We start from the raw sequence: 57,671 nt of genomic DNA, 5'->3' as shown, positions 1-57,671 counted from the left end.
CAACTGTGCCGGCTGCCCGGCCGACAAGGACCTTTTGCTGGCCATCCGAGATGCCGACCAATCCACCCAGGTCGCTATCGAGGAGCAACGTGCCCGGGTCGCGCAACTCAAACAGGTGCTGGCCAACTGCGACGATCCGGCCTCCAAGCGTCTCGCCACCCTTGCCGATTACCTGGTGAAAAAATCGGTATGGTGTGTCGGCGGCGACGGCTGGGCCTACGACATCGGCTACGGCGGCCTGGATCATGTTATCGCCACGGACAAGAACGTCAACCTGCTGGTACTCGACACGGAAGTCTACTCCAACACCGGCGGTCAGGCTTCCAAGTCGACTCCCCTTGGCGCCGTGGCCCAGTTTGCCGCAGGCGGCAAAAACATGCCCAAAAAAGACCTCGGCATGATGGCCATGTCTTACGGCACCGCCTACGTGGCCAGCGTCTCCCTGTCCAATCCGGCCCAGGCCATCAAGGCCTTCATGGAGGCGGAAGCGTTTGACGGACCGTCCATCATCATTGCCTATGCCCACTGCATCGCCCATGGCATCGATATGACTAAAGGGATCGACACCCAGAAAAAAGCGGTATCCTGCGGCCACTGGCCCCTGTACCGCTACAACCCGGAGCGGGCCGCTAAGGACCTGAACCCGCTGCAACTCGACAGCAAGGCACCGACCCTCTCCTTCGGGGAGTTTGCCGACACCCAGAACCGCTTCCGGGCGCTGAAAAAGGTCAATCCCGATGCGGCCGGCGAGCTTATCGAGCGGGCCGACGCCTGGGCCCGTCGCCGTTTCGCCCTTTATCAAAAACTGGCGGATTAATCCGCAAAAATCGAAAACCTTCGATCGGGCCATGCCGCTCCTTCCGGGGCGGCATGGCTTTCACGCGCACGGCTATCTGGCGTTTGTGGTTATGCACCTAGCTCCAATACCGATTCGATCCGGATTTTATAAATCCGATAGCCTTCCGACTGGGTTAAAGTTAAACCTGAGCCAAATAACCAGCCAGATTCCTGACACAAACATACAGGAGTATCCATGAACCCCAAGGTGTTGATCGTCATGGGCAGCGATTCCGACTGCCCGGTAATGGAAGAAACCGCCAAAATCCTCGAACAATTCGCTATCCCCTACGAAATGCGCATCGCCTCGGCTCATCGCACGCCGCAAAAAACCGCCGCTCTGGTCGAAGGCGCCGCCGACCGAGGCATTCAGGTCATTATCGCTGCGGCCGGTCTCGCCGCCCACCTGCCGGGCGTGGTTGCAGCGGGCACCATTCTGCCGGTCATCGGCGTACCCATGGGTGGTGGCCCTCTCAACGGCGTGGACGCTCTGTACGCCATCGTCCAGATGCCCGGAGGCATCCCCGTGGCCACCACCGCCATCGGCAAAGCCGGCGCCAAAAACGCCGCCCTGCTCGCGGCTCAGATCCTTGCCCTCGGCGATGCGGAATTGTCCGGCAAACTTCTGGCCTACCGGCAGCAGATGGCCACCGAGGTTGAAGCGAAGGACCGCAAACTCCAGGAACGCCGCTAGCCACCCCTGCATGGCGGATTGCACCCGTCTGTGGGAGACTCGCGACACCTCTCCGTTTATGAAACAAGCCGGACAAGTCCCTGAGGCCCGCGGCTCTGCAATATCCATGGAGGAGTTTTGCGGCAAGCTCTCAGATCACGGAAGGAAAAATAATGCCCATCAGTAAAAAGTATGCTCCGTATGTCTATATCATCGCCGGCATGGCGATTTTTGTATGCATGGGGACCATCTATTCATGGAGCGTTTTCAGGAAACCCCTGGAGGACCTTTTCGGTATCGGTGCCACCCAGAGCGGCTGGCCCTACATGCTGTTTCTCTGTTTCTATGCCTTGGCCATGCCCTTTGCCGGCGGTCTTATCGAAAGACTGGGACCGGGGCGAACCACATTGATCGGAGGGGCCATCCTTTCCGCGGCATGGTTCGTCTCGGGATCGGCGACGGGGATCACAACCCTGTCGCTCACCTACGGGGTGTTCGGAGGGATCGGGGTCGGCCTGATCTACGGGGCTCCCCTGGCGGTGGCGGCCCGGTGGTTTCCACGCAAAAAAGGCCTGGCCGTTGGCCTGACCTTGGCCGGATTCGGGCTATCGCCGTTTCTTACGGCCCCCGTCGCCGTGCGTCTCATCGAAAGCTATGGCGTTTTGCCAACCTTTCGCATCTTCGGCGTGGTCTTCTTTTTATGTATCACCGTGCTGGCTTTTTTCCTGCGGTTTCCGGACAAACCGCCCGTCGGGCAATCCGCGGAGTCCCAGGCCGCTGCCATGGCGGACACGGATACCATGGACATGCTTAAAACCCGATCCTTTTACGGACTCTGGATCTGCTACGCCATCGGCACCTTCGCCGGTCTTATGGCCATCTCGGTCACCAGTCCCGTAGCTCAGGAAATCATCCGCCTGAAACCGGAAACAGCCGCCTTTGCGGTATCGGCCTTTGCCGTATTCAATGCCCTGGGTCGCCCCCTGTTCGGATCCCTGACCGACAGATTCGGCACCCGTGCCGCCATAGGCATGTCGTACATCCTCATCACCGCGGCTTCGATATGTCTGCTGGTGGCCGGGTCCGGGGACGCGGGCATTTACTTCGTGGCTTTTTCCCTGCTCTGGCTGGCCCTCGGCGGCTGGTTGGCCATCGCCCCCGTGTCGACGGTCAATCTGTTCGGCGCCCTGCACTATTGCAAAAACTACGGATTCGTATTCACCGCTTACGGAGCCGGTGCTCTCGCTGGCGGATTGACGTCCGGCCTGATCAAAGATCATTTCGGCAGTTATCAATACGCCTTTTACGTAACGGCTGCCATGGCCTTGGCCGGAATCGCCATCAACCTGATCGCCATTCCCCGCAACATCCGGCGGACTGAGCCCTGACATATCGCCCCTCTCCCCGAGCCGGGGAGAGGGGACGGCCGGTCGCCATGTTAACGGTGGCGAGGATCTCCCTCCCGACCGGTCCCCGCAATTTTACTTCCGGCAACCCTATCCCCCCGATGACCGTTCAATGAAAAAAAAATTACAATCGGCCGGCGTAAACATGTTAGGATGCTTGATGGTTTTGTTCACAATCGGCGAGATGCCATAAAAACCGGCCCCACCGGTTAAAGGTTAACAAGGAGAATCCGGGAATGAGTACCCCTCGATTGGAAATCACCGAACAGTACTGCAAAGGTTGCAGTATCTGTGTGGAATTTTGTCCCACCAATGTATTGGAAATGGATGGCTTTCTGGTAAAGGTCGTCAGACCAGACGCCTGTATCGGTTGTATGCAGTGCGAATTACGCTGCCCCGATTTTGCTATCAAAGTCCACAAGGATTGAATCCTTTTTCTCAGGAGGTCTATCAAAGTGGCTAAAAAAATTGCCTTATTGCAGGGAAACGAAGCCTGCGCTTACGGTGCCCTGTACGCCGGTTGCAGCTTCTTTGGCGGTTACCCCATCACCCCCTCGACCGAGGTGGCCGAGATCATGGCCAAGGAACTGCCCAAAACCGACGGAAAATTCATACAGATGGAAGACGAAATCGGGGCCATGGCTTCGGTGCTTGGTGCGTCCTTGACAGGCGCCAAGGCCCTGACGGCCAGTTCCGGACCCGGCATCTCTCTCAAGCAGGAACTCATCGGCTACGCCTGCATCGCCGAAATTCCCTGCGTCATCGTCAACGTCATGCGCGGCGGCCCCTCCACAGGCATGCCGACCGGCCCCAGCCAGTCGGACATCATGCAGGCCCGTTGGGGTACCCACGGCGACCATGCGGCCATTGCCGTTGCACCGGCGTCCTGCCAGGAGATCTTTACCGAAACGGTGCGCGCTTTCAATCTGGCCGAAACCTACCGCATGCCGGTGCAAATCCTTCTGGACGAAATCAACGGCCATATGCGCGAGCGTATCGAGCTGCCCGAACCAGGCGACCTCGAGGTTGTCAGCCGCCAGGAGCCGCCGGTATCGCCCGACCAGTACCTGCCCTTCGATCCGAGCTTTGGCGACGTGCCGCCGCTGGCCGCGTTTGGCTCGGGGTACCGGTACCACGTAACAGGACTCAACAAAGCGGCCGACGGTTTTCCCACCACCAAAGCCAAGCTGGTCGATGCCGAAGAGCGTCGCCAGCTCCGCAAGGTGGAAGCCAACCGCAACGACATCGAAAAGAACGAAGAATATCTGATCGATGATGCGGAAATCGTTATCGTCGCCATCGGCACCATCAGCCGCTCCGCGCGTCACGCCGTCAACGAACTGCGCGAGCAGGGAGTCAAGGCCGGCCTGTTCCGCCCCATCACCCTGTGGCCTTTCCCGGAGCGCCGCATCGCCGAATTGGCCGACCAGACAAAAACCATCATCGTTCCGGAAATGAATCTGGGCCAGATGATCCTTGAAGTGGAGCGCGTGACCAAAGGCTCCTGCGCCCTGCACGGCATCGGCCGGGTCGATGGAGAACCGATCAGCCCCTCCCAGATCATCGATAAAGTCAAGGAGGTCTGCTAGCCATGGCATTTGATTACGAAAAATATCTGCGCCCCGGAAAACTGCCCCATATCTGGTGTCCTGGCTGCGGCCACGGCATTATCCTCAAGGGGCTGTTGCGGGCTATCGATACCTGCGAACTGGACAAGGACAATACCGCTATCGTATCCGGCATCGGTTGTGCCAGTCGGCTGCCCGGTTATGTCGATTTCAATACGCTGCATACCGCTCATGGCCGTGCCGCGGCTTTCGCCACCGGCATCAAAATGGCCAAGCCGGAAATGAACGTGCTTGTGGTCGGCGGCGACGGCGACGGTGTCGCCATCGGCGGCAACCATTTCATCCATGCCTGCCGTCGCAATATCGATATGACCTACGTCATCTGCAACAACTTCATCTACGGCATGACGGGCGGGCAGTTCTCGCCCTGTACCCCCACCGGAGACCGGGCCTCGACCACGCCTTACGGCAATCCGGACCCGGTGTTCGACATCAGCAAGCTCGCCATCGGTGCCGGCGCCACCTTCGTTGCGCGAACCACCTCTTTCCATGCAACGCAGATCGACAAACTGATCGCCGAAGGCATCCGTCACAAAGGGATGGCGGTTATCGAAGTCCTTGACGATTGCCCCACCACCTACGGTCGCCGTAACAAGTTCCGGTCCGTCGTCGACATGATGAAACGCTTCAAGGAACTGGCCGTTCCGGTCGCCAAGGCAGCCACCATGGCCAAAGAAGACCTGGAAGGCAAAATCGTCACCGGCATCCTGCACCGCGAGGAGCGCCCGGAATATTGCGAACAATACGCCGAGGTCGTGAAGCGCGCTCAGAACCTCTAATCGGTGCCGAGAAAGGAGAAATCATGTCCAATCGTTATGAAATACGCTTTTCCGGTGCCGGGGGACAGGGGCTTATCACGGCTGGGATTATCCTGGCGGAAGCCGCATCCATCGTAGAAGATCAGTATGCGGTTCAGTCCCAGAGCTACGGCCCCGAAGCGCGGGGAGGCGCCTCCAAATCGGAAGTTATCATTTCCGATGCACCCATCGATTACCCCAAAGCCACCCTGGTCGACGCCTGTCTGGCCCTCACCCAGGAAGCTGCCGACAAGTATGCGGACACCATCAAGCCGGGCGGGCTGTTGCTGCTGGATACCGACTTCGTCAAAAAGCCGCCTGCAGGCGACTTCAAGATTTACCGGTTCCCCATCATCAATACCGCCAAAAACGATATCGGACGCGCCATCGTTGCAAATGTGGTCGCCCTCGGCGCCATGGTCGCACTGACCGGCATCGTCAAACGTGAATCCGGCGAAAAAGCCGTATTGCGACGGGTTCCCGAGGCCTTTGTGGAACTCAACAAAAAAGCCTTCAACACAGGCTTCGAACAGGTTAAAGCCCTGCTCGACTGAAGCAAAAAAAACGGGGACCTTCGGGTCCCCGTTTTTCGTACCGACGATTCTATTTGTTCTTCCTAACGGATCTGTTTTTCCTCCCGAATCAACGTTTCCGCCAACTCCACATCTTCCCGGCAGCCACAGAAAAAAGGACTGCGCTCATCGAACTGTTGCGGAACCAAATCGAGAATGCGCTGGTGACCGTTGGAAGCGGCGCCACCGGCCTGTTCCATCAAAAACGCCATGGGATTGAGTTCGAACAGCAGACGCAATTTACCCTGGGGAGCGTTTTGCAAATGGGGGTAGAAAAAGATCCCCTTGCCCTTCATGAGCATCTGATTGATATCCGGTACCAGTCCGCCGCTGTATCGCAACTTAACGCCGTTGGTTTCCAATTGCCGGACAAACTTGTCGGTTCCGTCCGTATACAGACTGCGCAACCCGCCAGGCGCATAAATAGAGGCTTTCGACTCCATGCGAATATTGCGCCGCAACAACGTATATTCCATCAACTGATTCATGCCGAATTCATGCACGCCGTTGCCGGTCGTATAGACCAGGGTGGTTCGGGGACCGTAAAGGATGTAAAGCGCCGCGGCCTGCTTATTGCCCGGCTGCATAAGATCGCTGCCCTTATAAATGGAGACAATCGTCCCCACTGCCAGATTGACATCGACCAGCGACGAGCCATCCAGGGGATCGTAAGAGACCGAATAATTGCCCGTGCGATGCGGAGCGACAAAAACGATATCGTTGGTTTCTTCCGACACGATATTGCTGACCACCCCCGACTTGGCCAGCCGTTTACGCAGAATGCGATCCGAGAGCACATCGAGCGCCAGTTGTTCCTCGCCGTAGAGATTCGACGTACCGGCCACGCCGAGATCGCCGGTGCGAATGGAATTGACGATATATTTGGAGGCCTCCGCGATTTCGCAGATCAGGTGAATAAGGCCCTCGTCTTCACCATCTTCCCGCAGATACCGCCGCAGATCGATTTGAAATTTGGTTTTACCCGCTTGTCCTACACTTGCTTCCATTGTACTTCCCCCTCAATTAATATCCGCAAAACTGCCGTCCTGCCCTGTTCGTTGACACAGGCTAGCATAACAAGCTTGACGCCGTTTGCGGAGATGCTAATATTTTTAGCACATTATCAATGATTGCCAAACTCTGGAGGTTGACATGAACGAACAGAACGATTCCGGCGAAAAGAAAAAAACCACAACCGAAAAAATCTGGGATTCAACCCGAAAAACTCTCCATATTGCCAGCTTCCAGGCCAGCAAATACAAACGTATTGTGCAAAAAAAGGTTGACCTGGCTACGATTCACAGAAAAATCACCTCGGCTCACAGCGATCTCGGCAAGGAAATCGACGAATTGCGCGAAAACGGCGTCGTTGCCGTCATGGAAAGCGAAGCCGTCACCAAACTTCTGGCCAAACTGGATGACTTAAAAAACCGGGCTGCGCAGCTGGAAGCCGATATCGAAGCCATCAAACAGGAAGACGCGCCAGAAGAGGAAGAAAAGCCCGACGAAGGGTAACTTTCACTATCAGCATGTCATGCCTTACGATTCTCTGACACAGCAACCACGTCAAAGGCCGTAGCTTTCAGCACATAAAAAACGGGGAGTTCCCAAGGGGCTCCCCGTTTTGATATCGGAGCATACATTCAACGCGTATGTTTCAAGTGACGCGGCACACTGTGCAGGCGTGCATTTTTATGCTCGCGATCCCAACGACGCATGGAATCGAGCTCCTGCTCTTCGACGCCGTAAAGATCCGCCGCATGGCGGTCCATGATTTCCAGATCTTCGTCCAAGCGCATGGTGCGCCGCAAAATTTCGGTATCCACCTGCTTTTTTACACCCTGTTGCCTGTTTTCCCGTTTGGTCATAAATCCTCCATATGGACGGTTCGTTCTCGTTATTGCATACCGCACTAACGAAGCCTAAAGATCACCGGTACTTCGAGGATTTATCCAGTATAGCACAAGCGCTGACCAGTTGGGGAATTGTCATACAGAAAGTCGGTGCCCGGCCTGCTCTTCGCACCACAGCAATGTTGCCGCAACCACGGCAAAGGGTATGCACAACAACTGCAAAAACGGGATGGCCAGCAAAGCCAGCACGCCGGTGGAAAAACCGAGCAAAAGCGTTTTACGCTTCATAAGGTAGTGCCACTGACGGGAGAAATTCATCGGTTTGCGCTCGTGCACGAAACTGAGGTATTCCCAGGCCAAAAAAAACAGCGTCAAACCCAGGGTGCAAACGGCATAGAGAAACGTTCCGACCACAGGCAGCAGATTCAACAACAGCAGCAGCGCCATGACGAGAATGAACAGGAGCATTTTTTTGGCTTCGACAACAAGACTGCGACCGGTATCGCGCAAAACACCTTTCAGGGTAAAGGGCATATCCGGAAGGTTGCCGGTGAGCAAAATTTCCACCCGCTCGGACAGCAGGCCGTTAAACGGGGCGGCAATCAGGTTGCCGATCACGGTAAACGTGAAAAAAACCAGGATCGCAGCCACCAGCCCGGCCAACACCCACAACACGCCGTAAAGCAGCACAAAATACCAGGCATCGCCTTGAGGCAGGCCGTCGACAATGCGACCGAAAAATTTCATGCCGAGGAAAACCGCCAGCGAAAAGGTCAAGACGTTAATTATAAAAGGGATGACCAGATACTTCAATAATCCCATATGATGCCGCAAAAAATGCACGGCCCGAGGAACATAAGCCAAGCCACGATAAAACTCCCCCAATACGCCCTTTCGGCGGCCTTCAGCCATCACCATTGTCTCCTTCCGAATACAAAACCTGCCCCATGACGTCCCGGCAGTCCATTACAATAAAAAACGTCGCCCTCCATTGTACTGAAGGGCGACGCTTTTGTCGATATTACAGCTTTTAAAGATGCCGATTAAAACGCGAAGGTCAGGGTTACACCACCCAGGGTTTCGGTATCGATAGCATCTTTGGCCCCTGAACAAATAGGAGTCGAGAACACGAAAGACGGGCTGATCGTAAACTGATCGGACAGGGCATAATCGAAGCTGATGCTCGCTTCGACATTATGGAAACCGCTGTAGTCGCCAATCGAATAGTCGCTATGCAGGTTATAGGAAACCAGGGCACCCATGTTCAAGGTCAGGCTGTCCATAAGTTCGAGGGAATGGCTGACATCGAAAGTGAAGAACAGGCCGTCTTCTTCGGCAGCATCCCAATCGTAGTACATGCTTACAGTCGGGGCCAGCAGAGTATTGACCGTCGCATTGACAAACAACTCGTTGGTGTCCTCAATGCCTTCGAGCTGGTACCAGATATCACCAACGGTTACGGAAAGCATGTCACCGAAATCATGGGCGTAGCTCACAACGATATCGGTCTCGGTAATTTCCCCAGCGGGCAATCCATCATCGCCTTTGAGCTGCAAGTTGCTCCAATAGCCCAGAGTAAAGCCGTGGGTCGACAGGTCGGCACCGGCTTGAGCAACCGGCATACCGCCGCTGAGGTCGAATCCGCGCCACAGGTACTTATCAAACACACCGACATAGGCATCGCCTTCAACTTCGATTACTGCGGCGCCAGCCTGGGCAACCAGGCCGAAAGCGACAACAGCGGCGACCAACAACGAAACACTCCATCTTTTCATCATGAATTTCCTCCTTGAAAAGTCCCTCCCGGACAGCAACCATTGCCATCCGGGAAAGGGCATTGTTCATTATTATTTAGGACCGTTCACATTTTCCTGACCGGGGGCGAATACCGTACCGAGACGGACAGTCTGGAAATCGGGGTAAGCCGAAGCACCGTGCTCGGTGTAATCGAGACCGGCCATTTCTTCTTCCTTGGATACGCGCATGCCGATAACCACATCGATCAGTTTGAACATGATCAGGCCGACACCGAAGGCGAAAACGAAACAGGCACCGATACCGGTCAACTGCACGCCTACGGTCTTCAGGGAGAAGCCGGCGCTATCGAACAGCCCGGCAGCGAGGGTACCCCAGGCGCCGCAAACACCATGAACGGAAACGGCACCAACCGGATCGTCAACCTTGATCTTGTCGAAGAACAGAACCGAGAAGAGGACCAGTACGCCGGCAATGCCGCCGATAATCACAGCCGACAGCGGGCTAACGTTGGCGCAACCGGCGGTAATGCCGACCAGGCCGGCCAAGGCACCGTTCAAGGTCATACCGATATCGCTTTTGCCGTACTTCAGCCAGGTGGCGAGCATGGCGGTAATGGCACCGGCAGCAGCGGCCAGGGTGGTGGTTACGGCAATCAAAGCTATGGAAGTGTCACCGACGGTGGTGGATCCGGGGTTAAAACCGTACCAGCCGAACCACAGGATGAATACGCCCAGAGCGGCCAACGGGATATTGTGACCGGGGATGGGCTTGACGTTGCCCGCTTTATCAAACTTGCCGATACGGGGACCGACGACGATGGCGCCGGCCAAGGCAAGCCAGCCACCCATGGAGTGAACCACGGTCGAGCCGGCGAAATCGATGAAGCCGAGACCTTCGAGCCAGCCGCTGCCGTTGTAGAGGCTGCCCCAGGCCCAGCTGCCGAAAATGGGATAAACAAAGGCCGAAACCAGCACCGAGTAAACCAGATAGGCGCTGAACTTGGTACGTTCGGCTACGGCACCGGAAATGATGGTGGCTGCGGTAGCGGCAAACACGGTCTGAAACATCCAGAAAGCGTAGTTCCAGGCTTCGGCATCACCGGTAGCACCGCTAAAAAAGAAATCGGTGGTACCGAAGAAACCGTTGGTGGTTCCGAACATCAGGCCGAAACCGACCGCCCAGAAACCGATGGCACCGGCAGAGAAGTCCATCATGTTCTTCATCAGGATATTGCAGGCGTTTTTAGCACGGGTGAAGCCGACTTCCACCATGGCAAAACCGGCCTGCATGATGAAAACCATGAACGCGGCAATCAACGTCCAGACAAAGTTAAGGTTGTTCTGCACCGCATCGGCGGTGAGGGGTGCGTCTTCGGCCCAACCCAGAGCCGGTAAAGCCAGCAGCAGGCCGGCGCCCAAAATACTTGCCCACTTTTTCATGTCTATCTTCCTCCTTGTTGTGTTGCAAATAGCGGCTTAAAGGGCTTCCGGACCGGTTTCGCCGGTACGAATGCGAACCGTCTGCTCGATATCGTAGACAAAAATCTTACCGTCACCGATGGTCCCGGTTTGAGCGGCGTTCCGGACGATGTTAACAACCTCGTTAACACGTTCGGCGGCAATGACCAGCTCCACCTTGATTTTGGGAATAAAGTCAATCTGATACTCAGCCCCACGATACAGTTCGGTATGACCTTTTTGCCGTCCGAAGCCTCGCACCTCGCTGACCGTCATGCCGCTGATTCCCATATCTGCCAGGGCCTCTTTGACATCTTCCAGTTTGAAAGGCTTGATGATGCATTCGATCTTTTTCATCGGTTTGTCTCCTTTGACGCCTCTGGTGAAGAGGTTCGGGGTGGCGGGCTTCCGGAAAGACCCGCCACCGTTTTTTATTACAGGTCGGCCATGCCATACCTGTCATGAAAACAATGCATCCCCCCAAGGGATTTTTGCGCGCATGCCTTTACCTATCGCATAGGTCGTACCAACTTTTATAAACATGTAATTTCAAGTACTTACACGAGACCGCCTAAAAAAGCGGCTTAAATTTTGAGCAAACTGGTGATTAAAATTTGTTTCTGATTATTTTTTGGCCAAATTCTCGATCCGCAACCATCCTCACAGCCCGTCAAGAAGAAACAACCCGCGCCGGCACGTCCCGATCGTGCACAAAAACCAAAAAAAACGGCAAAGGGTCGAAACCCCATGCCGTTTTCCAGCGTCTATCTGTCCGGCTAGCGCCGGTTGGGTCTTATGATTGCGAGTTTTTTTCTTCGGGACGAGCAAATTTCTGCAGCCCTTTGACCATGTCCTCCAGTCGGGCATTGACGCGATAATTCACCGTTCCCTCGGGCCATGTCCCATCTTCAAGTTGCTGGCCGGCCGGTATGCCGGTAAGTATTTCCAGCCCCTCGTCAATATGCCGCACCGCCCATACATGAAATTGCCCGGCTTCTACAGCGTCGACAACCTCCTGCTTGAGCATCAGATTCTGCCTGTTCTGGTCCGGAATCAGCACCCCCTGCTGACCGGTAAAGCCCTTGGCTTTGCAAACGGCATAAAAACCTTCGATCTTTTCATTGACGCCGCCTATCGGCTGCAACTGACCGCGCTGATTGACAGATCCGGTGACAGCGATCCCCTGACGCAAAGGCAGACCGGCTAAAGAAGACAGCAAACCGAACAATTCCGCAGCCGATGCGCTGTCCCCTTCGACGCCTGAGTAGGATTGCTCGAAGCAGATCGACGCGGCCAGGGTGAGAGGTTTATCCTGAGCATATCGATCGCCGATAAAACCGGACAAGATAAGCACGCCCTTATCGTAAACAGGCCCGGAAAGTTTGGCCTCGCGTTCGATATTAATCACGCCTCCCTTGCCCATAAAGGTACGCACGGTAATACGCGAAGGTTTGCCGAAAGAATAATCGCCCATCAGATACACCGCCAGGCCGTTGATCTGACCGACCACCTCTCCGGCGGTATCGACCAGGATGCGCCCGTCTTCAATAAACTCCTGCACCAGTTGCTCGAGCTTGTTGGAGCGATACTCCTTGGACTCCACGGCCAATTCCACATGACTGCGTTCCACCTTTTCCGCCCGGTTACGCACCGCGTAAAACGAAGCCTCCCGGATCAGATCGGACAGATCCATGAAACGGCAGGACAGGCGATTTTTATCTTCGGCCAGGCGGGCGGCATATTCGACCACGCTGGCCACGCCTTCAGGGGAAAAATGCAGCATACCTTCCTTGCGGCATTGAGTTGCGATAAACAAAGCATAATGCTGCACATTCTCCCATGTATTTTTCATGATGCTGTTAAAATCGGATTTGACTTTGAAATATTTGCGAAAATCCGGATCCAACTGGTAAAGCAGGTAATAAAACATGGGCAAACCGATCATCACCAGTTTACATTTCAAGGGAATCGGCTCCGGTTTCAAGGACACCGTGGCGATCAGGCGATACTGCTCCGCCATATCCTCGATCTTGATTTCGCCGTGGCGCAGGCAGCGCTTGATGGCTTCATAGGAGAACAGATTGATAAGGACCTCACGACAATCGACAATCAGGTAACCGCCGTTGGCACGATGCAGAGCCCCCGATTTGATCATGGTGAAATTGGTCGTGGCATTGCCCATCTGGATGATGTGTTCGATACGGCCAAAAAGGTTGAAATAGGTAGGATTGGGTTCATAGACGACCGGCGCCCCTTCGAGGGCACCGTTATCGACCAACAGGTTCACCCGATACTGATCGAAGGAAGGTTCCTGGCGACCCGTACGCATACCGCCGAGAGCCACCTGCGGGCCCTGGCTGGGGCGAAATTCGTCGGCCCTGTTGAGAAGGTCCGCGCGGCAGTTACCTAAATGTTCCAGCACCCTGGCGTGATCTTTGTACTTCTCTTCCAGGTCCTCGAACAAATGCTGCAAGGCCGTATTCAGAAAATTCTTTTCCATTTCATGCAGAGAAATACGCAGCCGTTTCTCCAACTCCACAATCTGTCGCAGGGTATCGTTAAGCATTTCCTGCAAACGGCCGCCCTTCTCTTCAAGTTCCTGCTGTTCCTTTTCATCCAATTCGCCATATTCCTGCTGCGACAACGGCTGCCCGTCACGGGTCGGAACCAGCACCAAACCGCCCACAGTGCGCTGCAAAAGAAAACCTTCGGCATTGACTTTCGCCTCCAGTTCCTGAACCAGTTTCTTGTTTTTTTCCTGGGACTCCTGAGTAATGCTGTTTTTTGCCTGCTCGTATTCCTTGCTTTCGAAAAGCCTTGGGATAGCTTCGGCGAGATGGCTGATAAGGGTCTCCATATCCCCCTGGAAGGTTTTTCCGAGTCCCGCGGCCAAACGAACGCAATTGGGCCGGTCCGCATTTTTGAAATCATGCACATAGCACCAATCGTCAGGGACAGGCTCATCTTTGCAGCGACGCTCCAACACCCTCTTGATAGTTGAGGAACGTCCGGTGCCGGACTCTCCCAGCACGAAGATATTGAAACCGTTGGAATCGATGCTCAGCCCGAATTCGATCGCCGTCAAGGCGCGTTCCTGGCCGATGGTTTCTTCCAGAAAACGAAGCTCATCGGTACTGGAAAATTCGAATTGCGCCGCATCGCACTTCCAAAAAAGTTCCTGAGGTGAAAGCTTGAATTGCTCCATAAATGGCAGCCTCCCTGTTCGCAACAGGCATCGAGATCATCAGGTTTCACTGACTCTCCGCCATGCTCCGGTCTTAAGCTCCGAGATCTGTGCAGAACCCCATGCGAAGAACACGCTTGTAAGGTAAACTAACAACGACATGGATGCTGAAATCCTGGTATGTTACGGTGTTTCTAACTTAATACTATCAATTCAGCTTCCGTTAGCAAGTTGCCCACAAAGCGTAACCGCCGACCTGTCATGGCCCGTCGTACCGCCGGCCTGAAGGCGCAAAACCGAAACCGTTGCCGTATCCGGGACCCTATGGATTCTATTCTGCCGTACATCGCCGACAACATACCCGATGGCGGGATTTATTACGCCCTGCTCTTCGCCATCGCCATGGCCGAGTCCATTGCCATGATCGGGCTGGCGGTCCCGGGAAGTACCTTAATCGTCTGTGCCGGCTTTTTCACCGCCCACGGGCAGGGACATCTCGGCACGGTCATGGCTGCAGCAGGGCTCGGTGCGCTTGCCGGCGACAGTGTCAGCTATATGCTGGGGGCGCGACTTGGCTACAGATTTTTGCGCAAACCGTTTTTTCGGAAATATCTGACAATGATCCGCAAAGCCGAAATGTTTTTCATCGACCACGGCGGCAAAAGTCTGTTCTTCGGTCGCTTTGCCGGGCCGTTAAGGGGACTGACACCCTTCATCGCAGGTAGTGCTAAGCTCGATCCGGGGAAATTTTTCGGCTATACCCTGTTCAGTTGCCTGTTGTGGGGACTGGTCTACCCGGGGCTCGGCAGTCTGGGAGCGGCCAGCTGGCAGCAGGTCCAACTCTGGAGCGGTCGCCTCAGCCTGTTGGTGACCACCCTGCTGATCCTGCTTGTGGCCAATGGATGGTTCTGGAGCCGCGCGGCACCGCGATTGTCGAGACACATCGCATCTGCCCGGGATAGACTCCGTATAAAATGGCAGGCGGTACTACAAAAGCCCTGGCCGCAAACATGCCGCCGCCGCTATCCACGTATCTGGCGCTTCGTTGCGGCACGGTTCAGCCTGAGCCATGGCGCAGGGCTGTATCTCACCATGGGGCTGGTCTGTTGCGGCCTGTTTGCCGGATTATTTTTTACCGTGATGGCCCAGTTACCGGTCTTGCGCCAACTGGACGAGCAGATCTGGACCATGATCATCCGCCATCATCAGCCCGTAACCGGGCGTCTGATGCTGCTTTGCTCCGGCTTGGCGGATCGTCCGGTGTTGCTGTCCTGGGGCTTTTTGCTGATATTCTGGCTGCTGCTCAAAGGACGAACCTTTTCGGCAGCGATACTGCTTGCCGGAACGGGAGGCGGGCACATTCTGACCTTCGCCCTGAAGCGGGTTTTTGCCCGTCCAAGACCCCTCCCTGTCTACCCCGGACTGCCCCTGGAATCCCTCAGCTTCCCCAGCGGCCATGCCTTTTTCGCTTTGCTTTTAAGCGGTCTGACCGTATATCTGATGCTGGGCACCATCCGCAACTGGCAGTCACGGGTATCGCTTGTCGCCAGTGCCAGTTTTGTGGCTTTATTGGTCGGCATAAGCCGGCTTTTTCTCGGTGCACACTGGTTCAGCGATGTGCTGGCCGGATGGCTGCTTGCGGCCCTGTGGCTGTCGTTTCTGATCACGGCTCTGGAAGTGCGCCGACGGCTGGCCGGCGAAACCTTATGGCATCGCCAGTGGCACCCGCCGAATTTCGATCGCCGCCTGGAAAAACTGTTGTGGGCCTCTGCGGCAAGCCTGGCGCTGCTCGCTACGGTCCGCCATCTGTTATCCTTGTGGAAGCTCGTTTGATGATTGCCTCGCGGCGATTTTTTCTTTACCATGAACCTCCTTTTTACTCCCAACTTACGAGGTGCGTATGACCGTTCGCCTGCCGGCCGAATGGGAACCCCAGGACGCAGTTCTGGTGGCCTGGCCCCATGAGGAAAGTGACTGGCAACCCTGTATTGAAGAGGTTGAGCCAGTATTCATCCGACTGACCCGTGAAATCAGCCGTTTTGAAAAGGTGGTTCTGGTCGTTGCCAATAGCGAGGATGTGCTTCGCAAACTTCAGTCGGCAGAGATCGACATGGAGCGGGTCCGCCTGCATCAAATACCGACCAACGATACGTGGTTCAGGGATTTCGGCCCCCTCACCGTGTTGAAAAACGATCGTCCGGAACTGCTCGATTTCACCTTCAATGGCTGGGGATTGAAATTTTCCGCAGACCAGGACAACCAGGTCACCCGCCGTCTGCATCAAAAAGGCGTTTTCGGCGACACCCCGCTGAAGAGCTGCGGGCTGACTCTGGAAGGCGGCAGCGTCGAATCGGATGGACGCGGGACGCTATTGACCACCAGCCAGTGCCTGCTCAGCGCCAACCGTAATCCCCACATGAACAGGCAGCAAATCGAGGAATCCTTATGCCAGCTATTCGGTAGCCGACAAGTTCTGTGGCTGGAAAACGGCTATCTTGCCGGCGATGATACCGATGCGCACATCGACACTCTGGCCCGACTTTGCCCTGACGACACCATCGTTTATGTGCGATGCGATAATCCCGATGACGAACATTACGACGCATTGCAGGCCATGGCCGAGGAACTGCAAGCCCTGCGGACTCTCGACGGGAAACCATTTCGCCTGATTCCGTTGCCTTGGCCACAACCATGCTTTGATGAAAGAGGCCATCGCCTGCCGGCCACTTACGCCAACTTCCTGGTGATCAACGGGGCGGTGCTGGTTCCTACCTATGGAGATATGCAGGACGCCCACGCCCTATCCGCCGTCGGCCAGGCTTTTCCCAACCGCGCCATTATAGGCGTGAATTGTCTGCCGCTGATCAAACAACACGGATCGCTGCACTGCGTCACCATGCAATTGCCCAAAGGGGTTTTACCATGAATGAACTAACCGTTGGCCTGGTGCAACAAAGCTGCAGCGCCGACCGGCAGAACAATCTGGAGAAAAGTGTGGCCGGCATTCGTCAGGCCGTATCGCAGGGGGCACAATTGGTGGTTTTGCAGGAACTGCACACCAGCCTCTACTTTTGCCAGACGGAAGATACCGACTGTTTCGATCTGGCCGAGACGATCCCGGGTCCATCGACGGACCTGTTCGGGCAGATCGCCAGAGAGCTCAACGTGGTCATCGTGACATCGCTGTTCGAGCGCCGCGCCGCCGGACTCTATCACAACACCGCCGTGGTCTTCGAAAAAGACGGCACCATCGCCGGCCGCTACCGGAAGATGCACATCCCCGACGACCCGGGATATTACGAAAAATTCTACTTCACCCCCGGCGACCTCGGCTTCACCCCCATCACGACCTCGCTGGGTAAACTCGGCGTGTTGGTCTGCTGGGATCAATGGTATCCGGAAGCCGCCCGGCTCATGGCCATGGCCGGCGCCGAAATGCTCATCTACCCCACCGCCATCGGCTGGGATCCACGCGACGATGACGCCGAACGGCAACGCCAGCGCGATGCCTGGGTCACCATCCAGCGCGCCCATGCCGTGGCCAACGGCCTGCCCGTCATCGCCGTCAACCGTACCGGCTTCGAATCATCACCCGATCCGCAGGCAGCGGGATCTCAATTCTGGGGAAAGAGTTTCGTTGCCGGCAGCCAGGGGGAAATCCTTGCGCAAGCTTCCGAAGATAAAGAGGAGACCTTGGTGGTCACAATCGACCGGGGGCGCAGCGAACAGGTCCGCAGAATCTGGCCGTTTTTACGGGATCGGCGGATCGACGATTACGGGGGGCTGGTTAAACGCTTTCTGGACAAATAGATCGATTACGGGATGCCTATAACCCCATAACAAAAGACTGCTACCGATAAACAAAAAACAGGGAACAGCAGACTGTCCTCTTGGCCAGAAACGGCCTGAGATTCCATGGCAGAAGTTTTCGTTCCGGGGATGAAACCAGGCAGGTTATAGGCACCGCATGTTAAACAACGACGGCTCAACCCGATAACAAGGTTGAGCCGTTGTTTGTTCCGGATATGGACGCGCAATCACCGCATGATGAATCATTCAGCTATCGACTGCGTCTTCCCGACCTGGAGCATCAAGGCTCGCGCGTAACCGCGGTAACGCCTCAGCATGATTCCGCTGCACGTAATCGACCAGTTTTTCCCGCACCTCACAACGCAGATCCCAGCATTTTCCGGAATCGCCGGCGCTCACCAGAGCGCGCAACTGCAAGGTACGCTCACCGGCATCGGTTACCTGCAGCCGACGCACCCTGCCGTCCCATAGTCGTTTCCTTTGAAATGAAATTACTTTCAGCCCACAAAAGGAGATTAACCTGTCAAATGTGGTGACCCGACGCTGATTGGCGATAACCAATTGGCAATCCCAAAGAATACGCATACTCATTGGTATAAATCCTGCTCCATACTCTAATTAACCAGGTAATGGGATCAAATCATATCTATCTGTGCTCGATGTTCCGCTATCCAAAACTATGCAAAAACAACTGTTAACCTTTTGAATATAAACGTATAAATACCGCCACATCGCCGTCAACAGAATACCGTAAGTTTCATATCGGCAATAATGCCCCCGAATTCAGTGGTTTATTTTGTATCAGGACAACCATCGGAAGCCCGCAAGACTCAGTTTCGGGATGGCACAAAGATGTCACGTAGCCACATTTTCGCACGACAACATGTTACAAAAAAATAACATCACCCAATGAGTTTTGCCCTTAAAGTCTCATTTAAATATTTTGATTTTCTGATTGTTTTTTGATAAAACCATCCCCCACCATAATGCCATAGCCCTAATTATGCTCAATTAATTGGGTACATAAATCATTTTATTGAAATTAGAATGTAATTGACATGAAAACATTTGTTACCACAGGAGACAGAACATGTTTCATAGGGTCTGCTTTAGCCCAATCATCCTGACCACCTTTTTTTTAATTTTTTCGTCTCAGGGGATAGGCGCCCCATTAAAAACAACGGGAAACACTGTTAAATCCCCTGTTTCTCTGGAAAATTGCATTCAGATGGCATTGAAAAACAATCATCGCCGTCCCGCCTCCCGGTATGCGGTTGAAATGGCCGAAGCCCAACATCGCCAGGCACTGGCCGGCTACTGGCCACAGGTCACCGCCAAGGGGGGATTTACGCGCATGGATGAGCCGACCAATTTCCTGTTTCCGGCCAAAAGTTTCAATGTTCCTGCGACAACCGTCACGGTCGCCACCCCGATGGGCCCTATGCCCATAACCACTCCGGCGCAGGAAATGCAGATCCCCGAACAGGATGTCAAAATAATGGATCGGGATACGTACTTTGCATCGGTCGAAGCGACTTGGTTGCTATACGACGGCGGGATGCGTAAAGGATATCGCGAACAGGCCAAGAGCCTTGTTGACATGATGAAACAGGAGTCCCGACGTACCGACCTGGAGATCGTGGACAGTGTCACGCGACTTTATTACGGAGCGGTCCTGGCAGCACAATTGCACAGTATCGCTAAAGATACCCTGGAGCGGATGGAGGCGACCCTCAATCTTACCGAAACCATGTACAAAGAAGGCTCGGGCCGGGTGAAAAAAACCGACTTTCTCGGCAACAAGGTAATGGTTGAATCGCTGCGCTCGATGGTTGCCCTGCTGGAAAAAAATGCCTTAATAGCCCGTGCAGCTCTCGCCAATACCATGGGTCTTCCCTGGAACGACAGCGTAACTCCGGCGGAAACGGCCATGCCGTTCACTCCCTTTCCCGACAATCTGGAACACCTGGTAAGCAGCGCCTACCGATTCAATCCCGACTGGGCAAAAATCGAAGCAGGGATATCCGCAGCGCAGGGAGCTATACGCACCGCCGTGAGCGAACATTATCCCAAGCTGGCGTTAACCGGCGAACTGCATAAATGGTGGAACGATTACAATACGGGAGCGGTTACCGACGAAAATAAGGAGGGCTGGAGCGTCGGAATCGGCATCGAAATTCCGATCTTCAGCGGCTTTTTAACCCAGAACAAGGTATCGGAAGCCAAAGCCCGCCTGGCCAAAATCAAAGAGGAACAACTTCTTTTCAAAGAGGGGATCGGTCTACAGATTCGAGATACATTCCTCTCCCTGAATGCCGCCGAAAAATCGTATCAGGCAACCCTCGAGGCCATGAACGCAGCCGTAGAAAATCGCGACCTGAATACCCGGGCTTATCGACACGAGTTGGTGGAGACCGAAGATGTCATTCGTGCCCAACTGATGGAATCATTTATGGCCGCACAACATTACAAGACGCGCTACGACCATCTGGCTCTTCGGTCCCGGTTGAAACTGTTGGTAGGAACCGAAATACAGCATAAACTGATCCGGCAATGAAGAAACCCACCCTGAGAAGCCTGGGACAAAAATTTAAAGGCCATGGGGCAGGCTTAGGCCCATCGATTTGTACCGCAGCGTTTTGCCTGGCGGCTGTGATATTCGCACATGCCGCCCCGACAAACGGTGCCGACCGGGCCCCCTTCAAGCTGGCCTTTTCTTCCAGCATGTTTTCTCAGGTCAATGAAAACGATGCCCGCGCTGCTATAAAAGTCTGGATCATGACGGTGGCGAAAGATAAAAATATCCCCGTAGATCCCGATCCGCACATTCAACATTCGGTTGACGATCTGATCCAATTCGGCCAGAACAATGCCGTAGACGGGTTTGGCCTCACCACTCCCGAGTTCCCCCACCTGAACCGGAAGATTAAAATCGACCGTCTTGCCCTTGGCGTACATAAAGGAAAAATCACCGAAGAGTATCTGATACTGGTGCGGCAGGACAGCGGAATAAAAAGAGTCGAGCAACTGCGAGGACGCAGTATAAACCTGTTAAGCAGTCCGAGAATGAGTCTCGCCCTGCTATGGCTCGATACGATACTTCTTGAAAGCCGGCAAGGCCAAGCCAGCATTTTTTTCGGAACGATTACAAGATCTTCCCGCCCCGCGCAGGTAACACTACCGGTGTTTTTCGGCAAGACAGACGCCTGTGTGATTTCTCGAACAACCTTTGAACTGATGGGGGAACTCAACCCGCAACTGAAACACCAACTGAAAATCCTGGCCGCCTCCCCAGCGGTCATACCGACAGGATTTGCCTTCCGTGCAAAACGATACGATCCGATCGATTCCAGAATCATAGAAGCCATGGAACAACTCGGAAACACTCCGGCCGGTCGCCAGATTTTGGCCCTCACCCAGTCGGAGCATATCAAATCCTGCCCCGTTTCTTGTTTAAACGAGAGCTTACAACTTCTGAACAGGTATCAACGATTATGCAGAACAAATGGCATAAAACCATCGACAACATATCCATAACCCCCTCGGGGGGTCCAGATAAATGTTAAACAAAACAGACCAAGCCGAACGCCATAATCTGAACGAAAGAGCTGCCAGCGGCACACTCCCGCAACCGGGGCGACAGCTTTTCGACGGGATACAGAGACATCGAGGGAGTCTGCCCATGATTTTGGTTGTCTGTCTGCTTCTCCTGGGGATGTCGTCAATCGACCGGATCGCCATGGCCGGAAACGAAAAAGAATTGTTCCGGGTAGGGTTTTCAAAGAGCACCTTCAGCAATATAAACGAAAACGACGCCGTAGCCGCACTCAAAGTCTCGTTCGATACCGTCACTAAGGAGCTTGATATCGCCACGGAGCCGGTCACACGCACCTATAATGATGTTCAAACGATGAAACAGGACTTGCTCGACAAAAAGGTCGACTCTCTGGCCCTAACCGCCACAGAGTACCTGAACCTGCGCCACTTTCTGGATGACAACTGCTTTATCGTGGCAACAAATGGAAGGTATTCCAGAAACGAATATATCTTGCTGGTTCACCGGGACGGGAAAATTCAAAACCTCAAGGATTTACAAGGAGCGAAACTCGGCATCTTCACCTTTGGACTGGCCCGGATATGGCTCGACACGATTCTGATGGGAGAGCAACACCCTCCTGCCTCCAGGTTCTGCCAAGCCAAAGAATACGACGATGTTTCCCAAGCCGTGCTGCCCGTGTTTTTCCGCCGCATCGATGCTTGCGTCGTTGACCGCAATGGTTTCCAAACCATGTGTGAACTCAACCCGCAATTAAGCCATCAATTGAAAATCCTCGCCTCGTCGCCCACATTAACATCATTCAGTCTTGCCTTCCGACGGGGATACGAAAGTCGATTACGGCAACTACTGACGGATCAAAATGGATTCAACCGGCTGCTCTCCTCCAAAGCCGGACAACAGATTATGACCCTCTTTCATATAAGCGGGTTTGAAGCCCGCTCGGCCTCTTGTATGAAAAGCGCCGTGAAAATGCTTACGAGGCATGAACAATTGTTTAAAAACTATAAACGACACTATATAAAAAAACCGTAAAATTGACATCCGGGAAAACATACGATTTGTAGCCCTTTACCACGGCCGCAATAAATCGATGGCACCTCGTACCGGCAAATACGATACATCTCCCTCGGAGAGACCTAATGCTATTGAAGAATATCCGATTCTTTCTCATATACACATTCTGCCTGCTGCCGGTCCTGCTCACGCCGCTTACCGCAGCGGCCGACCAGACTCCGCTTACTCCTGTAAAATTGACCTTTGCCTTTGTCTCGAGGGCTTTTCTCGGTTTCAATGCTTTAGATATGGAAACGGCGCTAAAGGTTTTTGTCAGGGATCTCGGTCGACAATGGGGATTCGATGTTCAAACCGAGGTACAAAGATTCGAGAATGCCCAGCAACTCGAAAACATTGCCCCTGCCAATAGACCGGACCTCATCCTGGTCGATAGCTGGACCTACCTTGACGTGACCGATGGTGCATGGATGGAGCCCCTCTTTGTCACATCCGAAGAGGGTGACATAACGAACACTTATCTTCTCTTGACTCGAGGGGGAAAAATCAAAAATGTTTCCGAACTACGAGGAAAACCGATTAACGTGCTCACCACGACCAATGCCAATCTTGGTATCCACTGGTTAAGCGTTTATTTGCGGGATCATAAAATGGAACTTCCCGAAACATTCTTCGGCGAATTAACCTTTTCAAACGATCCGATGCAAGCTATCCTGCCGGTTTTTTTCGGTAAAAAAGATGCCGTGGTGACGAATTCCAAACAGTTAAAACTGATGACCGAACTCAACCCACAACTCGGCAAACTCGTGCCCCTTGCCGTCTCTGCACCCCTTGTTAACAACATTATCTGCCTGAAACGATCGGGGTGGAAATCGGAAGATTTCAGGCAACACCTGATCCAAGGCCTCCCCGACTTACACCTTGCAGAGATGGGAAGCCAGATTCTTTTACTTTTTAGAGTACAAAAACTTGAAAAGTTCACCCCGTCTTGCTTGGAAAGCGTGCGACGAATGCATAAAAATTTGCCCCTCGAGGTAAAAAACTTTCTCCTTCAGGCTCATAATCCCCGATAAGAGATTGGCGAGAATGTCTTTTCTAAAAAATATACAAAGTTCTACGGGACTTGCCCCCCGCATTGCCTTTTTATCATGGCTGTTGGCATTGATCACCTTGCTGACCTTCGTTCTATTGACCATTCCTCAGCAAAAGGAGATTTTGATCCGCAACCTGGAATCCAAAGCCAACGGCGTCGCGGTATCGTTGCACGATGTGGCCGCCGGAGCGGCGATAAACGATGACCTCGCAAGCGTGGTCACTGCCTGTCAGACCCTCCTCGCCGGTGACCCGGATCTCGAATTTTTGATCATCACTAAAAATGACGGATTTTCCCTGGTCAATCAGCAAACCGGCTGGCGGGTTGAGCCGCAAATCGACAGCTACTGGGTATCCGACAAACGCATACCGCAGGGGAAAATAACTACCGTTCCACTATTGAATCAGAGGGTATTTCACTTTGCCAAACCCTTTGACTATTCCGGCATCGAGTGGGGTTGGATTCATGTCGGCCTGTCCCTTAAGGATCACGATCACAGCGTTGCCACCCTGTATCGTAATACCATCGGGTTAATATTGGCCTGCCTTCTACTAAGTCTGCATCTCGCCCTTTTTTACGCCCGAAAAATCGTACGACCGATCCTACGTCTTAAAAAGCTGGTCCAAAAGATTGCCGACGGCGATCTTACCGTTCGGGCGGATGTCAACAGGCGGGACGAACTCGGCGATCTCGCCCAATCGGTCAACACCATGACCGATTCTCTACTACGCCGGGACCGTATCCTCGAAAGTGTCCGGTTTGCAGCCCAACTCCTGTTGCGGACTGAACAATGGGGGGACAGTATCCACGAAGTTCTCGCCAAACTCGGCCAGGCAGCGAAAGCTTCCCGGGCCTATTTATACGAGAACATTCAAAACGATACAGGACAAATCTGTTCCTCCAGGCGCTATGTGTGGGAAACCTCATCGGCCGCTTTGCAAACGGCCCATTCCCCCCTGGAGCTGGTTTCATATGACCATCCGGATCTTGAAAAGTATCGGAAAAAACTTGCAAACAACCGCATACTGAGCGGCGTGGTTTCCGACAAAAGCTCCGGTTTGCGTGCCTTGCTCGAACCCTTGGGCATTCGCTCTGTCATTGTCATACCGGTCTTTGTCAACAACATCTGGTGGGGCTTTTTGGGATTAGACGACTGCGATCGCTGTCGTGAATGGACCGAAGCCGAAAAAGACAGTCTGCGAGCCGCTGCAGAAATGTTGGGGGCCACCATAGCCCGACAAGGCATCCGAGATGCCCTGCTCGAAGCCAAGGCCACCTTGGAAGACCGCGTTAAGGAACGCACTCTGGAACTCCAGACTCAGGTCGCGGCCAAGGAGAAAGCCCTGTCGGAACTGGCCGAGGCCCAGAGTACTTTGGTCGAAGTTTCCCGCGCCGCCGGCATGACCGAGGTAGCGACCGGTGTGCTGCACAATGTCGGCAATGTCCTGAACAGCGTAAATGTCTCCAGCACTTTAATCATCGATCTGATTAAAAAATCACGGGTTGGAAATATCGCCAAAGTAGCGGAACTCATTCAGGATCATACCGATTGTTTGCCGGAATTTTTAAGCCAGGATGCACGCGGCAGTCAGATCCCCGTTTATCTGTCTTCCCTTGCCCTATCTCTGCAAGACGAACAAACATCTTTGCTTAAAGAAACCGAATCCCTGAGACAAAGGATCGACCACATCAAAGAAATCATCTCCATGCAACAGAGTTACGGTCGCGTCGGCGGGGTTGATGAAACCGTCTATCCCGACCAGCTCATGGAAGATGCGCTTAAACTCAATGCCAACGCCCTTGAACGGCATGGCATATCGGTACAACGACAATACCGTCATGATTTCCCGATTGTTACGGACAAACACCGGGTACTGCAGATACTTCTGAACCTGATTAACAATGCAAAACATGCCTGCTGCGAAATCGTGGGTGAGAAGAATATTACCTTGCAGATCGAAGCTCCCGATCCGGAACACATTCTCTTCCAGGTCACCGATACCGGCATCGGGATTCCCCAGGAAAACCTGACCCGTATATTTCAGCACGGTTTTACTACCCGCAAAACCGGCCATGGTTACGGCCTGCATAGCGGAGCCCTTACCGCCAGAGAGCTCGGCGGCAGCCTCGCCGTACACAGCGATGGGCCAAACACGGGTGCTACATTCACCCTCATACTGCCCATTCACCCAAAAGAGAGAGCATAATGCATCAGGAACCGATTATGACACCGCGCATACTCATCGTCGACGACAACCAATCGATCCATGACGATTTCAAAAAAATATTAACCAAAAAGAATGCTGCTGATACAGCTTTGGACGATCTCGAAGCGGCCCTTTTCGGCGATAGTAATCAATCTTTTTCAGCCCCCGATTACATCATCGATTTCGCCTGCCAGGGGCAGGAGGCTTTGGCCATGGTCGAACAAGCCGAAAGCGAAGAGGCACCATATTCTCTGGCCTTTGTCGATGGGCGTATGCCACCTGGTTGGGACGGCATTGAAACGATCGTCCATCTCTGGAAAGCCAGTCCCGAATTGCAAATTGTTCTATGTACGGCTTATGCCGATTACACCTGGGATGAAATCCAACATAAATTGGGAGACACAGACAGCCTGGTTATCCTGAAAAAGCCCTTCGACATCGCCGAAGTCCTTCAATTGGCCCATACCATGACCCGCAAATGGGAACTAAACCGCCAGATTCAGGGTCGTTTGCATAGACTGGCCTATTTCGACAATCTGACCGGATTGCCGAACCGCACCCAATTTCTGGAATCGTTAAACAAAACCCTGGCCATCGCACAAAGGAAACAAAAGCAAGCCGCTTTGCTGTTTATCGATCTCAACGATTTCAAAAGGATTAACGATACCCTGGGACACAGCATGGGGGACAAATTGCTCGAAATTGTTGCCAAACGACTTGCTGGATGTATCCGGGAATCCGATCTTTTGGGAAGCACATGCGAGGGCAGCAAAACCGCAAGACTCGGAGGGGATGAATTTACCGTCCTGCTACCGGAGGTGGAATCGGAGCAGTTTGTTGCAACGGTGGCCAAACGCATATTTCATTGCCTGACACGACCGGCTGATCTCGATAAACACCAGGTCATGGTCACACCGAGCATCGGTATAGCCTTATTCCCCAATGACGGCAAAGACGCAGAAACACTCATGAAATGTGCTGATATGGCGATGTATTTCGCCAAAAACAGGGAGCCGGAAAATTATCGATTTTATCAGGAATCAATGAACACCGAAGCATTGAAACGTTTGGCCATCGAAACACAATTACGTCATGCCCTGCAAAGACAAGAATTATCTCTTGTCTATCAACCGCAATTCGATCTAAACACCGGGGCGGTCAGCGGCCTGGAGGCTCTGCTACGCTGGGACAACCAGGAACTTGGGCAAATTCCGCCTAAGGAGTTCATACTGATCGCTGAAGAGACCGGTATAATCTACGATCTCGGCCATTGGGTGATGTGCACGGCATGTAATCAGGTAAAAACATGGCACAACATGGACATCGAATTACCCCGCATAAGCGTCAACGTATCCCCTAAAGAATTTATTCATCCGGACTTTTTGTCCAATGTCAAAACGGCCCTGGACGAAAGTGGCCTGGAGCCAGGGGGATTGCAGATAGAAATAACAGAAACCCTTCTAATGGAACATTACGAAGGCACAGCCAAAATCCTCGAAGAACTCAGCCGAATGGGCGTCCAGATTGCTATCGACGATTTTGGTAAAGGATATTCAAGTTTAAACAGACTGCATACATTGACGATCGACTGTCTCAAAATAGACCGCTCCTTCGTCAATGGAATCAGCGTGGGGTTCAAAGAACAGTCGGTTATCAAAGCAATTATCAGCATGGCCAGTGCCATGAATCTGAAAGTCATTGCCGAGGGGGTGGAAACAGAAAATCAGTTTACATTTCTCAAAGACAAGCATTGTCAGGAAGCCCAAGGCTATCGCCTAAGCCTGCCACTGACAACGGAGCAGGCTGAGTATTTTTTGCGGAAGACAAAAACTTCCGAAATAAGCACCTATCCTGGTCAATATCCTCCGGGGCTTCCCTGCTCCTGACCCTGGACCGATTCCCTACGAAAAAAAACATTTAACCATCATCGCAGGTGCGGCAGTATCGGACAAAGGCGCAATAACGGAAAGACCATCATAAGAGCATGAGTATTATGCCCATTATTCATTTTGTACGGGTCCTGCGGAATCGACTAAATCCAGCTTCGCACGCCAACGAGGCAGCGCTTCCGGGTAGTATCGCTGCACGTAATCGACCAGTTTTTCCCGCACCTCACAACGCAGATCCCAGCATTTTCCGGAATCGCTGGCGCTCACCAGAGCGCGCAACTGCAAGGTACGCTCACCGGCATCGGTTACCTGCAGCAGGCACACCCTGCCATCCCAAAGGGGGGAAGATTCACAAACCCTTTTGAGTTCCTTGCGAAGTGCGGCAATCGGAATTGTATAGTCGGCCCACAAAAACACCGTCCCCAATATTTGAGCCGACGTGCGGGTCCAGTTCTGAAAGGGTTGTTCGAGAAATTGGGTGATCGGCACAACCAGGCGTCTTTCATCCCATATGCGCACCACCACATAGGTCAGGGTGATCTCTTCGATGCGCCCCCATTCTCCTTCGATGACCACGACATCATCCAGGCGGATCGGTTGGGTAATCGCCAACTGAATACCGGCCACCAGGGTCGCGAGACTCTTCTGAGCCGCAAAACCGGCCACGATACCGATAAGCCCCGCCGAAGCCAGCAAGCTTATGCCAAGTTGCCGGATCCGCTCAAAAGTCATCAGCATGCAGGCCACCGCCAGTATACAGATAATGACCCAGACCACCCGAAAAAGCATGGTAACCTGCGTCATCATGACGCGCGCCTTGAGATTATCGGCAACGGTTACATCATAGCGCCTGAGTACCAGGGTGCGTCCGGCCAGCGTCGTATTGATAAGCAGCCAGGCACACACGCCGATCATCCCCAAAGCCAACACATGCCTTAACAAGCCGACCAGATCGGAAGGCCACCCCATCACCGGCAGGACCATGCCCAAAGCCCCCAGCATCGCCAGGATACGCAGAGGTCGCGTGCCATAGAGTCTTATCAAATCTCCACTACCGGGCCACGTTCTATCGGCGACTTTCCGCGCCAGCATCAACAGGAGCGTCATCCCCCCATACACCGCAGACAGCAGTAAAAGAAGACATCCGGCCGGTTTGGCCACGGTGAGATATCCAGTCAATCCGCCAACCTGCACCACCCTCCCCCTTTCGGCGTTATACGCCGGCGCACACCAAAAACAAAAAGGCCGGAACCTATGCCCCGACCTTTAGACAACTTCTATAACGTATTTGTCAAAACGCTGTTAAAGCAACAGGGAACATGCCTCAGCCTAAAAACAGGTTACGGCTGCGTGCCCGGTTGGCGAGAATGGTGTGATCGATTATTTCCCCACAGGCAGAGCATTTCCAAGCATCAAACACCCTCACGAAATCGTAATACTTTTCGGAATACATACGGCCTTTGCACTTAGGACATCTCATAAAATCCCCCTTGTCTGGAATAGTAACTGCCTACAGGTAACGGGTAATATAAAACATAGTTACACAACCTGTGCCAGATCCGGGAGAGACAAGCCGACAGCCGCCTTTCAAGACCACAAAAAACCTTTAATATTTATGTATTTTCAACAACTTGCGAGATATTTAATTTTCCTAAAAAAACTTTCTCAAACGCTTGACGGTAGCCGGCCCAATGCCGGAAACCCGCTGAACAGCCATGATTTCCCCAAAATCGCCATTTTTTTGGCGATCCTGCACGATACGTGCGGCCAATCGCGGGCCGATTCCCGGTAAAGCTTGCCAATCACTGACCTTCATGGTATCGGGATGAAGAGCAATGCCCAAACTCATGCGCTGCCCAGCCGGGACAAAAAACCTTTCTAATTCATATACTTTTGCATCTGTCGAGACGATTCTAAGCGCCTCGCCAGAACGCAAACAGGAATCAATGCCTTTATAAACCGGGAGATTTCCGGCATCGTCAGTAAACGCCATCTGAATGACGTCTGACACCCTCGACCCGTTAATAAAATGACGGTAGCCGATTTCCGGAAATCCTTCACCCAAAAAAACCGTCATATATCCGGGCCTGTTTACAGCAAAGGCCGGGGGTTCTTCCACAAAGGGAAAAACCGTCCGGCCCAGATGAAACAACAATATGGCGAGCAAGACAACAACCAGGAAGGAAGTCCCGTGCGCTCGCTTCATGACTCAGGAAGCGTCACTGTCTTTCAAGAGTTTGTACTGAAAAGCATCCACCAGGGCATAATAGGATGCATCGATAATATTATCGCTGACCCCTACCGTTCCCCAGCGTAAATCGGCGTCGCCCGATTCAATGAGAACCCTGGTCACCGAAGCCGTTCCCTGGCCTGCCGGGAGAACCCTGACTTTGTAATCGAGCAGTTGCATGTCTTTGATTTGAGGGTAAAAGTTTTCCAGGGCCTTGCGCAGGGCATGGTCCAGAGCATTGACCGGGCCGTTGCCTTCGGCAGCCGTGTGTTCCACATGTCCACCGACCTTGACCTGCACGGTGGCCTCGGAGAAAGGCTTATCCTCTCCCTCGCGCTTGCTGTCGATGACGCGAAAGCCGACCACGGAAAAAAACGGCCGTAAGGTTCCCAAAGCGCGGCGCATGAGCAAATCAAAGGATGCTTCGGCGCCTTCGAATTGATAGCCCTGGTTTTCCAATTCCTTAAGGCGTTCCAGAATTTCAATCGTCAGCGGATCCTTGCTGTCCAGCTTAATATTGAATTGCTCAGCTTTGGCCAGGATGTTGGAACGCCCCGACAAATCGGAAACCAGCACACGGCTGATGTTGCCAACCCGCTCCGGACGGATGTGTTCATAGGTTTCGGAATGTCTCTGAATCGCGGAAACATGCACCCCGCCTTTATGGGCAAACGCGGAGTTGCCCACGAAAGGTTGGTGCTTGTTGGGCACCAGGTTGGCCAGTTCGTAGACGAAACGCGAGACTTCCCGCAACGAGGCAAGCTGCTCGTTGGTAAGGCTCTCCTTGCCCATTTTCAACATCAGCGAAGGAATGATGGAACACAGATTGGCATTACCGCAGCGTTCCCCGAACCCGTTGATGGTTCCCTGCACATGCACAATACCGCAATCGACAGCCACCAGAGAATTGGCCACGGCGCATTCGCTGTCATTATGGGAATGGATACCCAGCGGCGTGGAAATATGCTTGCGGACCTCGGCAATGATCGGCGGCAGTTCGAAAGGCAGGGTACCGCCGTTGGTATCGCACAACACGATGCAGTCCACACCGGCCTGTTCGGCCGCCTGAAGCGTTTTTATGGCATACGCGGGATTGGCCTTGTAGCCATCGAAAAAGTGCTCGGCATCATAGAACACCTCCTCAACGTGCCGCTTCAGATACAGCAGGGAATCGTTGATGAGATCCAGGTTTTCGTCCAGACTGATACGCAACGCTTCGCGCACATGAAAATCCCAGGTTTTACCGAAGATGGTAACCACATCCGGCGCGGACTGGATCAGGGTGCGCAGATTGTTATCCTTGTCCGGGGTCGTTTTGGCCCGGCGGGTCGAACCGAACGCCGCAATTTTGGTCTGGCGCAGGGAAATTTTGCGGATTTCCTGAAAAAAGCTGATGTCCTTGGGATTGGACCCCGGCCACCCGCCTTCGATATAATGAATCCCCAGATCGTCAAGTTTTTGGGCGATACGGATTTTATCCTCGACCAGAAAGGATATCTCTTCGGCCTGGGTGCCATCTCTCAGGGTGGTATCGTACAATCGAATCGCAGTCATTGCATTACCTCTTGGCTGCAGCCGGGTATCCAGCGGAAACCCCTTATTCGGCCTTGCTATCTTTTTTATCCAGACCAAAAGCCTGGTGCAGTACACGAATTGCCAATTCCGTATATTTGGCATCAATAACACAGGAAACTTTGATCTCGCTGGTTGAGATCATCTGGATGTTGATACCTTCCTGGGAAAGAACCCGGAACATCTTGCTGGCAATCCCGGAGTGGGAACGCATTCCGACCCCGACAATGGATACCTTGGCGATATTTTCATCGCTGCGCACACCGGCCGCACCGATTTCCCGGGCGGTTTCCTCGACGGCCTTGAGAGCCTTCTTGAAATCGCCGCGCGGCACTGTGAAAGTCAGATCGGTAAGTCCGTCGTTGGACACATTCTGGATAATCATGTCAACGGTAATATTCGAAGTGGTCAGGGGAGTGAACAGCTTGGCGGCGACACCAGGCTTGTCAGGCACACCCATCACGGAAATCTTCGCTTCGTCTTTATTGTATGTAACGCCCGAAACCAGAACGGTTTCCATATCCTCGTCCTCCTTGGTAACCAGGGTCCCTGGATTATCGTTAAAACTGGAACGCACGTGCACGATCACGCCGTATTTTTTGGCGAATTCCACCGAACGTATCTGTAATACCTTGGCTCCGAGGGAAGCCATTTCGAGCATCTCGTCGTAGGAAATTTTCTCGATTTTGGTGGCATCCGCCACAATCCGGGGATCGGTCGTATAGACGCCGTCCACATCGGTATAAATCTCACAGACATCGGCTTTAAGAGCGGCGGCCACCGCGACGGCGGAGGTGTCGGAACCGCCCCGTCCCAGGGTGGTGAGGTTGCCGTCATGGTCGATACCCTGGAAACCGGCTACGACAATGATCGTGCCGTTATTGAGATCTTCACGGATATTCTTGTCGTCGATGCTTTCGATACGCGCCTTGCTGAAAGTGCTGTCCGTAAAGATGGGAATCTGATGGCCCAGATAACTTTTTGCCTTGTAACCCATGGACTGCAAACACATGGAAAGCAAAGCAATAGTCACCTGTTCGCCCGTCGACACCAGTACGTCATATTCACGTTCACTGGGAAAATCGCATAATTCATTGGCCAGAGCCACCAGTTTATTGGTTTCTCCGGACATAGCCGACACAACCACGACCACGTCATTTCCGTCGTCGTAGGTTTTGGCAACGCGCCGGGCGACATTGCGGATCCGGTCAACATCACCGACCGATGTCCCCCCATACTTCTGTACTACCAGGGCCATAGTCCCCTTCCTCCTTTTCAATATGGAAAACCAGGCGTTCAGGCAGAATGCGGTAGCAACCCCACCCCATGGAAACGTCTCGAAAGTCCTGAATCCGAGACTGTCTCCGGCCTGTCAACCTGCTTATACGATCCGTATTTCACATGGCAAACCAAAGCCGATAGAATGCAGCCTGGTTGCCTTTTTACAAACAATCCCGTTTGTGGATGCAGGCATGGTTTCAACCCTGCGATTGCCAAACGGATTGCAACGCCTCCAACAGAGTCTCGCCCGTCGGACCGACAGCGCAAAAACGAATGGCCCGCATATCGGGACCCCGATGCTGAATCCGGATAGCAAGATAGGTCGGGCACAGATCGTCAAAACGATCGGCCCACTCCACCACGGCGACCCCGTCTCCGGGCAGGTATTCCTCCAACCCGAGATCCTCCAGTTCGCTGGGATCCGCCAGCCGGTAAAGATCGAAATGATAAAGCGGCAAACGTCCCTCATACAAATTCATCAAAGTGTATGTCGGGCTGACGATCGGCTCGCTTTCAGGAATGTCCAAGCCGCGGGCGATACCCTGGGTCAGACAGGTTTTACCCGCGCCCAGGTCACCGCTCAAAAGCAGCACGACAGGATCTTTGATCACCTGGCCCAAACAACGGCCGAGGCGTCTGGTTTCTTCCGCCGAGGCGGTATCGAGAATCCACTCCGACACGGTTTAGAGCTCCATGTTGCGAATGATATCGAGCCGCGCAACGACCCCCAGCAGTTTACCTTCCTGCACCACCGGCACCATATGTACCGACTTTTCCAGCATCACGGCGACAACCTGGGAAACCGGTTCGTCAGGCGAGCAGGTCGCTACATCGGTGGTACAGATTTCCCGCACCTTCTGGGCGGTCATTTTCTTTACCTGCTCGGCGAAACGGTCTTCGCTCTCCAGATAAACGACCCAGTCGAACAGGGATACGACCGTCGGGATATGCAAGGGCTTATCCTGGGCAACGAGATCGGTCTCCGTCACGATACCCTGCAACATGCCTTCGGAATCGACCACTGGCATGGCGCTGACCCCGGTCTTGACAAACAAACGGGCCAGCTCATCGACGCTGGTTTCCATGGAAACCGTATGTACTTCGCTGGTCATGATATCACGGGCTTTCAGCATGATCATATCCCTTTCCGGATTGGAGACAAAAGCGGATCAGTTACCCTCGAACACGACAGTGGCAAAAGCGTAATCCCCATCATGGCTGCACGACAGCAGCAGACGGACGTGGCCACGGTCTTCAAACAGGCGGGCGGCCTCGCCATCCAGAACCAGGTCGGGCTTCCCCTCCGGATTGCGCACCACCGCCATATCCTGCCAGCGGATACCATAACGCAGTCCGGTTCCAAGAGCTTTCAAAAAGGCTTCTTTGGCGGCAAACCGTACGGCGAAATGGGGCGCAGGATCTTTCTTGGCCAGGCAGAAGCTTCGCTCCTCCTCGGTGAACAACCGTTCAAGGATGGCGGTCTTCCCGGCCTCCAGAAACCTCCGAAAACGCTGAATGCGCACCAGATCGTTACCCAACCCGCTCAGATACGGCATGTCAGGCCCCGCCGACCAGATCCTTCATTTCCCGCACCGCCCGGTCCATACCAACCAGAACGGCTCGCGAAATAATGCTATGGCCGATATTGAATTCCCGAATGCCGCCGATAGCTGCGACCGGCTGAATATTGAAATACGTCAATCCGTGACCGGCATGAACCAGCAGGCCCAGCTTGTTGCCGGCCTTAACCGCGTTGGTCAGCTTATCGAGTTCCTTGCTGCGCGTAGCGGCGCATGCGGCATCGCAGTAGGCACCGGTATGAATTTCGATGGCGTCGGCACCGATCCGGTGGGAAGCTTTAACCTGCTCCAGGTCGGGATCGATAAACAGGCTGACGCTTATACCCCCTTGCTTAAGCAGGTCGATATGCTTTTTAAGAGTCTGCCGCAGCAAAGCGACATTCAGGCCCCCTTCGGTGGTCAGCTCCTTGCGCTTTTCCGGCACCAAAGTCACGGCATCCGGACGCACTTTCAGAGCGATACCGACCATTTCATCGGTGGCCGCCATCTCGAGGTTCAGGCGGGTTTTGACGGTCTGCCGGATCAATTCCACGTCGCGGTCCTGAATATGCCGGCGATCTTCCCGCAGATGGATGGTAATCCCGTCGGCGCCGGCCAATTCGGCAAGGGCCGCAGCCGTCACCGGGTCAGGCTCGTTGGTGCCGCGCGCCTGCCTGATGGTCGCCACATGATCCACATTGACTCCAAGCAATGCCACGATTATTGCTCCTTTGTTCTGACGCCCAGGTGCCGCTCGATGACATCGGCAATTTCCTGGGCCAATCCGGTGATTTCAGCCTCGTCCTGCCCTTCAAGCATAATCCGCAGCAGCGGCTCGGTGCCGGAATAACGGATCAGCACCCTGCCGGTATCGGCCAGCTTTTCCTCGACGGCTTTCACCGTGCGCGCGATTTCCGGAACAATATTGATATCCTGGCGACTGGCGACACGCACATTGATCAACACCTGCGGCAAAGCCGTCATGACGCCGGCAAGTTCCGACAGCGGCTTGCCGGTACGTTGCATGATCGCCAGCAACTGGAGCGCCGAAACCATCCCGTCGCCCGTGGTGTTGTAATCCAGAAAAATCATATGCCCGGACTGTTCGCCGCCGAGATTATAACCGCCACGGCGCATCTCCTCCACAACATATCGGTCGCCGACCGCCGTTTTGACCACCTGCCCGCCGGCATTGCGCAAAGCGATATCGAGCCCCATGTTGCTCATCACGGTGGACACCAGGGTATTGTGCGCCAGCTTACCTTGTTTCATCATATCGAGGCTGCAAATAGCCATGATCTGGTCGCCATCGACTTCCTGGCCCTGTTCATCAACGAAAATCACCCGATCGGCATCACCATCCAGGGCCATGCCGAGATGAGCGCCATGCTCCTTGACCGCCTTGGCCAGAGACTCCGGATACAAAGAGCCGCAACCGGCATTGATATTGGACCCATTGGGCTTGACGCCCAGCGTAACAACCTCCGCCCCCAACTCCTCGAGAACCGCCGGGGCCACTTTGTAAGCCGCTCCATTGGCGCAATCGAGGACGATTTTAAGGCCGTTGAGATCGAGATCCTGAGGGAAGGAATTTTTGAGAAAGACGATATAGCGACCGCCGGCGTCATCCATACGAAACGCCTTGCCTACCTCATCGGCGACAGGACGCAGGGAGTCGATTTCGTTGCCGAAGATCAGTTTTTCGATTTCCAACTCCGTCGTATCCGGCAATTTAAAACCATCGGCGGAGAAAAATTTGATGCCGTTATCCTGATACGGATTGTGCGAAGCCGAGATCACCACACCGGCATCGGCCCGCATGGAAGAGGTGATAAAGGCGATACCGGGAGTCGGCAGAGGGCCGACCAGCAGCACATCGACGCCCATGGAACAGATGCCGGCGACCAGCGCATTTTCAATCATATAACCGGACAGGCGGGTATCCTTGCCGATAACGATACGATGCCTCCGGGTGTGATCCTTCTTGAATATATGAGCTGCAGCACGACCGAGCTGCATGGCGATTTCCGTGGTCATGGGGTAGATATTGGCGACCCCGCGCACACCATCGGTACCGAATAATTTTTTCTTCATAGCAACCATCATTCTCCTATCAACCCCTTATAACTCACCGGGACGTTGCCCGATTGTGATTTCAACCTCTACATTTTGAGGCGTCTTAAGCCGGGAAAATTTACCGCGATAGTCCACCGGCACCACCTCAACCAGGGTACTGCCTGCATTTTCGATGTTCAACGGGGCGGTTTCGACCTGCTGCAGCGCATCAAGCTCATCTTCGGCCCCTTCGACCTGTATCGACTCGGGATTCGTGCGTACCTTTTCAACCCAGTAGCCCTGGGCCGGCCGGCCCACAAGAACCGGTTTGACCCGCACGGTTTTCACCGTAATCCGGGATAGTTTGACATCGACGTAAGAAGGCGACAGCCGGGTCACCTTCAGGGGCGCCGGGATATTGAGACGCTCCTCGAGACGTTTGAAAGACGTCAATCCGACATCAAGCCCTTTCAAGTCGACAAGGATGCGCATATCCTCAGAGTGCAGATTCACCAGCAGCGTGCGCGGACCGCTGATACGAACCTCAACGACACTCGGCACATCGTTGGCCACCATCATGCCTTCCGGCATATTTTTCATTTCCAGAGGCACGGCATAGGAACGCTCGAGCTTACGCTCCCCCATGACGAAAAACCACAGGATTAGAGCAAAAACCAGCGAAAGAAGCTTCAGCGCCCAGTTTTCCGTCAACAGTTTAAACATGCTCACTTCTTCTTCCGGGTGTTGCGGGGCTCCAAAAGGGTTTTGAGCACCCGACTCAAGGCTGTGGAGTCAAGATCGCGGGTAATGCGTCCCCCGACCACCATGGAGATTTTCCCGGTTTCCTCGGAAACCACAATGGCAACGGCATCGACCAGTTCCGTCAGGCCGATGGCAGCACGGTGGCGCGTGCCGAGGGCTTTGCTGATATCCGGATTCTGGGATAAGGGCAGGAAACACCCTGCCCGCGTCAAGCGCCCCTGCTGTACGACCAGCGCACCGTCATGCAACGGCGAATAAGGTAGAAAAATGGAAGCAATCAGGTCGCTGGTAACCTTGGAGTCGATTTCGGTGCCGACTTCCAGGAAATCCTTGATGCCGGTTTCCCGCTCGATCACCACCAGGGCGCCGATACGACGATTGGCCATATTCACACAGGCTTTGACCAATTCGGAAATGATTTCATTTTCCTCCCGATACGACAGATCGGTAAAAAACGGGTTGGCACCAACATGGATCAGAGCCCGCCGGATATCGTTCTGGAACAGCACGACAATCACCAGGATGATGGACGACAGGAAGTTATCCAGTATCCAGTGCAGGGTATATAACCCGGTCACCTGGGATGTCACATAGACCAGCAGAATCACGGCCAGACCGAACAGCATCTGAACGGCACGGGTTCCCTTGATCAGAAGGATGATACGGTAGATGATAAAAGCGACGATAACGACATCGAGCGGATCAAGCAGCCACCTGAAATTCTGAATAAAATCGAAAAATCCGCTCATTGTTGATTATCCGCTCATTGAACAATAATGTTTTAGGGCAGCTGCCGATGCACCACAGACCATGCCATAAGAGCCGCCTCCCGAGCCGCACGCACATCATGAACCCGAAAGATCTGGACCCCACACGCCACCCCCAGGGCAATGGTGGACAGGGTACCGCTCAGACGTTCGGCAGGATCGGGCTGGCCGATGACCCTGCCGATGAAACTTTTACGCGACGTTCCCAGCAGCACCGGCAGGCCGAGGGCATGCAGTTCCCGCAACCGGCTGAGAATCTCCAGATTGCCGGCAAGGTCCTTGCCGAACCCGATACCGGGATCGACGGCCAGCTTGGCGCGCGGAATCCCGGTCTCTTCCGCCAGGACCACCGCCCTTTGCAGGTAATCGACAACCTCTGCGAAAAGATCTTCATACACGGTGTCGGCCTGCATATCTTCGGGCCTGCCGCGGGTATGCATGAGGAAAGCGCCGGCACCGCAATCCGCCACCGTCCGGGCCATGTCGGCATCGAATGCAAATCCGCTGATATCGTTCACGAATTCGGCTCCGACAGCCACCGCGGCACGCGCCACGGCACTTTTATTGGTATCGATGGATAAAGGGCAGGACAGTCTGTCGGCAAGCGCCTCCAGAACCGGCACCACCCGGTCGATCTCTTCCTGCTCACTGAGCAGAGCCGCTCCCGGGCGCGTGCTCTCGCCTCCGACATCGATGAGGTCCGCTCCGTCAGCCTGCATGCGCAGGGCCCGTGTCACGGCATCCTCCACAGAGGCGGCGCGGCTTCCGGAAAAGAAGGAATCCGGGGTAACATTAAGTATCCCCATGATCAAGGGACGCTGCAAATCGAGTCGGCAGCTACGCCCCTGCATGATGGTCGGAAGCACGGACGGGTCGGGAAGCCCCCACCCGTCCGCACAACATCTTTCGGTAGTTACCTGCCGGTCACAGCGCATTTATACCTCAACGGTCGGCGCATCGTCTGCCGATTCGTTTTCACTCTGAGGTTCCGCCTGGGCGTCTTCGCCGAGAATCATGCTGCGAACTTCTTCGCCATCGATGGTTTCACGCTCCAACAGGGCTTCGGCGACGCGCACCAATCCCTCACGGTTTTCCTCGAGAATCTGGCGGGCATGATCGTAACTCTGCTGCACGATACGCCGGATTTCCGTATCGATCTCCACGGCGGTGGATTCGCTGTAATTGCGCGTATGACCCAGGTCGCGACCAAGGAAAACTTCGCCTTCCTTCTCGCCGAATGCCAGAGGACCGATTTTGTCGCTCATCCCCCATTCGCAAACCATTTTGCGCGCGATATGGGTGGCACGCTCGATATCGTTGCTGGCACCGCTGGTCATTTCACCAAACACCAGCTCCTCGGCCACACGCCCGGCGAGCAGACCGCATATGGCGGTTTCCAGCCCAACGCGGGACTGGTTGTATTTTTCCTCTTCGGGAAGGAACATGGTCACCCCAAGAGCCCGACCGCGCGGAATAATGGAAACCTTGTGCACCGGATCCGCCTCCGGCAGGAACAAAGGCACCACCGCATGTCCCGCCTCGTGGTAAGCCGTGACCCGCTTTTCCTTCTCGGTAATCACCAGGGAGCGACGTTCGGCTCCCATCAGCACCTTGTCCTTGGCGGCTTCCAGATCCTGCATGCCGACTTTTTCCTTATCACGGCGGGCAGCCAGCAAGGCCGCTTCGTTGATAAGATTGGCCAGATCCGCCCCGGAGAAACCGGGCGTGCTCTTGGCCACGACGTCAAGGTTCACATCGTCATCGAGAGGCACCTTGCGGGCATGCACATCCAGAATCATGGCGCGGCCCTTGATATCCGGACGCGGCACCACCACCTGCCGATCGAAACGACCCGGCCGCAGCAGGGCGGGATCGAGGACATCGGGACGGTTGGTTGCGGCGATCAGGATAACCCCTTCGTTGGACTCGAAACCGTCCATCTCCACCAGCAACTGGTTGAGGGTCTGCTCCCGCTCGTCGTGCCCGCCACCCAGGCCGGCACCGCGATGGCGCCCCACGGCATCGATCTCGTCGATAAAGATGATGCAGGGCGCGTTCTTCTTGCCTTGCATGAACAGATCGCGCACCCGGCTGGCGCCGACCCCGACGAACATCTCGACAAAGTCAGAGCCGGATATGGAAAAGAACGGCACCCCGGCCTCTCCCGCAATGGCACGGCCGAGCAGAGTTTTACCGGTTCCGGGAGGGCCCACCAGCAACACCCCTTTGGGGATGCGGCCGCCGAGTCGGGAAAACTTCTTGGGGTCCTTGAGAAAGGCGACGATCTCCTGCAGTTCGTCTTTGGCTTCGTCGATACCGGCAACATCCTTGAAGGTAACCTGGTTGCCGCTTTCGGACAGCAGCCTGGCCCGACTTTTGCCGAAACTCATGGCCTTGCCGCTACCGGACTGCATCTGACGGATAAAAAAGATCCATACACCGATGAACAGGATGATCGGCCCCCAGTAAAACAGCATGGTCATCCAGAACCCGCGGTCCTCTTCGGGCTTGGCCTGGATGGTAACCCCCTTGGTGCGCAACACCTCGACCAGACGCGGGTCATTGGGCGCAAAGGTTTTGAAGGCCGCGCCATCCTGGTCCTTGCCTTCGATATTGGAACCTTCCAGCATGACTTCCTGAACGGTACCCTCTTCCACGGCATCCAGAAACGCCGTATAGGATATGGCTTTCGGCTCATCTTTTCGATTGGTCATGAGATTAAACAGGGTAATCATGACCAGGGAAATGACCAGCCAAAGAGCCAGATTCTTAAAGATCGGATTCACTGTTCCCCCTTACTTTGTGCGGCAACGCCCTCTCTATGCCAGAATAGGGCCAAAACCACTGAAATGTTTTCGAAATTTATCATAATCCCTTTACTTTCACAAGCTTTGATTGGGTCGGGACAGGCCGGAAGCGACCAGCCTCAACACCCGCCCCCCAACAGTTTGCGGCCAACGTCCGTGACCGCGCCGCAGGCCCGGCAACCAGAGGATTTCGTCCGCCACAACCAGAGGCCACGAACGCCGTATTTCCCGATCGATCTTGGCGTCGATAAAAAAATCCTTGAGCTTGCGATGACCGGGAGCGCCGCACGGATAGAAGCGGTCGCCTTTGCGAAACGGACGCACCAACAAGGGAAACGGCACCTTATCGGCATCGAACTCTGTCGCCCATCGGTCTTCCCCGAGACACCCCTGGTTCAGGGAGACGCTCAAGCGACCGCCACCGGGCAGATCGTACACCCCCGGCCCCGGCACCACAACAGCAAAGTCCGTCGGATCCGGTGGCGGCGCCGTACGCAGCCACAACCGTTCATAACGCCGCGCCGCCCAGACTCCCGGCAAGTGCGCCTCCGCCTCCGAACGCGGGGCATCCAGCAAATCATCCAGGGATGCCAGGTGTTTGGCGCCAATGCCGCGCAAATCACCGCGCAACCGCAGCAGCGCTCCGCGCAGCACCCGACTGCGCAGCGCGGGATGCAGGCCGGTTAACCCCTGCCGGGACAGCCACAGCCCATCATCGCCCTCTTCGCAGGACGACTCCAGGTATGCATCGACCTGCTCGGTCCAATAATCTTCTTCCACAGCGATACGTCGGCTCAGGCGGGCCAGATGTTCTTCAATGCGGGGGTTGAAGTCACGCAGCCGAGGCAGCAACTCATGTCGCAAACGGTTGCGGGTAAAAACGGTATCCGCATTACTGGCATCTTCGACATGGGGAATCTGGTGATCGTCAAGGTAGGCAAGGATGTCCTGGCGGGAAAAAGACAGTAGCGGACGAATGAAAGGGCCGGAACGCAACCGCATGCCGGCAAGACCCGACAAACCGCTACCACGCAGCAGGCGATGCAGAAAGGTTTCAACCTGATCGTTCCGGTGATGTCCAAGGGCGATAAAACGACAGCCCTCAACCCGGGCGGTTTGCTGCAGAAACTCCCGCCGTGCCTCCCGGGCGGCCTCTTCCAGACCCTGTTTATGTTGCCTGGCCAAAGCCGGCACATCCCGGTGACCTACGGTCAAAGGGACATCTCGCCGCCGGCAGAAACGTGCCACAAATGCCGCATCGTCCGCGCTTTCCGGACGCATGCCATGATCGAGATGCGCAGCCAGGATAGCAAGCTGCAAACTATCGGCAACGTGCAGCAACACGTCGAGCAGTACCATGGAATCGGCGCCGCCGGACAACCCCACCAGAATCGCGTCTCCAGGGCTTACCTGTATGTCGTTTACAAGAATGCGCTTAAAAAGAGCCTGCATTGATCGACAAGACCTCCGGCAGCTCAAAAAAGAAAAGGCCCTCACTGGTATCCAGGAGGGCCTTTTATATGGTGGCGGTGCAGAGATTCGAACTCCGGACACTGCGGATATGAGCCGCATGCTCTAACCAACTGAGCTACACCGCCTTGGTGTTATTTAGTTCGTTTCAGGGGTCACCCCCTCAGGTGGGCTATCTTATAAACCAAAGCCTTCGAGCTTGTCAAGCATAAAGCCGAAAAGAAATGTCGATTATTTTAACCGACCCGATTCCTCACGACAGGCCTCCCAGGAAAAACCAGTGCCAGAACATCACAAGACCTCCGGCAAGGCCGGCCCAAGGCACTTTTTAGCGTCGCGGCAAACAATGTACATCTTGACATCCACCACAGAAAATAATAAGTAGCAGCCAGATATGTTCCACCGATGGGCAACAACAAACGCTTTGCCAAAAAAAAGCCCTCGCGCACAAGGGTACCAGGCAGCGCCGACATTCATCCTTGCAGAAAAAAACGGAGGTTACGCAATGACCCAACTTGTTGAAGGCTCCGGAGCTGGCATCCAGAACGAAGATACGCTAAAGGACAAGTACCTGACTTTTTCCCTGGCCGAAGAGAACTACGGCATTGAAATACGCTATGTCATTGAGATCATCGGCATTCAGAAAATCACCAAAGTCCCCAACCTGCCGATCTTCATCAAAGGCGTCATCAATCTGCGCGGTAAGGTCATTCCGGTGATGGATGTACGTGCCCGCTTCGGCCTGCCGGCACGCGCCTACGACGAACGCACCTGCATCGTGGTGGTGAATGTCGACGAAAAAGCCATGGGATTGGTTGTCGACCATGTCAACGAAGTCGCCGGGATCCCCGAAGCACAAGTCGAACCGCCCCCCGCTTCCAATCATTCCCAAGCCGGGCACTATATCAGCGGTATCGGCAAAATGGACGACGAGGTAAAGATCCTGCTCGACGTCGAAAGGTTGATAATCCGGAATTAAGGAGCAACCTGAAACGACCTTTAACAACAGCCCAAAAAGCGCATACAACATCCTTGCTTCCATGCGGGGCTCTTTCTCTTAATGGGAAGCGCCCCGCACCACCGCCTCCCAGCCCTCTGCCTACCCCTTTGCCTTTGCTGCGTTTCAAAAACAGCCGTCACCATACTAAAAAGCCGCAATCCTTGATTCCCATCAAGGGGCAGGTCTCTTTTTGATGCAAAGATCGGATTCAAAGACACCGACTCTGTTTCATCAATCTGAAATACCGGAGGCCATCATGAACAAACATCCCGATAGCGGAAACCTTGTCCCTGGCGTCGCCCATAACATGACCGACCTGGTGACCACCCAACCCGGAGCGATCGTCAGCCGCACTTTGACCCAAACCCCGGTCGGCACTCTTACCCTGTTCGCCTTTGCCGAAGGACAGGCCCTGTCCGAGCACAGCGCTCCTTTTGACGCCTTTGTTCAGGTTCTGGCAGGCCGCGCCGAAATCACCATCGGCGGCGAGGTCGTTTCAGCCAAGGCCGGCGACCTGGTCGTCATGCCGGCGGATATTCCCCATGCCGTAAATGCCGCCACCGACATGAAAATGCTGCTCACCATGTTCCGCACACAGCAACCGGCATAAACACGCGCCACATAAAACACTGTCGCCTCCCTGGCAAACATGCTAGAACGACCCCATATCTCCATAGCTTTTTCATGTTTCCAAGGAGGCCTTTATGCTGGAGCGATTATTCCATCTCAAGGCGAACGGCACCTGCCTGCGCAACGAAATCGTGGCGGGGGCGACCACCTTTATGGCGGCCGCCTACATCATCTTCGTTCACCCCGACATGCTGGCCGCTACCGGCATGGACAAGGGCGCCCTGACCACCGTCACCTGCCTGGTGGCCGGTCTTGCCAGCCTGCTCATGGCGCTATGGGCCAACGTTCCGATCATGATGGCACCGGGCATGGGGCTCAACGCCTTTTTTACCTACACGCTGGTCATAAACCAGCACATCCCCTGGCAGACCGCCCTCGGCATCGTCTTTTTATCCGGCATCATCTTTCTGCTTCTTACCTGGCTGGGTTTTCGCGAACGCATCCTGAAAGCCATCCCCGTCTCACTGCAATTGGCCACCGCTGTCGGCATCGGCCTGTTTATCGCCTTTATCGGCCTGCAGAAACTTGGCCTGATCGTCGATAACCCCGCCACCCTGGTCGGCCTCGGCCCCATTACCCGCCCGGTACTGCTCGGGCTTATCGGCCTGCTGCTGGCTGTTTTCCTGGAAATCCGCCGGGTGCGCGGCGCCCTGCTGTTTTCCATCCTCACCGTTACGGCACTGGCCTTTTTCAGCGGTGAAGCGCAATTGCCCGATTCCCTGGTGGCCATGCCGCCCTCCCCGGCGCCCATAGCCTTCAAGCTCGACATTCTCGGCGCCCTGAACCTTTCCTTCTGGGCCGCCGTCTTCACCTTCATGTTCATGGACCTGTTCGACAGCCTCGGCACCCTGCTGGCGGTCTGCCGCGAAGCAGGTATGGTTAAGAAGGATGGAAAAATTCCGGGACTGCCGCGCATGCTCAGCGCCGATGCCCTGGCCACGGTAGGCGGAGCCGTACTTGGCACCAGCACCACCACGGCCTTCCTTGAATCGGCCAGCGGCGTTTCCGATGGTGGTCGCACCGGACTGACCAGCGTGGTGACCGGTCTTCTGTTTCTACTGTCTGCCTTTTTCGCCCCCCTGGTCGGAGCCGTACCGGCCTGCGCTACGGCACCGGCCCTGATTATGGTCGGTATCTTTATGATGCGCGGCATGGGGCAGATCGATTTTTACGATTTTGAAGAAGGGGCGCCGGCCTTTCTGACCATTCTGTTCATGCCATTGACCTATTCCATCTCCAACGGCCTGGCCTTTGGTTTTCTGTCCTACGCCCTGATCAAGATCCTGCTCGGCAAATGGCGCCAATGCGACCCTTTTTTGCTCGGCGCGGCCCTTCTCTCCCTGATCAGCCTGTGCCTTTGACAGCCGCGACGTAAACGCAAAATCAAAAAACGATAGCAGACGAAAAAAAACCTGTTGACACAACTCAAAAGCTTTTGTTATAAACTCCTCCACAACGCACGGGGCTATAGCTCAGCTGGGAGAGCGCTTGAATGGCATTCAAGAGGTCAGCGGTTCGATCCCGCTTAGCTCCACCAAGAATCAAGGGGTTACGGAAATTTTCCGTAACCCCTTTCCAGTTGTCGCGTACACATGCGTTCACACCCTGCGTACACATTTTTAAAACCTCAATATATACAAAGCCCCCGGCGCACTATTGCGGTCAGGGGCTTTTTACTTTCAGCGGCAGATAAATTTGACGGCCTCGGGCATTATTCAGGTAAAGGAGAAATCCGCCCCCCCCCCAAGGCGGACCAAAGGGAGATTACCTCGATCCGGAACTGGCCCGGATGTCAAGTAAGCTTCCCCAAATGAAAGACATGACAAAAGTAGAGTTTTCTGGCGCACTACGACCAGGAGGCTCTTATGAAAAAACCACGATTCACGGAAACGCAGATCGTTGCCATTTTCAAGGAGACTGACGCGGGCACGCCGGCCAAGGATCTCTGCCGCAAACACGGCATTTCCGACGACACCTACTACAACTGGAAATCCAAGTAAGGTGGCATGCAGGCATCCGACCTAAAACGCTTGAAAGAGATGGAACAGGAACTCTCTCAACTCAAGCGCATGTATGCCGACATGGCCTTGGAAACCGGGCGCTGAAAGATCTAATTGAAAAAAAGCTTTAAGGTCGCCTGAGAAGCGTAAAGCCGTAACTTACTTGATTGCCGAAGACCGTTTGTCCGTACAGCGCAGTTGCCGTTGTATCGGCCCGTCTCGGGCGGCCTATTACTTGATATCAAAAAGCCTGAATCGTGACGCTGAGGTCATCCAGGCGATCAATGCGGTGATCGACCGGCATCCCCGCTGGGGGTTCTGAAAAACCTATAAAGTATTGCGTCGCAAGGGGCATCTTTGGAACCATAAGCGGGTGTATCGCGCCTTCTGCGAGCTACTGCTAAATCAAAAACGCCGCGCAAAGAAAAGACTGCCGAAACGGGTTAAGCAGCCACTTTATTTGCCGCAGCTCCCGATCCAGGTTTGGTCCGCCGACTTCATTAGCGATACGCTCTATGCCGGAAAACGATTTCGCACCCTTAAGGTGATCGACGACTTCAATCGCGAGGTGCTTCAGGTTGAAATCGACACCGCGATTACCGGCCGACGCCTAATCCGGGTCTTTGAGAGACTACGCTTGAACCGTGGCCTTTCAAATCTGCTCCGGGTGGAAAACGGCCCGGAGTTTCTAAGCAGCGAGTTTGTAACTTGAGCCGAGTCTGTCGGGATGATGATCCACTACATCCAACCCGGCGAACCGAACCAGAATGCATACATCGAGCGCTTCAACCGAACCTATCGGAACGAACTGCTTGATCTGTATCAGTTCCGGAATCTGGCCGAAGTCCGGGAGGCCACTTCCTGGTGGATGATCGATTACAACGAACAGCGCCCTCACGATTCCCTGGGGGGATCTGACGCCGGTAGAATACATGTCAAGAAACGCCGAAACCTCAACTTTCGACTGTCTACTTGACGGGGAAGCTTACGGTGCCAAATCTATTAAAAAGTAATTTGAGGGCTTGAAGAGAATTTTACGCAAGGTTTGGCACTGAGGGGGGCTAGAACTGATTGACCCACATTTGGAGGATGGAGTAGTAAAACAATAGTACAGCTGGGACAGCCACTATAATGGTTCCAACAGAAATATCGACGAGAACAAGAAGCCATCCATGTTTTCTACAACGGTCATCTAGGTCATCGTATATTTTTTTAAACCTAGAGGATAGTGCAACATAGTCACTTTTGAGAGTTTCAAGTTGATCGTTAATTTCTTCCTTTATGGCACCTAGGCTTGCTTTTTGATTTCGCAAGAGCATCGACATGAAAAAAGCAAAGACCAAGGAGGTTAAAAAAACAAGACTGTTTTTAATGTTAAAACCTTTTCCCATTTGTGACCAAGCAAGTAGTGCCGCAATAGGGACGGCAAGTAATTGATTCTGAATTTCGGAAAAGTTTTTGTTCAATTTTAGAATATATTCAAGTTTCTTGTTGCTTATATCCTTGAATATGCTATCAAAAGAAAACTCAGATACATACAGTTGATAATTATCCAAGAATCTTTGATATATATAATCCAGCCTATTTAATAACGCAGAAAACCTATTCTCTTCTGGTATTGTCTGAAGTTCTTCTAGCAGTATCCTCTTTAATATTGATCTTCGTTGTTCAGCGTGAACTTTCTCTGTCAAGACTGTTTCCAAGCTATCAACACAAAGTAATGATCTTAGGTCTTTCTTGAGGTAGCGTACTTGGACCTCCAGTTTTTCCCTCTGGAGAAAAACAAACCTAAGATGACCTGTTGATGAATCGAAGTGGTCGGATAGAGATTTTAGAAGGTCTATAAATTTAATAGTGTCAAGATATCCACGAAGAAGCGTAGAAGGTTGTGTTGTAGATGGATGATATTCATCCGTATCCGCAACGAAAAAGGTTTCAGGGGGGGAATGTAAATGGGTGGGATAATTTAATAAATCATCAAGGCTCCTGGAGAAAAATGATGAATTGCTTCGAGGCGGTTGAAGTTGGATTTCACAGAATTCGCCAGATTTAGGAATGAGGGCTTTTGGATCTGGAGGGAAAAGAAGAGCCTCGTCCTCTAACTTGGCTATTAATGCACAGTTTTCATTGGTACGTTCGATTTCTCCAAGGCAGTCCCCATCTTCCCATCTTTTGTTAGTCATTTGATGGTAGGCTTTGACAAATAAAGATAGCCTTGGAGAAATATCACACATCACTGAAAATCCACTAATTGCCTGATAAAATCAGGGTTAAGTTCTCGAATTAAAAGACTTTGGTCAGCATTGAGAATAACTCGTGTGCCAAAATCTTCCTGATTAAATTGGATTTTAACAGAACCATCCTTTATTACAAATGTTTTTAAACCTTTGTAAATATTCTTTACGGGATCAAAACCATCGCCAAGTGGATACTCTTCGGCATTTTCATTAATAAATGTAAGAAATGCTTCAGGTTGCTCATCATCAATTCTATGTGATAGGGCCGCAAGTGATACTGTTTCTTTTGCCAATCGCTTTTCGTCAAAATAATTAAATACAGCCGCATGCAATTGTCGGCGTGTTTCTGCATCTAAATTGCGCTGGTCGCCAAAGGCTTTTACGGCACGAAGTGTTATCTTATTCATTTCAGTTGAGTTGCAAAATTCTTCACAACCAATGAATTCCCTAAAATAATCCGAGAAGCCATCATCGCCACCTCTGCGTTTTGCAAATGAAAGGTATCGTTCACCATTGTTTAGCCAAGAAGTTACATTTACCCTCGCCATTTCGTGAAGATGCTCAAGATCAATATGTACCGAACCTGTTAAATTTAGGTTTTGATCAAAAGCAAGTCCAGGTCTATGTTTTATTGATGCAACAATAAGAAAATCGGCATTATTTTCATTGTATGAAGCTAAAAGGATGTACCCGCCAGTTGCTAATTGTACACCTGTAACCTTTGCGACCAAGGTGCGCATGGCATTGTGACTAAATTCAACAAAATCCACCTCATTATTAAGATGTCCGTTAAGGGATGTGCTTAAGGGGTAATTTATTGTGTCTTGGTGAAAAACTCCGTATCCACGTGCAGTTTTTTCATTATAAAGCTTGCGTAAAGAAGTGATGAGTTCCGAGAGTTTATCGTCAACAGGAAGCGGCTCCTCTCTTAGTCTAAGGTCTGGATTTTGGTGTCTTTCCTTCTTAACTAAATGGACAATAGCGTTGTGGATTTCCACTTCAGCCCTCCTTTGTTTATATATAGAAATCAATAATTAGTGAAAGAAAAGGAAAAGCACATAGCATTAATAGTTCTTCGCAAAAGTTGATCTCAATATTAACAAGGTTGTATTGACCTTCGGCGAGTTCGTTGGTGATTTTTATTTTGTTGACCATGGTGCCCATCTTTATGTAGATGTCACCGCTGTGAACGGTGTTGCTATTGCCGCTGATAGCGAAAACCGAGACATGTATATTTTTCTCTAATTTTCACTCAAAAGTTCCGGGTTCACCTCACTCATTAGCAAGGCAAAGGAGGCCCTCCTAAAATATCCATATCCATCCCGCCCCAAAAGAAAGAGCCGACCTCCGTATCTTCTCCAACAGGGCGGGTCTAGTCACTTAACACAACCTTGATTCTTCCCCGGGAGGTCCCCGCCAGCATTAAAAGCAGACTAATAAATACAGACAAAAAACCCTTACCGTAAAACATTCTAATGTTTGCCCATATCGCATATCCATAATGGTAGACGCAGACTAAGGAGCGCAGCACTCACCAGAAAACAGGGACTACTGATATTCAGTTTTGCACGACTACCCCGCCCTGTCTTTCTGGTGCAATGAAAGGTCATACATTTTCCGTCATTTCATGCAGTTCACCGGCCATCTGCTCAAAAACTTGTCTGAAGCTGTCTCGGCTCTCTTTCATGTTTTGTAGAATAACCCCACCTTGCTCAAGTTGATCGTCGCTTAATGCAAAAATAGGTACATTGAACTTTTGTGACTGCGCGATCAATGAGTTAAAATCTGCAACGTTGGCCAAATTATATGGTTCATCAGTCGCTGAATAATTTGCAAATTCTTCCTTACTTATTGCCATACCAATCGGTTCAAGTGCAGGAATTAGTTTTTCTGAAACAGTCTCTTTGATTATATCAATCCAGCGTTGAAACGACTTGGCGGGGGCACCACTTCTTGGCCTATATCTCTGAGAGATAAATCCTATGAATTTAGGTGGTATATTAGGAAGCCTATAGTCGACTTCTCTATCTCGAAAAGGAGCCACAGCCTCATTCCACCTTGGAATAACACTTGAGAGAGACCTGATTGCTTGTGCGCAGAAAAAATCTGGTGACGTTGGAACTATAAAAAAATTACTGGACATCAATAGGCACTCATTTAGTGCCCCAACGCTGGGACTCATATCAATTATAATATATTCAAAGTCATGCGCTTCCCCGGTTATACGAAGCAACTGCCCAATACTACCAGGCAAATTCTTAATCGCTGGAATAGCCTCACTAGTTGTCAACGCAACGCTTACTTGCGTCTCAATCTCCGAAAGCGCTAAATTACCACAATAAATGAATAAGTTGTCATTCGCTGTCGGAGCTGGATTCCCAGGCTGCAGGCCGGTCATTCTTCCGGACATTACTGGTTGAAGCCCAGTTGAAAGGTCACAACCTGGATTGGCCGCGTAGAAATCTTCAATATCCTCTACCGAGTTATAATCAAGAACCAATGCCGTCAAATTACATTGTGGATCGGCGTCGACAATTAGTGTCTTGTGTCCTTGCTCTGCTAAAACCCAGCCAAGATTAAATGCGGTAGTTGTTTTACTTACACCACCTTTGTGATTAAAAAGTGAGATCAACTTCATAGGGTCCTCCATTCGCTTTTCTATAACGTGATGGGCGGAGTTCTGGAGACACCTTACTCATTAGCAAAGCAAAGAGGTCCCTCCTGGAATTTCCATATCCACTCCGCCCCAAAAGAAAAGGCCACCCTCCGGATCTTCTCCGACAGGGCGGCCCTGATCAATTAACACAACCTTGATTCTCTCCCAGAACTTTCCCCTCCACTATTTTTTTAGTACTTGATTTCAACTTATTGCTCTTGTCTTTTTTTTCTAAAGTACTATGAACCACAGCCCCCTTCGGTATGGCGGAGACGTAAGAACCGGTATTGGTAAAAAAAGCCACCATATCTTTTGTCTGAAAGACCAAAAGCCCCCTATAAACCACCTCTCCATCACTGGATATTAAGGTCTTGCAATTGCTAAAAATATCACCTTTCTTCACATAACAGCCTTTAGAGATAAAATCATCTCTATTTTTTTCTGCTACAGAACTTCCTTTTTGATAAGCATAATAAGGAATAGCGAACCAAAAGAATGATATAGATACAAAGAAGAGGGAAGTTGTTATCAATACATATGACATTGAACTTGTTAAAAACAATGTTCTAATATATCCATTATTATCCCAATGAAAATATTCTATGATCCTTCCTATAGTTTGAAATCTTTTACAAAAACAACATATTTTATCAACAGGCTTCAATTTATTAAAACAATGCCAGAGAAGACTAGACAATAAAACTACACCAATAAATATAAATACTCCTGGAGCAGAAAAAATTGAATTTAAAAAATTGATAATGATTTTTGAAAGCCCAGACAAGAAACAAGAAACAGCATAATATGCCGTGATATAACTATCTTGTATCGAAAATGGTAAAACTTCGGGATTTATTCCATAAGCGCTCAGACTTCCCTGATGAAAACTTAAACCAATTAAATAGGATGCAGGTGCCAAAATGCCGAGCAAGGCAATAAAGAGATTAAGATCTCTGGATCGATCCTGTGTCTTACCTTTTTCCGACAATGGTATCTCCATTCAATTTAACCGAACCAAAAAGTTCACATATGATTGCAAGTTTCGGGGGAAGACTTCATACTCATTAGCACTGCTGTCCCATAGTTTTAAATGAGCGACAACTGTTTGTCGCATAACAACCTTTTTGGTCTGGGCGGCGCAAACAGCTCCATAAAATCGCGTCGCTCGAACAAATTTAACTGTAATAACCGCAACATCTGCTGCATGGAGTGCCCAAGTTTCGATTGAAACTTCAAAAACGCCAGCACCAGATAGGCACACAGAGCGATCCAGAGTTGGGTCATCACAGCATTGCGAGAAGTCCCCAGAAAGCTCTTCACGCGCAGGTTTTGTTTGATCCACTTAAAGAACAGCTCGATCTGCCAGCGCTCTTTGTATAATTCGGCAACCGTTGCTGCCGGGATATCCAGCGCATTGGTCAAAAACTCGTAGGTGATATTGGTTTCAGCATCCAGATACACAACCTTGCGGAAGGTTCCAGCGACACCCTTGAGTTGAATCTGTTGATCCCGTAGCACGCCGGGACTTCTACGCCCTCTGCGCTTCGGTCCGGAAATCGCCACGGCGTTGCGCTTGAGCCGAGTAACAAAGCGGATATCCTCTTCGCAGAGGTCCTGATACCAAGTGTAGTCGGTGTAACCACGGTCGAAAACAACGTATGAGCCCTTGGGCAGTTCAAGCTCTCTGGCCCTATTGATTTCATGTTCTTTGCCTTCGGTCATATCGACAAACGCAGGCAAGTAACCATCGGCATCCAATCCGATGTGGAGCTTTGCGGCTCCCTTGCTCTTGCGGTACTTGGCCCAAGGAAAAAGCGATAAGGTCAGGTCAATCATGGAGGCATCAAGTAAATAGAGTTTCTCCTTGAATTTGAAGCGTTTTGTCGGGGCAAGGCCCTGGCAGCGGGTCAGCAAACGTTGAAACAAAGCCTCGTACATCTGGTGAGGTTGCGTTTCGTTGGTCCTGGCCAAAGTTGACCGACTGAACGGCTTGATCCCGAGGTGATAAAGCTTGCTGGTTTGAGCCGACATGTTCTCTACGATATCTCGCAGGCTGTCACGACCAGTCAATTGAGCGGTCAGCAAGGAAACAAACTGAGTCCAGCGGGAAAATGAGCGGAATTTTTGTCCAGCGTGATACTTTTTCGCCAGAGCTTGAAATTCATGTCTCGGGAAAATGCGTACTATTTGAGAAAGAACGGTGCTACAATGTGGCATGGCTTGGAACTCCTCGGTGTTGTTGTGTTTTTTGGCGAAATCATTATAACACTAACGGGTTCCGAGCCTTCTATTTATTGATCAAACTATGGGACAGCAGTGACTCATTAGCAAAACAAAGGGGACCCTCCTGAAATTTCCATATCCACCCCGCCTTAAAAGAAAGAGCCGCCCTCCGGATCTTCTCCGACAGGGCGCCCTGGGTAATTAACACAACCTTGATTCTTCCCCAGCAGGTCCCCGCCAGCATTAAAAATCGACTAATAAATACAGACAAAAAACCTTTCATGTCAAACATTCTAATAATTTTTCACGATGCTCACCCACACACTTCCGCACAGGCAAAAGCCCCACCCGCAAACAGGTCGGAGCATTCTCGTAAACCAAAAGCAACAGTGCTAAACTAACCCCATGTGCGGACGATTTTCACAGACATGGTCTTATAATGACATACGGGATTATCTCCTCCTGAACGAAGGCTTCGACCTGGAGCCAAGCTACAACATCGCGCCATCTCAGGATGTCGCGGCGGTACGCCTGGAGGAAGGACGGCGCCGACTTATCTCCTTGCACTGGGGCCTCATCCCCTTCTGGGCGAATGACCGAAAAATCAGCTATCGCACCCTCAATGCCCGATCCGAAACAGCCCACAAAAGTCCAGCCTTCCGCGCCGCATTCCGCGGCCGTCGCTGCCTCATCCCCGCCAGCGGATTTTATGAATGGGATAAGAAGCACGGCACGAAACAGCCCTACTTCATTTACCGGACAGATGAAGAACCGATGACCTTCGCCGGCCTATGGGAACATTGGGAAGACAAGGAAGGTAAAGAGATCATCGAGTCGTGCACCATCCTAACCACCGAAGCATCCGAACCGGTGTCCAGCCTCCACGACAGAATGCCGGTCATCCTGGAGCCGGAGGATTTCGATCTTTGGCTGAATCCTGAGGAACATAACATCACAAAACTCCGCAACCTCATGCAGCCAGCTGCACCGGGGATTCTCTCCATGCACCCTGTTTCCAAATACATCAACAAGGCATGGAATGAAGGGGAGAAATGCATCGCGCCCACCGAGGACGACAAACCGATATGATTTGAGGAGCTGCATTACGATGTGTTGCACCAGAGACCAAAAACCCGCCAGGCAAACTCGGCGGGCGTTCCCCAAATCCCAGAGGGTTGTGAAAAGTTCAGGAAAGTTCCAACTTCCTCAGGATAGTTGACCTTGCACAAGGTATGACCTTTCCCGAAAGACAGGGCCATGATTTTAATATTAAAACATGTAGAAAAGGCCATGAAACGAGGTATGTCTTAAAAAGGGATGCGAGTCACGCCAAACAAACTCAAACAACCACCCTGAGGAGGTAAGTCATGGCCGATGTCAAACTGATGGTCCTTTACCCGATTCCGAAGGATATCGCGCAATTCGATAGCGACTACCGTGACCACATCAGGCTTCTGCATCAAAAGGCGAACATCCCAGAGGATGCACGCCCCTATACTGTAATGCGGTTTTTCCCAACGCCGGCGGGTCCCGCTCCCTTCTATCAGCTCTTTACAATGCCTTTTCCGTCAGCCGAAGCGTTGCAACAAGCAATGAGCACCCCGGAAATGCAAGAGGTCGCTGCCGACGCAGTTCGTATCTCCTCGGGCGGCGCGCCTGTTATCCTCGTCGGAAGCGAAGTGTCATAGTCATTGAAGCAGGAGCAAAATAAACAAGACCGAAGTTCGGGGAACACCTTACTCCTTAGCAAAGCAAAGGGGACACGGCTGAAACGTCCATATTCACCCCGCCCTAAAAAGAAAAGGCCGCCCTCCGGATTTTCTCCGGCAGGGCGACCCTAGTCGCTTAACGCAAACTCGATTCTTCCCCGGCAGGTCCCTGCCAGCATTAAAAAACGACTAACAACTACCGACAAAAAACCTTTTCCTCAAACATTCCAATATTGGCCTAATGTCATTTCAAAAAGTCCGCCCCTCCCAGGATATCCACTGAAGCGGCAGGCTCGGTTTCAAAAATTTTTTACCATAAAAGCCAACGCAACGATAAAGAGGCCGGCTATAAACAACACATTACTTTGCAAGGTTATAGATTTATATTCAGCTGGCAGATCGCTCATTGATAAATTTTTTCTCAGTTTAAACCAATAAACAACCTGCAAAACAAATGCTAAAAAGAAAAACAAAGAAGCAACACCATAATTCAATTCATCTACCACAAACAACCAGACCATAAAAAGAATCATTAACACCAAACTGGCTTGCGTGATCCCTTTTTTTGATTTCAAAATCACCTGCGAAGCGATTGCACTCTGTTTATCATCCAGTTGCTTTTTCGCCGATTTGAGCCTCAAGCCACCTATCATAAATATGACCATCATGATTACAATGCTTATCATTTCGTAGCTCATCATATGAAACCTCAACGTTTGGCATCGGTGGAGGCATAATCCCAGTGCTTCACTGAATACCTTGGTTAACTCCTCTATTTAATACTTCTACCAGACATTATCCATCAGGGAGCTGCGGGGCCATCCCCCCTGAGCAAAGCCTTTACCCCGGAGAGACGGGATAGCATCGCGCCATTTCCGGACAAGTTAATCCCCCTAAACATCAAGGGGTTACGGAACATTTCCGCAACCCCTTTTCCGTTGTATTCTCAACGCCGTCACATCTCCCCTTTATGCCAACCTTCCTGCGGCAACGAATGAAAGCATGTCGGCTTCGGATTGATCCATTTGCCTTCCGGCGTAATTTGCCACTTGGTATAAATATCCATCGGCTTGGCGGTTTTATCTATACGGTAGCCCTCAGGATGAAAACCTGTCTGGATTTCCGTAGCCTTGAATTTTTTATCCATGATTGTTGCTCCTCGGTTTCTTTGACCTGCTGAATATTTGGCAGGAGACAGGGGACTACGAAACTTTCGCCCCCTTTTTCAGTAAAGCAACGTATCAGACACACGATCCGACGCTGCGCATAACCGAAATATAAAGCCCCCACCATGTGCTTCCAAAACGGGAGCTATGATAAATGGGCTATTTTATTCCTTGGTCTTACGGTAACGGATCACGTGGGCCTTTTCCAGAGTGATCATGCCGCCCTCCATCATGTCGTCAATGCGCGGCATAATGGCCTCGATCTTATCCGGGCTGTCGACAACCTCGACAATCACAGGCAGATCGGCCGAAAAACGCAACAGTTTATCGGTATGGGTTACACTGTGGCAACCGAACCCCATAATCCCCTTGACCACCGTAGCACCGGCAAATCCCTCCTGACGAAACATTTCGACAAGAGCCTCATGCAAAGGCTTAGACTTCCAGCGGTCACTCTCGCCGATAAAGATACGCATTAACGTCTGTTCGCCTTCAAGCTTCATGCAACGCCCCCCCTCATCTGTGTTCCCTTTGGGAAAAACGACTCCGATGCCGGAACCGACTGTTTCCCATACTCAAATGCCAATTCGTCCCTTCAATTCGTCCCTTAATTATAATTGACGGGCCAAAAAAATCCCAAGCCCGGCGAAAACGACGGAAACCGTAACGTTCAACAGAATATTGGCGCCCGCGGCTACCATGCTGCCATCTTCGAGCAATCGCACCGTTTCATAGGAAAAGGTCGAGAAGGTCGTAAATCCGCCCATAAAGCCGGTGGTGATCCCCATGCGTATGTCCGCCGGCAATGCCGCACTGCGCAAACCGCCTTCCATCAACAAGCCAAGCAGCAAGGAACCGATGACATTGACGGCCAGCGTCCCGTAGGGCAGCGCTCTGCCGATCAGGGCATAAACCCAACCGGACACCATGAAGCGTGACAGACAGCCCAACGCGCCAAAAATTGCGATATAAACCAGATGCATCTCTCCCTCCACAAAACATGGGCCATAACAAAAGCCCGACTCGTATAATCGCTCCTCCATCGATCAAAAACGATTCATTATCCTGCGTCATCGATATTATGTCAATTCATCTGCCGCCCCCCCTCAAACCGATTTCGAGGCACCCCGCCGCACATATGCAGCCAGAAGCATCCGCCCCGACATTTTTTCGGCATAGACCGCCCGACAGAGAACATGTATATTGCTAATATAGTTACATGGTGCATAAGACCGATGCCGGACCGCACCCTCCCCCTCCAAGGAGGCTTGTGGTCTTTCCCGGCATCAGACGGCAACCCGTGCAAACGGCTTTCCCTGTTCTGACATGCGCATCCCTCTCGGCAACGGGGAAAATGTATCGGCAAGTTCAGCAACCCGAGGTGATCTATGACGCAGATTTACTGCCTTGAATGCAAGAACAAAGTTTCCGCCCGCGCGCGGACCTGTCCACACTGCGCCTGCCCCATCGACGAATCCACAGTCGCTGCGGCTGTCGCGGCGGCGAGCAAGGCACAAGCCAGAGAAACCGCCCATACAAAATTCAAATCCATGCAACTGATATCCGCCGTTTCCCTGGGGCTTTCGATGCTCGTGCTTTCATCCACCCCACACGAAATCGGCAACGGCATGTGGGTGGCCCTGGCGATAACCGGATTGGCGGGTTTGAGTTATGCCAGCATCGGCACATGGTGCAAACGCCATTGAGCCATCCGGCAACCGTCCGATGTTTTTCCGCCGGGACGACAGTCCCTGTTATCGCGCATGCACACCGACACCCCGACATAAAAACGCCCCGAAGAGGTTGGCTCTTC

The 57,671-nt window shown here is 52.7% G+C and carries 54 protein-coding genes, 2 tRNA genes and 1 pseudogene (1 of these 57 running past the window's edge); 25 read left to right on the top strand and 32 right to left on the bottom strand.

The window, feature by feature from the left end:
* The 7 genes from nifJ to PCAR_RS05965 form a co-directional block, all read left to right on the top strand.
* Positions 1-817, top strand: the 3' end of a protein-coding gene (nifJ, locus tag PCAR_RS05995) for a pyruvate:ferredoxin (flavodoxin) oxidoreductase (RefSeq protein WP_011340753.1). It extends 2,726 nt beyond the left edge of the window; the window shows 817 of its 3,543 coding nt (coding positions 2,727-3,543); the start codon falls outside the window, past its left edge; the stop codon is at positions 815-817.
* A 216-nt stretch (positions 818-1,033) separates the two neighbouring features.
* Positions 1,034-1,531, top strand: coding sequence for a 5-(carboxyamino)imidazole ribonucleotide mutase (gene purE, locus PCAR_RS05990; protein WP_011340752.1), 498 nt, complete (start codon positions 1,034-1,036; stop codon positions 1,529-1,531).
* Positions 1,532-1,683: 152 nt separating this feature from the next.
* Positions 1,684-2,898, top strand: a complete 1,215-nt coding sequence (locus tag PCAR_RS05985; RefSeq protein WP_011340751.1) for an L-lactate MFS transporter — start codon at positions 1,684-1,686, stop codon at positions 2,896-2,898.
* Positions 2,899-3,152: 254 nt separating this feature from the next.
* Positions 3,153-3,344: a 4Fe-4S binding protein gene (locus PCAR_RS05980; RefSeq protein WP_011340750.1), complete on the top strand. Its 192-nt coding sequence runs from the start codon at positions 3,153-3,155 to the stop codon at positions 3,342-3,344.
* Between the two features lie 27 nt (positions 3,345-3,371).
* Positions 3,372-4,505, top strand: a complete 1,134-nt coding sequence (locus PCAR_RS05975) for a 2-oxoacid:acceptor oxidoreductase subunit alpha (protein WP_011340749.1) — start codon at positions 3,372-3,374, stop codon at positions 4,503-4,505.
* A gap of 2 nt (positions 4,506-4,507) precedes the next feature.
* Positions 4,508-5,323 carry a 2-oxoacid:ferredoxin oxidoreductase subunit beta gene (locus PCAR_RS05970; protein ID WP_011340748.1) on the top strand — a complete coding sequence of 272 codons (816 nt, stop codon included), beginning with the start codon at positions 4,508-4,510 and terminating at the stop codon, positions 5,321-5,323.
* A 23-nt stretch (positions 5,324-5,346) separates the two neighbouring features.
* On the top strand, positions 5,347-5,895 hold the full coding sequence (locus tag PCAR_RS05965; protein ID WP_011340747.1) for a 2-oxoacid:acceptor oxidoreductase family protein: 549 nt from the start codon (positions 5,347-5,349) through the stop codon (positions 5,893-5,895).
* A 62-nt stretch (positions 5,896-5,957) separates the two neighbouring features.
* On the opposite strand, the gene PCAR_RS05960 is transcribed toward PCAR_RS05965, so the two are convergent.
* The gene (locus tag PCAR_RS05960) at positions 5,958-6,920 is read right to left on the bottom strand and encodes a class 1 fructose-bisphosphatase (RefSeq protein WP_011340746.1); all 963 of its coding nucleotides are present in this window, start codon (positions 6,918-6,920) and stop codon (positions 5,958-5,960) included.
* 145 nt (positions 6,921-7,065) lie between these two features.
* On the opposite strand from PCAR_RS05960, the gene PCAR_RS05955 reads away from it, so the two are divergent.
* Positions 7,066-7,428, top strand: coding sequence for a hypothetical protein (locus PCAR_RS05955; protein ID WP_011340745.1), 363 nt, complete (start codon positions 7,066-7,068; stop codon positions 7,426-7,428).
* 128 nt (positions 7,429-7,556) lie between these two features.
* On the opposite strand, the gene PCAR_RS05950 is transcribed toward PCAR_RS05955, so the two are convergent.
* The 6 genes from PCAR_RS05950 to PCAR_RS05925 form a co-directional block, all read right to left on the bottom strand.
* The gene (locus tag PCAR_RS05950) at positions 7,557-7,781 is read right to left on the bottom strand and encodes a hypothetical protein (RefSeq protein WP_011340744.1); all 225 of its coding nucleotides are present in this window, start codon (positions 7,779-7,781) and stop codon (positions 7,557-7,559) included.
* A 120-nt stretch (positions 7,782-7,901) separates the two neighbouring features.
* A complete protein-coding gene (locus PCAR_RS05945) occupies positions 7,902-8,678 on the bottom strand; it encodes an EI24 domain-containing protein (protein ID WP_011340743.1) in 777 nt (258 codons plus the stop codon).
* A gap of 131 nt (positions 8,679-8,809) precedes the next feature.
* A complete protein-coding gene (locus PCAR_RS05940) occupies positions 8,810-9,544 on the bottom strand; it encodes a TorF family putative porin (RefSeq protein WP_011340742.1) in 735 nt (244 codons plus the stop codon).
* Positions 9,545-9,613: 69 nt separating this feature from the next.
* Positions 9,614-10,963: an ammonium transporter gene (locus PCAR_RS05935; protein ID WP_011340741.1), complete on the bottom strand. Its 1,350-nt coding sequence runs from the start codon at positions 10,961-10,963 to the stop codon at positions 9,614-9,616.
* A gap of 36 nt (positions 10,964-10,999) precedes the next feature.
* Positions 11,000-11,338 (bottom strand): P-II family nitrogen regulator, encoded by a 339-nt coding sequence (locus PCAR_RS05930; protein ID WP_011340740.1) that lies wholly within the window; start codon positions 11,336-11,338, stop codon positions 11,000-11,002.
* Between the two features lie 436 nt (positions 11,339-11,774).
* Positions 11,775-14,186 (bottom strand): Lon protease family protein, encoded by a 2,412-nt coding sequence (locus tag PCAR_RS05925; RefSeq protein ID WP_011340739.1) that lies wholly within the window; start codon positions 14,184-14,186, stop codon positions 11,775-11,777.
* A gap of 303 nt (positions 14,187-14,489) precedes the next feature.
* On the opposite strand from PCAR_RS05925, the gene PCAR_RS05920 reads away from it, so the two are divergent.
* The 3 genes from PCAR_RS05920 (at position 14,490) to PCAR_RS05910 (ending at position 17,975) form a co-directional block, all read left to right on the top strand.
* Positions 14,490-15,998, top strand: coding sequence for a bifunctional DedA family/phosphatase PAP2 family protein (locus PCAR_RS05920; RefSeq protein WP_011340738.1), 1,509 nt, complete (start codon positions 14,490-14,492; stop codon positions 15,996-15,998).
* Between the two features lie 67 nt (positions 15,999-16,065).
* Positions 16,066-17,091 (top strand): agmatine deiminase family protein, encoded by a 1,026-nt coding sequence (locus PCAR_RS05915; protein ID WP_011340737.1) that lies wholly within the window; start codon positions 16,066-16,068, stop codon positions 17,089-17,091.
* The gene (locus tag PCAR_RS05910) at positions 17,088-17,975 is read left to right on the top strand and encodes a carbon-nitrogen hydrolase (protein WP_011340736.1); all 888 of its coding nucleotides are present in this window, start codon (positions 17,088-17,090) and stop codon (positions 17,973-17,975) included. Before PCAR_RS05915 ends, PCAR_RS05910 begins: the two co-directional genes overlap by 4 nt.
* A 246-nt stretch (positions 17,976-18,221) precedes the next feature.
* Here the strand turns inward: PCAR_RS05910 and PCAR_RS05905 are convergent, their stop codons facing one another.
* Complete coding sequence (locus PCAR_RS05905; RefSeq protein ID WP_041531280.1) at positions 18,222-18,566, bottom strand: hypothetical protein; 345 nt, start codon at positions 18,564-18,566, stop codon at positions 18,222-18,224.
* 637 nt (positions 18,567-19,203) lie between these two features.
* Here PCAR_RS05905 and PCAR_RS05900 point away from each other — a divergent pair.
* The 6 genes from PCAR_RS05900 (at position 19,204) to PCAR_RS05870 (ending at position 27,731) form a co-directional block, all read left to right on the top strand.
* The gene (locus PCAR_RS05900; RefSeq protein WP_200858989.1) at positions 19,204-20,532 is read left to right on the top strand and encodes a TolC family protein; all 1,329 of its coding nucleotides are present in this window, start codon (positions 19,204-19,206) and stop codon (positions 20,530-20,532) included.
* A 167-nt stretch (positions 20,533-20,699) separates the two neighbouring features.
* Positions 20,700-21,512, top strand: coding sequence for a phosphate/phosphite/phosphonate ABC transporter substrate-binding protein (locus PCAR_RS18330; protein WP_011340734.1), 813 nt, complete (start codon positions 20,700-20,702; stop codon positions 21,510-21,512).
* Positions 21,513-21,657: 145 nt separating this feature from the next.
* On the top strand, positions 21,658-22,566 hold the full coding sequence (locus PCAR_RS05885; protein ID WP_041531277.1) for a phosphate/phosphite/phosphonate ABC transporter substrate-binding protein: 909 nt from the start codon (positions 21,658-21,660) through the stop codon (positions 22,564-22,566).
* A 107-nt stretch (positions 22,567-22,673) separates the two neighbouring features.
* Positions 22,674-23,618: a PhnD/SsuA/transferrin family substrate-binding protein gene (locus tag PCAR_RS05880; RefSeq protein ID WP_011340732.1), complete on the top strand. Its 945-nt coding sequence runs from the start codon at positions 22,674-22,676 to the stop codon at positions 23,616-23,618.
* A gap of 13 nt (positions 23,619-23,631) precedes the next feature.
* Positions 23,632-25,845 carry a HAMP domain-containing protein gene (locus tag PCAR_RS05875; protein ID WP_011340731.1) on the top strand — a complete coding sequence of 738 codons (2,214 nt, stop codon included), beginning with the start codon at positions 23,632-23,634 and terminating at the stop codon, positions 25,843-25,845.
* A gap of 17 nt (positions 25,846-25,862) precedes the next feature.
* Positions 25,863-27,731, top strand: a complete 1,869-nt coding sequence (locus PCAR_RS05870) for a putative bifunctional diguanylate cyclase/phosphodiesterase (protein ID WP_158447407.1) — start codon at positions 25,863-25,865, stop codon at positions 27,729-27,731.
* Between the two features lie 114 nt (positions 27,732-27,845).
* Here the strand turns inward: PCAR_RS05870 and PCAR_RS05865 are convergent, their stop codons facing one another.
* The 15 genes from PCAR_RS05865 to PCAR_RS05795 form a co-directional block, all read right to left on the bottom strand.
* Positions 27,846-28,895 (bottom strand): mechanosensitive ion channel family protein, encoded by a 1,050-nt coding sequence (locus tag PCAR_RS05865; protein WP_200858988.1) that lies wholly within the window; start codon positions 28,893-28,895, stop codon positions 27,846-27,848.
* A gap of 490 nt (positions 28,896-29,385) precedes the next feature.
* Complete coding sequence (locus PCAR_RS17715; RefSeq protein WP_158447406.1) at positions 29,386-29,901, bottom strand: ComEA family DNA-binding protein; 516 nt, start codon at positions 29,899-29,901, stop codon at positions 29,386-29,388.
* A 42-nt stretch (positions 29,902-29,943) separates the two neighbouring features.
* Entirely contained in the window at positions 29,944-31,518 is a 1,575-nt protein-coding gene (cimA, locus tag PCAR_RS05855) for a citramalate synthase (protein ID WP_011340726.1), read from the bottom strand.
* A gap of 43 nt (positions 31,519-31,561) precedes the next feature.
* Complete coding sequence (locus tag PCAR_RS05850; protein ID WP_011340725.1) at positions 31,562-32,794, bottom strand: aspartate kinase; 1,233 nt, start codon at positions 32,792-32,794, stop codon at positions 31,562-31,564.
* A 220-nt stretch (positions 32,795-33,014) separates the two neighbouring features.
* A complete protein-coding gene (gene tsaE, locus PCAR_RS05845) occupies positions 33,015-33,497 on the bottom strand; it encodes a tRNA (adenosine(37)-N6)-threonylcarbamoyltransferase complex ATPase subunit type 1 TsaE (protein WP_011340724.1) in 483 nt (160 codons plus the stop codon).
* Between the two features lie 3 nt (positions 33,498-33,500).
* Complete coding sequence (locus PCAR_RS05840; RefSeq protein ID WP_011340723.1) at positions 33,501-33,950, bottom strand: CBS domain-containing protein; 450 nt, start codon at positions 33,948-33,950, stop codon at positions 33,501-33,503.
* Positions 33,951-33,986: 36 nt separating this feature from the next.
* The gene (gene acpS, locus PCAR_RS05835; protein WP_011340722.1) at positions 33,987-34,373 is read right to left on the bottom strand and encodes a holo-ACP synthase; all 387 of its coding nucleotides are present in this window, start codon (positions 34,371-34,373) and stop codon (positions 33,987-33,989) included.
* A 1-nt stretch (position 34,374) separates the two neighbouring features.
* The gene (locus tag PCAR_RS05830) at positions 34,375-35,094 is read right to left on the bottom strand and encodes a pyridoxine 5'-phosphate synthase (protein ID WP_011340721.1); all 720 of its coding nucleotides are present in this window, start codon (positions 35,092-35,094) and stop codon (positions 34,375-34,377) included.
* A 2-nt stretch (positions 35,095-35,096) separates the two neighbouring features.
* Complete coding sequence (gene glmM, locus PCAR_RS05825) at positions 35,097-36,470, bottom strand: phosphoglucosamine mutase (RefSeq protein WP_011340720.1); 1,374 nt, start codon at positions 36,468-36,470, stop codon at positions 35,097-35,099.
* A gap of 27 nt (positions 36,471-36,497) precedes the next feature.
* Entirely contained in the window at positions 36,498-37,154 is a 657-nt protein-coding gene (locus PCAR_RS05820) for a CdaR family protein (protein ID WP_011340719.1), read from the bottom strand.
* Positions 37,155-37,156: 2 nt separating this feature from the next.
* A complete protein-coding gene (cdaA, locus tag PCAR_RS05815) occupies positions 37,157-37,942 on the bottom strand; it encodes a diadenylate cyclase CdaA (protein WP_011340718.1) in 786 nt (261 codons plus the stop codon).
* Between the two features lie 32 nt (positions 37,943-37,974).
* On the bottom strand, positions 37,975-38,895 hold the full coding sequence (gene folP, locus PCAR_RS05810; RefSeq protein ID WP_011340717.1) for a dihydropteroate synthase: 921 nt from the start codon (positions 38,893-38,895) through the stop codon (positions 37,975-37,977).
* On the bottom strand, positions 38,896-40,746 hold the full coding sequence (gene ftsH, locus PCAR_RS05805; protein WP_011340716.1) for an ATP-dependent zinc metalloprotease FtsH: 1,851 nt from the start codon (positions 40,744-40,746) through the stop codon (positions 38,896-38,898).
* Between the two features lie 96 nt (positions 40,747-40,842).
* The gene (gene tilS, locus PCAR_RS05800; RefSeq protein ID WP_011340715.1) at positions 40,843-42,219 is read right to left on the bottom strand and encodes a tRNA lysidine(34) synthetase TilS; all 1,377 of its coding nucleotides are present in this window, start codon (positions 42,217-42,219) and stop codon (positions 40,843-40,845) included.
* A gap of 69 nt (positions 42,220-42,288) precedes the next feature.
* Positions 42,289-42,365 (bottom strand) — tRNA-Met (locus PCAR_RS05795).
* A gap of 377 nt (positions 42,366-42,742) precedes the next feature.
* On the opposite strand from PCAR_RS05795, the gene PCAR_RS05790 reads away from it, so the two are divergent.
* The 5 genes and pseudogenes from PCAR_RS05790 (at position 42,743) to PCAR_RS18325 (ending at position 46,880) form a co-directional block, all read left to right on the top strand.
* Positions 42,743-43,216 carry a chemotaxis protein CheW gene (locus tag PCAR_RS05790; protein ID WP_011340714.1) on the top strand — a complete coding sequence of 158 codons (474 nt, stop codon included), beginning with the start codon at positions 42,743-42,745 and terminating at the stop codon, positions 43,214-43,216.
* A 277-nt stretch (positions 43,217-43,493) separates the two neighbouring features.
* The gene (locus PCAR_RS05785) at positions 43,494-43,847 is read left to right on the top strand and encodes a cupin domain-containing protein (protein ID WP_011340713.1); all 354 of its coding nucleotides are present in this window, start codon (positions 43,494-43,496) and stop codon (positions 43,845-43,847) included.
* Between the two features lie 94 nt (positions 43,848-43,941).
* Complete coding sequence (locus tag PCAR_RS05780) at positions 43,942-45,228, top strand: NCS2 family permease (RefSeq protein ID WP_011340712.1); 1,287 nt, start codon at positions 43,942-43,944, stop codon at positions 45,226-45,228.
* A 100-nt stretch (positions 45,229-45,328) separates the two neighbouring features.
* Positions 45,329-45,404 (top strand) — tRNA-Ala (locus PCAR_RS05775).
* A 328-nt stretch (positions 45,405-45,732) separates the two neighbouring features.
* A pseudogene (locus tag PCAR_RS18325) lies at positions 45,733-46,880 on the top strand (IS3 family transposase).
* A gap of 48 nt (positions 46,881-46,928) precedes the next feature.
* Here PCAR_RS18325 and PCAR_RS05760 read toward each other — a convergent pair.
* From PCAR_RS05760 to PCAR_RS05740, 5 genes are all read right to left on the bottom strand, one after another.
* Complete coding sequence (locus PCAR_RS05760) at positions 46,929-48,101, bottom strand: hypothetical protein (RefSeq protein ID WP_041531276.1); 1,173 nt, start codon at positions 48,099-48,101, stop codon at positions 46,929-46,931.
* Positions 48,101-49,102, bottom strand: coding sequence for a nucleoid-associated protein (locus PCAR_RS05755; protein WP_041531275.1), 1,002 nt, complete (start codon positions 49,100-49,102; stop codon positions 48,101-48,103). Before PCAR_RS05755 ends, PCAR_RS05760 begins: the two co-directional genes overlap by 1 nt.
* A gap of 608 nt (positions 49,103-49,710) precedes the next feature.
* Positions 49,711-50,742, bottom strand: a complete 1,032-nt coding sequence (locus PCAR_RS05750) for a ParA family protein (RefSeq protein ID WP_011340709.1) — start codon at positions 50,740-50,742, stop codon at positions 49,711-49,713.
* A gap of 157 nt (positions 50,743-50,899) precedes the next feature.
* Positions 50,900-51,748, bottom strand: coding sequence for a hypothetical protein (locus PCAR_RS18595; RefSeq protein WP_011340708.1), 849 nt, complete (start codon positions 51,746-51,748; stop codon positions 50,900-50,902).
* Positions 51,749-51,846: 98 nt separating this feature from the next.
* Positions 51,847-52,977, bottom strand: coding sequence for an IS4-like element ISPca1 family transposase (locus PCAR_RS05740; RefSeq protein ID WP_011340707.1), 1,131 nt, complete (start codon positions 52,975-52,977; stop codon positions 51,847-51,849).
* Positions 52,978-53,388: 411 nt separating this feature from the next.
* Here PCAR_RS05740 and PCAR_RS05730 point away from each other — a divergent pair, with 411 nt between their 5' ends.
* Together PCAR_RS05730 and PCAR_RS05725 are read left to right on the top strand one after the other, a co-directional pair.
* Positions 53,389-54,072 (top strand): SOS response-associated peptidase, encoded by a 684-nt coding sequence (locus PCAR_RS05730; protein ID WP_011340706.1) that lies wholly within the window; start codon positions 53,389-53,391, stop codon positions 54,070-54,072.
* Between the two features lie 278 nt (positions 54,073-54,350).
* Entirely contained in the window at positions 54,351-54,671 is a 321-nt protein-coding gene (locus PCAR_RS05725; protein ID WP_011340705.1) for an EthD family reductase, read from the top strand.
* Between the two features lie 320 nt (positions 54,672-54,991).
* On the opposite strand, the gene PCAR_RS05720 is transcribed toward PCAR_RS05725, so the two are convergent.
* The 4 genes from PCAR_RS05720 to crcB form a co-directional block, all read right to left on the bottom strand.
* Positions 54,992-55,393 (bottom strand): hypothetical protein, encoded by a 402-nt coding sequence (locus PCAR_RS05720; protein WP_011340704.1) that lies wholly within the window; start codon positions 55,391-55,393, stop codon positions 54,992-54,994.
* Between the two features lie 254 nt (positions 55,394-55,647).
* The gene (locus PCAR_RS05715) at positions 55,648-55,839 is read right to left on the bottom strand and encodes a hypothetical protein (RefSeq protein WP_041531271.1); all 192 of its coding nucleotides are present in this window, start codon (positions 55,837-55,839) and stop codon (positions 55,648-55,650) included.
* Between the two features lie 183 nt (positions 55,840-56,022).
* Complete coding sequence (locus PCAR_RS05710) at positions 56,023-56,361, bottom strand: DUF190 domain-containing protein (protein ID WP_011340702.1); 339 nt, start codon at positions 56,359-56,361, stop codon at positions 56,023-56,025.
* A 108-nt stretch (positions 56,362-56,469) separates the two neighbouring features.
* On the bottom strand, positions 56,470-56,841 hold the full coding sequence (crcB, locus tag PCAR_RS05705; protein WP_011340701.1) for a fluoride efflux transporter CrcB: 372 nt from the start codon (positions 56,839-56,841) through the stop codon (positions 56,470-56,472).
* A gap of 405 nt (positions 56,842-57,246) precedes the next feature.
* Between crcB and PCAR_RS05700 the strand changes: the two genes are divergently transcribed.
* Positions 57,247-57,564, top strand: a complete 318-nt coding sequence (locus tag PCAR_RS05700) for a hypothetical protein (RefSeq protein WP_011340700.1) — start codon at positions 57,247-57,249, stop codon at positions 57,562-57,564.
* The last annotated feature ends 107 nt before the right edge of the window (positions 57,565-57,671 follow it).

Origin of the sequence: Syntrophotalea carbinolica DSM 2380 (genome assembly GCF_000012885.1) — a bacterium.
GTDB lineage: Bacteria > Desulfobacterota > Desulfuromonadia > Desulfuromonadales > Syntrophotaleaceae > Syntrophotalea > Syntrophotalea carbinolica.
The sequence above is the reverse complement of the archived record's forward strand: the minus strand, read 5'-3'. Positions and strand labels throughout refer to the sequence as shown.

Excerpts from the sequence above, each read along its gene's own strand:
- PCAR_RS05985 (WP_011340751.1), top strand. The coding sequence starts at position 1,684 with ATGCCCATCAGTAAAAAGTATGCTCCGTATGTCTATATCATCGCCGGC.
- PCAR_RS18330 (WP_011340734.1), top strand. The coding sequence starts at position 20,700 with ATGTTTTCTCAGGTCAATGAAAACGATGCCCGCGCTGCTATAAAAGTC.
- PCAR_RS05935 (WP_011340741.1), bottom strand. The coding sequence starts at position 10,963 with ATGAAAAAGTGGGCAAGTATTTTGGGCGCCGGCCTGCTGCTGGCTTTA.
- PCAR_RS05885 (WP_041531277.1), top strand. The coding sequence starts at position 21,658 with ATGATTTTGGTTGTCTGTCTGCTTCTCCTGGGGATGTCGTCAATCGAC.
- PCAR_RS05930 (WP_011340740.1), bottom strand. The coding sequence starts at position 11,338 with ATGAAAAAGATCGAATGCATCATCAAGCCTTTCAAACTGGAAGATGTC.
- purE (WP_011340752.1), top strand. The coding sequence starts at position 1,034 with ATGAACCCCAAGGTGTTGATCGTCATGGGCAGCGATTCCGACTGCCCG.
- folP (WP_011340717.1), bottom strand. The coding sequence starts at position 38,895 with ATGCGCTGTGACCGGCAGGTAACTACCGAAAGATGTTGTGCGGACGGG.
- PCAR_RS05905 (WP_041531280.1), bottom strand. The coding sequence starts at position 18,566 with ATGAGTATGCGTATTCTTTGGGATTGCCAATTGGTTATCGCCAATCAG.
- PCAR_RS05780 (WP_011340712.1), top strand. The coding sequence starts at position 43,942 with ATGCTGGAGCGATTATTCCATCTCAAGGCGAACGGCACCTGCCTGCGC.
- PCAR_RS05725 (WP_011340705.1), top strand. The coding sequence starts at position 54,351 with ATGGCCGATGTCAAACTGATGGTCCTTTACCCGATTCCGAAGGATATC.
- PCAR_RS05915 (WP_011340737.1), top strand. The coding sequence starts at position 16,066 with ATGACCGTTCGCCTGCCGGCCGAATGGGAACCCCAGGACGCAGTTCTG.
- PCAR_RS05920 (WP_011340738.1), top strand. The coding sequence starts at position 14,490 with ATGGATTCTATTCTGCCGTACATCGCCGACAACATACCCGATGGCGGG.
- PCAR_RS05850 (WP_011340725.1), bottom strand. The coding sequence starts at position 32,794 with ATGGCCCTGGTAGTACAGAAGTATGGGGGGACATCGGTCGGTGATGTT.
- PCAR_RS05875 (WP_011340731.1), top strand. The coding sequence starts at position 23,632 with ATGTCTTTTCTAAAAAATATACAAAGTTCTACGGGACTTGCCCCCCGC.
- PCAR_RS05965 (WP_011340747.1), top strand. The coding sequence starts at position 5,347 with ATGTCCAATCGTTATGAAATACGCTTTTCCGGTGCCGGGGGACAGGGG.
- PCAR_RS05925 (WP_011340739.1), bottom strand. The coding sequence starts at position 14,186 with ATGGAGCAATTCAAGCTTTCACCTCAGGAACTTTTTTGGAAGTGCGAT.
- PCAR_RS05950 (WP_011340744.1), bottom strand. The coding sequence starts at position 7,781 with ATGACCAAACGGGAAAACAGGCAACAGGGTGTAAAAAAGCAGGTGGAT.
- PCAR_RS05970 (WP_011340748.1), top strand. The coding sequence starts at position 4,508 with ATGGCATTTGATTACGAAAAATATCTGCGCCCCGGAAAACTGCCCCAT.
- acpS (WP_011340722.1), bottom strand. The coding sequence starts at position 34,373 with ATGCCGTATCTGAGCGGGTTGGGTAACGATCTGGTGCGCATTCAGCGT.
- PCAR_RS05750 (WP_011340709.1), bottom strand. The coding sequence starts at position 50,742 with ATGAAGTTGATCTCACTTTTTAATCACAAAGGTGGTGTAAGTAAAACA.
- PCAR_RS05785 (WP_011340713.1), top strand. The coding sequence starts at position 43,494 with ATGAACAAACATCCCGATAGCGGAAACCTTGTCCCTGGCGTCGCCCAT.
- glmM (WP_011340720.1), bottom strand. The coding sequence starts at position 36,470 with ATGAAGAAAAAATTATTCGGTACCGATGGTGTGCGCGGGGTCGCCAAT.
- tilS (WP_011340715.1), bottom strand. The coding sequence starts at position 42,219 with ATGCAGGCTCTTTTTAAGCGCATTCTTGTAAACGACATACAGGTAAGC.
- PCAR_RS05940 (WP_011340742.1), bottom strand. The coding sequence starts at position 9,544 with ATGATGAAAAGATGGAGTGTTTCGTTGTTGGTCGCCGCTGTTGTCGCT.
- PCAR_RS05980 (WP_011340750.1), top strand. The coding sequence starts at position 3,153 with ATGAGTACCCCTCGATTGGAAATCACCGAACAGTACTGCAAAGGTTGC.
- PCAR_RS05720 (WP_011340704.1), bottom strand. The coding sequence starts at position 55,393 with ATGATGAGCTACGAAATGATAAGCATTGTAATCATGATGGTCATATTT.
- PCAR_RS05740 (WP_011340707.1), bottom strand. The coding sequence starts at position 52,977 with ATGCCACATTGTAGCACCGTTCTTTCTCAAATAGTACGCATTTTCCCG.
- PCAR_RS05870 (WP_158447407.1), top strand. The coding sequence starts at position 25,863 with ATGACACCGCGCATACTCATCGTCGACGACAACCAATCGATCCATGAC.
- PCAR_RS05945 (WP_011340743.1), bottom strand. The coding sequence starts at position 8,678 with ATGGCTGAAGGCCGCCGAAAGGGCGTATTGGGGGAGTTTTATCGTGGC.
- PCAR_RS05730 (WP_011340706.1), top strand. The coding sequence starts at position 53,389 with ATGTGCGGACGATTTTCACAGACATGGTCTTATAATGACATACGGGAT.
- PCAR_RS05710 (WP_011340702.1), bottom strand. The coding sequence starts at position 56,361 with ATGAAGCTTGAAGGCGAACAGACGTTAATGCGTATCTTTATCGGCGAG.
- PCAR_RS05790 (WP_011340714.1), top strand. The coding sequence starts at position 42,743 with ATGACCCAACTTGTTGAAGGCTCCGGAGCTGGCATCCAGAACGAAGAT.
- cimA (WP_011340726.1), bottom strand. The coding sequence starts at position 31,518 with ATGACTGCGATTCGATTGTACGATACCACCCTGAGAGATGGCACCCAG.
- PCAR_RS05840 (WP_011340723.1), bottom strand. The coding sequence starts at position 33,950 with ATGCTGAAAGCCCGTGATATCATGACCAGCGAAGTACATACGGTTTCC.
- PCAR_RS05955 (WP_011340745.1), top strand. The coding sequence starts at position 7,066 with ATGAACGAACAGAACGATTCCGGCGAAAAGAAAAAAACCACAACCGAA.
- crcB (WP_011340701.1), bottom strand. The coding sequence starts at position 56,841 with ATGCATCTGGTTTATATCGCAATTTTTGGCGCGTTGGGCTGTCTGTCA.
- PCAR_RS05715 (WP_041531271.1), bottom strand. The coding sequence starts at position 55,839 with ATGGATAAAAAATTCAAGGCTACGGAAATCCAGACAGGTTTTCATCCT.
- PCAR_RS05910 (WP_011340736.1), top strand. The coding sequence starts at position 17,088 with ATGAATGAACTAACCGTTGGCCTGGTGCAACAAAGCTGCAGCGCCGAC.
- PCAR_RS05900 (WP_200858989.1), top strand. The coding sequence starts at position 19,204 with ATGGCATTGAAAAACAATCATCGCCGTCCCGCCTCCCGGTATGCGGTT.
- PCAR_RS05960 (WP_011340746.1), bottom strand. The coding sequence starts at position 6,920 with ATGGAAGCAAGTGTAGGACAAGCGGGTAAAACCAAATTTCAAATCGAT.
- PCAR_RS05700 (WP_011340700.1), top strand. The coding sequence starts at position 57,247 with ATGACGCAGATTTACTGCCTTGAATGCAAGAACAAAGTTTCCGCCCGC.
- PCAR_RS05820 (WP_011340719.1), bottom strand. The coding sequence starts at position 37,154 with ATGTTTAAACTGTTGACGGAAAACTGGGCGCTGAAGCTTCTTTCGCTG.
- PCAR_RS05760 (WP_041531276.1), bottom strand. The coding sequence starts at position 48,101 with ATGTGTGATATTTCTCCAAGGCTATCTTTATTTGTCAAAGCCTACCAT.
- cdaA (WP_011340718.1), bottom strand. The coding sequence starts at position 37,942 with ATGAGCGGATTTTTCGATTTTATTCAGAATTTCAGGTGGCTGCTTGAT.
- PCAR_RS05880 (WP_011340732.1), top strand. The coding sequence starts at position 22,674 with ATGCTATTGAAGAATATCCGATTCTTTCTCATATACACATTCTGCCTG.